The organism is Pseudomonas sp. C321 (assembly GCF_055407105.1).
The window spans coordinates 1-57343 of record NZ_JBUZRB010000011.1; the positions used below are offsets into that span (position 1 = coordinate 1).

Genomic DNA, 57343 nt, shown 5'->3' on the forward strand with positions numbered 1-57343 from the left:
CCTCAACGAAACCTTGAAAGACTGTGATGCACTCTCGCAACAAGCCAGCCGTTTGAAGCAGTTGGTCGATAGCTTCAAGATCTGACATTCGTTCTGCAACGCGCTGGATAAGACGTTGTGGTGATGGGACAAGCCCGCTCACTGAGAGTAGGTCATCGTCAAGATTAAATTCCGAAACCCCATTTGCGAAAGAAGATGGGGTTTTGTTTTGGGCGCTCGAAAAGTATGAGCGAGCGCCTGCCAGTCGCCTTCAATGCTAAAGCCCATCCCTCGATTTTGCTTTTCCCAAGGAAGCCGTTATGCCGGATGCGATGTCCCCCATCCAACCCGAGCATGATATTCTGCACGCCATCTTGGTCTATTCTTTCTTCCATTCGTGCATCCGTACACGCATGGCAGGATGGCTGTCGCCGAGGTAGCTGAAGCCAATAATGATAAGAAGTCAGCGCAGAAGGGACATAAAAGTGAGGTCGATACGTCGGCCTTGTGTGCCCACCCTTCAGTCCTTATGAGTGCGGGAACCTGCGGTGCGTTGCCTGGCGCAGCGCGAATCCAGGTTGCCGGATGATGCGGGGCTGTAGGGCGGATGGCGTTTTATCATAGGTGCTACGATGTTCAAGAAAGTAAACACTGCCCTGTTGGGGTTGGCTTTGTCGATGGGGATCACGTCCGTTCACGCGGAAGAGGCAAAGAAGGTCGATGTGCTGCTGATTGGCGGCGGCATCATGAGTGCGACCCTCGGTGTCTGGCTCAACGAGTTGGAACCGGATTGGTCGATGGAGATGGTCGAACGCCTCGATGGCGTTGCTGAAGAAAGCTCCAACGGCTGGAACAACGCCGGTACCGGTCACTCGGCTTTGGCTGAGCTGAACTACACCCCGGAAGACAAGAACGGCAACGTTGAGATCCCGAAAGCGGTCGAGATCAACGAAGCATTCCAGATCTCCCGTCAGTTCTGGTCCTGGCAGGTTCAGCAGGGCGTTCTGAAGAACCCGCGTTCGTTCATCAACTCCACTCCTCACATGAGCTTTGTGTGGGGCGATGACAACATCAAGTTCCTCAAGAAGCGTTATGAAGCACTGCAGGCGAGCCCATTGTTCGCGGGTATGGAATACTCCGAAGACCCGGTGCAGATCAAGAAATGGGTTCCGCTGATGATGGACGGGCGTGACCCTAGCCAGAAAATCGCGGCTACCTGGACTCCGATCGGTACAGATGTGAACTTCGGCGAGATCACCCGTCAGTTTGTTGCTCACCTGCAAACTACGCCGAAGTTCGATCTGAAGCTGTCGAGCGAAGTGCAAGACATCACCAAGAATGACGATGGCACTTGGCGCGTCAGCTACAAGAACCTGAAAGACGGCACCAAGACCGAAACCGACGCCAAGTTCGTGTTCATCGGCGCGGGCGGCGGTGCACTGCACCTGCTGCAGAAGTCGGGCATTCCGGAAGCACGTGAATACGCGGGTTTCCCTGTCGGTGGTTCGTTCCTGGTGACCGAGAACCCTACCATCGCCGAGCAGCATTTGGCCAAGGCCTACGGTAAAGCCTCCGTTGGCGCACCGCCGATGTCGGTTCCGCACCTGGACACTCGCGTGCTGGATGGCAAGCGCGTAATCCTGTTTGGTCCATTCGCCACCTTCTCCACCAAGTTCCTGAAAGAAGGCTCGTACTTCGACCTGCTGACCAGCACCACCACCCACAACATTTGGCCGATGACCAAGGTGGGCATTGAGCAGTACCCGCTGGTTGAGTACCTCGCTGGTCAACTGATGCAGTCGGACGACGACCGCTTCAAGGCGCTGCAAGAGTACTTCCCGAACGCGAAGAAAGAAGACTGGCGTCTGTGGCAAGCTGGCCAACGCGTGCAGATCATCAAGCGTGACGAAGAGAAGGGCGGCGTCCTGAAGCTCGGTACCGAAGTGGTCAGCTCCGCTGACAACAGCATTGCAGGCCTGTTGGGTGCATCGCCAGGCGCGTCGACTGCGGCTCCGATCATGCTGACCGTGCTGCAAAAAGTGTTCAAGGACAAGGTCGCGTCCCCGGCCTGGCAGGAAAAGCTGCACCAGATCGTGCCGAGCTACGGCACTCAACTGAATGGCAGTCCTGAGCGTGTTGCTGAAGAATGGGCCTACACCGCCAAGGTTCTGCAACTGACGCCTCCGCCAGCGATTCCTCAGAGGGCTGCTCCGAAAGCCACTGAGGCTGCAAAGCCTGCGGCCGAGCCGAGCAAGCCAGCGGCTGATATCGCACTGTAAGAGGTTGGTGAGGTCCTGAGTCAGGGCCGAATCGATACCAAAATCCCGCTGAGCCAGTAGCCGGTCAGCGGGATTTTTTGTCGGCGCGGTTCAGGTGCATCTCGGTCAACGTTAGGATCAGACGCTAAACCCATCTTTAACTTGCTCGTTCAACGGTAGCGCCAGCAGGATGCTGCAACGGAGGGCTGGTCAGTAATTTTTTGGGTACATGATTTGTTCGCCTCACCTGCCATGAGCGCATCGCTCATATTGGTTTTTTCGTTCCTAGCAAACGCATTTCCTTCAAAAGCGCCGCGCCCAGTTGCTCGGTACCCAGCTCCTTGTAACCCACAGCCTTGATATCGCCGTTTTCTTCCGCCTGGATGATGATCACCGGCGTCTCTTTCCCCGTGCCTTCTTTAATGTGCATGGCGTATTGGGGAATATCCAGCTTGATGGGCGTACCTGCTGCCTTGCCCTTGACGTTAATCAGAAACGCCGCACAGCCGCCGTCGACATCTTGGTTGGTGGCAGAACGACCACTGACGAAACAGGTGTCGGGCAGCTCGGGCCAGGCGATGGCTTCGGCGAAGGCCTGGGTGGGCGTCAATGCCAAAGTAGCGAGAAGAAGCGTGCGCACGTTTGTCTTTCTCTAGATAAGGTCTGTAGCCGCAGGTTTTACCAAAGCGTGAGCGTCACTGCAACGCTGTTGCCCACGGCTGGGTGTACGCGTTCAGTTCTTCACCCGCCAACCTCATGGGCGGCCTCATCAAGTAGGGGAGGCCGTATGTTAGGCGCCATCGCGGTGGCTCTTATAGCCGCCAATCCGCATAGCTGCCATACAGGATGCGCATGCCTGTGTCAGTCGCCGGGAATGCCGTAGCGCAACAGGTGGATGCTCAGGGAAGAAAATGAAGAGGACATATCAGTTCTTCCCCGGCATCAGCATCACTGAACGACGCGATAACACGGCACGTACGCCGCGCCACCCGGCAACTTCATTCGGTGCTGCTCCACAAACGCCTGCAACAACTCATCCAGTGGTTTCATGATCGCCGGGTCGCCGTGAATCTCGTACGGCCCATTCTGCTCGATCAAGCGGATGCCCTTGTCCTTGACGTTGCCGGCCACGATCCCGGAGAACGCCCGGCGCAGGTTGGCCGCCAGTTCATGAGGGGGCAGGGCGTGGCTCAACTGCAGGCTGGCCATGTTTTCGTGGGTTGGGTCGAACGGGCGCTGGAAGCCTTCGTCGATTTTCAGCAGCCAGTTGAAGTGGAACGCATCATTGCGCTCACGGCGGAACTGCTTGACCGTCTTCAACCCGGCAGTCATCTGGCGGGCCACTTCGGCCGGGTCGTCGATGATGATCTGGTAGTGAGCCTGGGCCGCTTCGCCCAAGGTTGCGCCGACAAAGGCGTGCAATTGTTGCAGGTACGGCGCGGCGTGTTTCGGCCCGGTGAGGATCACTGGGAACGGCACATCGCGGTTGTCCGGGTGCATCAGGATGCCCAGCAGGTACAGGAACTCTTCAGCTGTACCGGCACCGCCCGGGAAGATGATGATGCCGTGGCCGACTCGCACGAAGGCTTCCAGGCGCTTTTCGATGTCCGGCAGAATCACCAGCTCGTTGACGATCGGGTTCGGCGCTTCGGCGGCGATGATGCCCGGCTCGGTCAGGCCCAGGTAGCGCCCGCCGGTGATGCGTTGTTTGGCGTGGGAAATAGTCGCGCCCTTCATCGGGCCTTTCATCACGCCAGGGCCGCAACCGGTGCACACGTCGAGGCTGCGCAGGCCCAGTTCATGGCCAACTTTCTTGGTGTATTTGTATTCTTCGGTATTGATCGAGTGCCCGCCCCAGCACACCACAATCTTCGGCTCGACACCGGGGCGCAGGGTGCGGGCGTTGCGCAGCAGGTGGAACACGTAGTCGGTGATGCCCTGGGAGTTGCTCAGGTCGATGCGCTGGCTGTCCAGTTCGTTCTCGGTGTAGACGATGTCCCGCAGGGCGCTGAACAACATCTCACGGGTGCTGGCGATCATTTCGCCATCGACGAAGGCATCGGCTGGCGCGTTCAGCAGCTCCAGGCGGACGCCGCGATCCTGCTGGTGGATGCGGACTTCGAAATCCTTGTAGGCGTCGAGGATGGTCTTGGCATTGTCGATATGCGCGCCAGTATTGAGGATGGCCAGGGCGCACTGGCGGAACAGGGTGTAGATACTGCCGGAACCTGCTTCACTGAGCTGCTGGACTTCACGCTGGGACAGTGTTTCGAGGCTGCCTTTGGGGCTTACGGACGCGTTGATGACTTGACGTTGGGGCATTCTGATTCCCTGAAAGCGCTGCCACCGGACCGCGGACAGCCAGTGGCATGAGGATGATGAGCGCCGATTAGGTCGCATTGGACTGGCATTTTCTCCGGCTCAGCGGCCGGACGCAAACACCGTCGCCCTTCATCATGCCGCAGAACCTACTGAATCAGCTTCCAGTTCTTGTAGAAAAACCGCCGCAGGGTAAAGACCACACCGGCAAAGCCCGCAATCAGGCCTCTGAGGACGAACGGGAGGAGTGAAGGCCGGACGATATCAATGAACAGGCAATAGCGCTTGGCATCGTTTTTATTGAAAGATGCGTGCATCAGCGTGTCATCGAAAATGAACAGCGGGTCGTCATGCCAATAGTGCTTGTGCTTGCCCACTTGAATGTAGACCCCCTCGTGGTGGGGCGCCGGAGCCATGTTGTACAGCACCCGGTACATAAGGCGCAGGGGACCGAAGTGAAACGAGGTAGAGCGGTTTTCATTGAACACCGACACCCCGATGGTTTTGACGTAGGGCAGTTTTTCCTTGAGCGATGCAATGTCCAGAGTGGTTTCGATTGGGCGTCCGTACCACTGAAAAAACAGCATGCCGCGTTTCTTCTCGGCCATGCGTGCGTCCAGGTACTCGATGATTTCATCCTTGTGGGCCATGGCGTTGTCGATCACCTGTTGCAGATCCTCGCGCCAGGCCGGCGGCAGGTCGTGCATTTTGTAGATATGGCGATTGGGTTTGCTCAATACGTCGAAAAAGGTGTTGAACGGTGCCAATAGCCAGGTATTACGGCCGCTGCCTATAAAATATTTTTTGATGGTTGTGCGGTCGTACAAGCCGTTGCGCAGGAAATCATAGAGACCACAGAGCACCACCAGGCCCAGGAACACCAAGGTGGTCTCGGGGAAGATGTCGATAATCAACAAGACGCCGAGTACCCAGGCGATCGAGACCAGTTTTTTGCGGATAGCAGGCTTGTTCATGAAACTCAGCTCCAGCTGGACGCCATTCGACAGGTCCAAATCCATGGATGCGAGTGGTGGTGGTTTGAAACATGTTGAAACAATCTCGTCATAATAAGACGTTAGCTGCCGGATAGGCGTTTTAAATCTTTCAAATGTGCGAAAGCCACCTACAGTTTTTACGTTTGGCCATCCTCCAGACGGCGCCCCCGAACTGCGGTGAATTGGATTTTGTGAACAGAAGAATTGCGACTATCGTGACGCTTCGGTTTTCCGTGCGTCATAGACCAGAACGATTGACGCTGTAATGGCCACCATTGGCCTTCGGCACCTTGGAAGAGGCAGAAATTTTATGATCATCAAACCGCGGGTTCGTGGGTTTATCTGTGTAACGGCCCACCCTGTTGGCTGCGAAGCGAACGTCAAGCAACAGATTGACTACGTAACTGAACACGGCGCCATCGAAGGTGGCCCGAAAAAGGTTCTGGTTCTCGGGGCTTCCACCGGCTACGGCCTGGCCGCGCGCATCAGCGCTGCCTTTGGCTGCGGCGCCGACACCCTTGGCGTGTTTTTTGAGAAAGAAGGCGAAGAGGGCAAGCTCAGCTCTGCCGGCTGGTACAACAGCGCCGCTGTCCACAAGTTTGCTCAAGAGAAAGGCCTCTACGCCAAGAGCATCAATGGCGACGCCTTTTCCGACGAGATCAAGCGCCTGACCATCGAAACCATCAAGAAAGACCTGGGTAAGATCGACCTGGTGGTCTACAGCCTGGCCGCGCCACGCCGCACCGACCCACAAGGCGTGGTGCACACCTCCACCCTGAAACCGATTGGCAAGTCCGTGACTCTGCGTGGCATCAACACCGACAAGGGCGTCGTCGTCGACACCACCCTGGAGCCAGCTACCCAGGAAGAAATCGACGGTACCGTGAAGGTCATGGGTGGTGAAGACTGGCAGCTGTGGATCGATGCCCTGCGGGAAGCCGACGTGTTGGCCGAAGGCGCCAAGACCACCGCGTTCACCTACCTGGGCGAAAAGTTGACCCAGGATATCTACTGGAATGGCTCCATCGGCGAAGCCAAGAAAGACCTGGACAAGAAAGTCCTGACCTTGCGCGAAAACCTCGCAGCACTCAAGGGCGACGCCCGTGTGTCGGTGCTCAAGGCCGTGGTCACCCAGGCCAGTTCGGCGATCCCGATCATGCCGCTGTACCTGTCGCTGCTGTTCAAGGTAATGAAAGAACAGGGCAGCCACGAAGGTTGCATCGAGCAGGTCTACGGCTTGTTCAAGGACAGCCTGTATGGCAAAGAGCCCAAGCTCGACGCCGACGGCCGCCTGCGTGCCGACCTCAAGGAACTGGAGCCGAAAGTACAGGACGCCGTTGCGGCACTGTGGAATCAAGTCTCTGACGACAACGTCAATGAGATCAGCGACTTTGCCGGTTACAAGGCTGAGTTCCTGCGCCTGTTCGGTTTCGAGATCGAAGGCGTGGACTACGACGCTGACGTCAATCCGACGGTGAAGCTCGAAGGCCTGGTTCAGGCTTAAGCAACACGTGATACAACGGCCTCTTCGCCTTGGGCGGGAGGCCGTTTTTTTTGCAGCATCGTTCGATGTTGTGCCTTTCTGGTTGTGAAACTCCCATGCGATCCTGTATCTCTAGCGGCCTGACTCACCTCACGCTAAAGGAGATTTCCCGATGACGATTCGCGCAGTGGTCTTTGATTTTGGCGGTGTCTTGTTCGATTGGAGCCCGCAGCACCTGTACCGCCAACTGATTACCGATGAGCGCGAGCGCCAGTGGTTTCTCGACACGGTCTGCACCCAGGCCTGGAATACCGAGCAGGACGCCGGGCGCACTCTGGCTGAAGCAACGCGCACGCTGATCGCCGAGCATCCGCAACATGAGTCTTTGATCCAGGCTTACTACGACCGCTGGCACGAAATGCTGCGTGGCCCACTGTCCGGGGGCGTAGCGATACTGGAGGCGTTGCATGAGGCAAAAATGCCGTTGTTCGGATTGACCAACTGGTCAGCCGAAACCTTCCCGTATGCCCGGGCCAACTATTCCTTCCTGCAGTATTTTCGCGACATCGTGGTGTCCGGCGAAGTGAAGCTTATCAAGCCCGATGCCGCGATCTACCACGCCAGTCTTGCTCAGGTTCGCGCCCATCTGACAGACATCAAACCCGATGAAGTGGTGTTTATCGATGACGTGGCCGGCAATATCGAGGCGGCCATTGCCCTTGGCTGGCAGGGGATTCACCACGTATCCGCCGAACACACCGGTGAACGTTTGCGCGCATTGGGTGTGAGCTTCTAGCGCGCCCACAGCTCCATCACGAAGTCGACGAAGGCCCGCAGCTTGGGCAGGCGATAGCGGTCCTGGGCGTACAGCAGATGCATCGGCCGGAAGGGCGGCTGATAGCCTGGCAGTAACGCAATCAGTTTGCCCGCCCTCAGGTCAGGGTCGACCAGGGCGTCGGGCAGCATGACGATACCCATGCCTTCTACTGCCGCGCGGTGCAAGGCCTGGGAACTGTTGACGGTCATGGGGCCGGACACGGCGACTTCGATTTCTCCCTCTGGGCCGTGCAGGCGCCATTGTTTGTCGGCGTTGCGCCAATCGTCGGTCGAGGGGTAGGCAAATGCCAGGCAATCATGCTGTTGCAAATCCTGAGCAGTGTGCGGAGTACCCCGGCGCGCCAGGTAACCTGGTGAGGCGCACAGGGTCATGGTGTAGTTCTGCAACGGCCGAGCGATCAGGCTGGAGGGCTGCAATTCGCCGAGGCGGATCGCTGCATCGAAACCGCTGTCGATCAGGTCCATCGACTGGTTGCTCAACACCACATATAACTGGATCTGCGGATAACGCCGGGAAAACTCGCTCAGCGCCGGTGCCAGGCGCTCGGCGCCGAACGCAGGCGGGGCGGTGATCCGCAACAGGCCCTTGGGGGCTTCACTGTGAATCTGCTCGGCCAGTTGTTCGGAGTCGGCCACCAGGCCCAGCACTTCCAAGCAGCGCTGGTAATAGAGACCGCCGAATTCGGTCAGGCTCTGTTTACGAGTGGTGCGCTTGAGCAGGCTGACGCCAAGGCGCTGTTCCAGGGCGCGCAGGTGATTGCCGACCATGGTGGTGGACATCCCACACGACTGCGCTGCCGCTGTCATGCTGCCGGTTTCCACTACCTTGACGTACACCGACATTGCCTGGAACAGATCCATTATCAAGCCTTGGTTTAAAGTGATCGCAGATATTCGCAGTTTATCCAGCTCTGGTGGCTAACGATACTGTAGCCATCACAACGAAGCACTGGAGCCTGATGCCATGACCGCCGCCTGCCTGATGACCACCTATCAACCCTTGGATTTAAGCTTCATCCGCGGCCTGGGTACTCGCCTGTGGGACCAACAGGGGCGTGAATACCTGGACGCGGTGGCCGGTGTAGCGGTGACCAATGTTGGCCATTCCCATCCGCGGCTGGTGGCGGCAATCACCGAGCAGGCAGGGTTGCTGTTGCATACTTCCAACCTCTACAGCATCGACTGGCAGCAGCGCCTGGCTCAGCGGTTGAGCACGCTATCGGGCCTGGACCAAGCGTTCTTCAATAACTCCGGTGCTGAGGCCAATGAAACGGCGTTGAAACTGGCGCGCTTGTATGGCTGGAAAAAAGGCATTGAGCAGCCGCTGGTGGTCGTCATGGACAACGCCTTTCATGGCCGCACCCTGGGCACGATGTCTGCCAGCGACGGGCCGTCGGTGCGGTTGGGGTTCCAGCGTTTACCGGGAGACTTTATCAAGGTTGGCTTCGGCGATCTGGCCGCCCTGGAGGCGGTGACTCAGGCGTTTGGCGCGCGCATCGTTGCGGTATTGCTGGAGCCGATCCAGGGCGAAAGTGGCGTCCAGCTGGCTCCCCCCGGCTATCTGAAAGCCCTGCGGGATCACTGCACCCGGCAAGGTTGGTTGTTGATGCTCGATGAGATCCAGACAGGAATTGGTCGCACCGGCCAGTGGTTCGCCTTCCAGCATGAGGGCATTGTCCCGGACGTCATGACCCTGGCCAAAGGCCTGGGCAACGGTATCCCGATTGGTGCCTGCCTGGCGCGCAAGGCCGTGGCGCAGTTGTTCACCCCTGGCAGTCACGGCAGTACCTTTGGCGGTAACCCGCTGGCTTGTCGCGTCGGCTGCACGGTGCTGGATATTATTGAAGAGCAGGGTTTGCTGGAGAACGCGGCGCTCGAGGGCGAACGGCTGCTGGCGCGATTGCGGGTGGAGTTGAGTGAGCATCCCCACGTGCTGGCGATTCGGGGGCAGGGCTTGATGATCGGTATCGAGTTGGCCCGCCCTTATCGTGACCTGGCGCAGATCGCTGCGCGCGAGCATGGCCTGCTGATCAATGTGACGCGGGGGAAGATCATCCGTTTACTGCCGCCGTTAACCATTGATGCTAAAGAAGTGGAGATGATTGTGCGCACCCTTTCCCGTTGCTTGGCCTGAGAGGAGAGCCTATAGATCATTGCCATTCAACCACTCCTGATTCATCGTATCGGTGTTCCCCAGGTACTCCAGTAACCAGGCCATGGCCGGGGAAAACTTGCTCTGTGCCCAGGCCACGCAGGACGGGCTGGCGGGGAAGGGCCGGGACAGTTGCAGGGCTGCCAGTTCACCGCGCTCGATCAACGGCCGCGCCAGGTGTTCCGGCACCATGCCGACGCACAGGCCATCGCGCAGGCAATCCATGGCGGATGCCCAGTTGGGTACGACTAAACGCCGCTGGTTATCCAGGGTCCAGGTATCGCGCTTGGGCAGGTTGCGCGAGGTATCGGTCATGCACAGCGATGCGAAGGGCCTTAATTGGTCGTCACTGAGCAGGCCTTGCACCTGCGCCAGCGGATGGTGGGCGCTGACCACGCAGAGCCAATTCAACAGTCCCATGTCGCGAAAGGTGAAATGGCTGGCCACCGGCACCGCGCTGGTGGCGCCAATCACGATGTCGGTACGGTCGTCCGCGAGGGCGTCCCATACGCCGTTGTACACCTCGTACTCCAGCAGCAATTCCACTTCCGGAAACTGGCGATAGAAATCCAGCACCAGTTGCCGGCAGCGCTGCTGTTTGACGATGGAATCCACCGCCACTTTCAGTTGCCCGCTCCAGCCGTTGGCCACCTGCTGGCATAGCCTGCGAGTGCCGAGCATTTTTTTCATCACGCTACGGGCTTCATCAACAAACAGCTTGCCGGCCGGCGTGAGCTCCACATCTCGATGACGGCGGACGAACAACGGAACCGCCAGCCACTCCTCTAGCTGCCGCACGGTGTAACTGATGGCGGACGGCACGCGATGCAGTTCCTGGGCGGCGGCGCTGAAACTGCCGTGACGGGCTACCGCATCGACAACATCCAGGGAGTATTCGGACCACATGGTAGTTGCCTTCAAAAATATTGATAAGAATGTCCAATTATTATCGCTTCACAGGAGAACTGTCAGCTTCATAATGGGTGCCAGTCAGCAAATAGTTTGATGGCAGGTTAAACAAGGCTTCAATGAAAAATTCTTTTGGTTTCACCTGGTACCTGGCGGGGCTGAGCATGCTCGGCTATCTGGCCATGGACATGTACTTACCCGCCTTCGGCGCCATGGGCGCCCAGTTGCAAATATCCGCCGGCGCCGTGGGCGCCAGCCTTAGTATTTTCCTCGCCGGCTTTGCCGTCGGGCAGTTGTTGTGGGGGCCGCTTTCCGACCGCATCGGGCGCAAGCCGGTCCTGCTCACCGGTCTTAGCCTGTTTGTGCTCGGTTGCCTGGGCATGTTCTGGGTCGAGACCACGACCCAGCTGTGGGCGTTGCGCTTTATCCAGGCGATAGGCGTGTGTTCCGCCGCCGTCAGTTGGCAAGCCCTGGTAATCGACCGCTACCCGGCAGACAAGGCTCATCGGGTATTTGCCAGCATCATGCCGCTGATGTCCCTGTCACCGGCCCTGGCACCGCTGTTGGGTGCGCTGGTGTTGAATCACTGGGGCTGGCAGGCGATCTTCGCCGTGTTGCTGGGCGTGTCGCTATTACTGCTGTTGCCAACGTTATTCCTCAAAACTGTGCCGAAACGCCTGAGCGCCGATGGCGAACAATCCAAGCTCGGTTACGGACAATTGCTCAAGTCACGGGTGTTCAGTGGCAACGTAATGATCTTTGCTGCGTGCTCGGCCAGTTTCTTCGCCTGGCTTACCGCATCACCGTTCATTCTGGGTGATATGGGCTATAGCCCCAATGACATCGGTTTGAGCTACGTGTTGCCGACCCTGGCGTTTCTCATTGGTGGCTACAGTTGCCGCAGCGCCTTGCAGCGTTTCGAGGGCAGGACCTTGCTGCCATGGTTGCTGGTTGCGTATTGCATCAGCATGGTGGCGTTGTATCTGGTGGCGACATTGACAGTGCCGACCCTCACCACCTTGCTGATCCCGTTCTGCCTGATGGCGCTGGTTAATGGCGCCAGCTACCCGATTGTCGTGGCGAATGCGCTGATGCCCTTTGCGGAAAACTCCGGCAAGGCCGCAGCGTTGCAGAACACTTTGCAATTGGGGCTGTGTTTCGTCAGCAGCCTGTTGGTGTCGTCGATGATCGAGCAGCCGCTGTTGATCACTGCAATCGTCATGCTGGCGACCGCGCCGTTGGCCGTGTTGGGCTATTGGTTGGCGCGGCCCAGGGCTGATAATTCCGATGCCAATCTGGTTCGAACGCCCTAAAACGTCACTTCCATATTCACCGTCGGCGTTGATGTGCGGCTGCCCCGTCCGCCATCCACGCCGAACTTGTTATGCCAATACTCGTAGCCCACCCCCAGGTACAGGTTCGGTTTGACACTTTTCCCCGGCCGCACCGCCACCATCAGTGCGGTGCGCATCAGGGTTTCCGGCGCGGTGTTGCGGCCATGGAAGTCGTCGCCCTTTTCCCCGACATGATTGATGAAACCCTGAAACTTCGCCCCGTGATTGCCAATCTCGAAAGGGCGTAGCCATGTCAGGTTGAGCATGTAGGTGTCGTCGAAAGTGTGGTTCGGATCTTTCGCGCCGGGGATGCCGGAATGGTTCTTTTCCTTGTAGTACATCAGGCTCAGATCCAGCACGCCGACGGTATTGAACTTCAAGGTCGGGCCAACCACCAGGGCGCGCTTTTTCGCCGACGCCAGGTTGTTGTTGCGGTTGGCGTCGAAGCCCAGGGTCAGGGCGTAGTCTTTGATCACGCCGGTACCCAGCGGCACGTCGAACACCCGTGAGGCATACAACTGGTGGCGGTAGACGGCATAGACTTCGCTGCCACCGTGATCGGTGCCCTTGCGCGGGTCACGGCTGTCGGAAAGGAACACGTCGAGGTTCAGGTAGTTGCTACCGTACTGATAGCCGCTGGCGTGGGTGAAGCTGTAGATGCGCTTGCTGAAATCATCGGGGTTATTCGGATTGGTGAACTGCTGGCCGTAGCGAAATCCCACGCTGTTGTTCATCCATTCCACCGCGACAGCCTCCCCGCCGCCGAAGAGTGTCAGTAATACGGTTGCGCCGTGCAGTGCCTTTTTCATTGTTTTAATTCCTTTGGCGTTTTGGCTCATAGTGGCCGAATCGTATTTTTGTAACGCCAGCGGAGGGTAACTTGTCCGATTGATTGTATACAACTATATAGACATATAGTCTTCGTATTGCATACAGTGGGCGCACAACAAAAACAGAGAACCCTCACCATGACTATCCCGAAGGCGTCACCGCAACGGCCAGAAGATGAGAATCTCGGCGTCGCTGCCAACATGGCTTACGGCCTGCAGCATGTGCTCACCATGTACGGCGGCATCGTTGCCGTGCCGTTGATCGTCGGTCAGGCGGCCGGGTTGTCGCCGGCCGATATTGGCCTGTTGATCGCCGCTTCGTTGTTTGCCGGTGGCCTGGCCACCTTGCTGCAAACCCTGGGTCTGCCGTTTTTTGGCTGTCAGTTACCGCTGGTGCAAGGGGTGTCGTTTGCTGGCGTTGCAACCATGGTGGCGATTGTCAGCAGCGAGGGAGCAGGCGGTGTGCCGGCGATCCTTGGCGCGGTGATGGCCGCCTCGTTGATCGGCTTGTTGATTACGCCGATATTCTCGCGAATAACCAAGTTCTTCCCGCCCCTGGTGACCGGTATCGTCATCACCACCATCGGCCTGACCCTGATGCCCGTCGCCGCGCGCTGGGCCATGGGCGGCAACAGCCGCGCCGAAGACTTCGGCAGCATGTCGAACATCGGCCTGGCGGCGATTACCCTGGCCCTGGTGCTGTTGCTGAGCAAGATCGGCAGCGCGACCATTTCACGGCTGTCGATCCTGTTGGCGATGGTGATTGGTACGTTGATTGCAGTGTTCCTCGGCATGGCTGACTTCTCCAGCGTGACCCAGGGTGCGATGTTCGGCTTCCCTACGCCATTCCATTTCGGCATGCCAACCTTTCACGTAGCGGCGATCATTTCCATGTGCATCGTGGTCATGGTGACGCTGGTGGAAACCTCGGCTGATATCTTGGCGGTAGGTGAGATCATCGACACCAAAGTTGACTCCAAGCGCTTGGGCAACGGCCTGCGTGCCGATATGCTATCGAGCATGTTTGCGCCGATCTTCGGTTCGTTCACTCAAAGCGCTTTCGCGCAAAACGTCGGCCTGGTGGCGGTGACCGGGGTCAAAAGCCGCTACGTAGTGGCCACCGGCGGCCTGTTCCTGGTGATTCTCGGCCTACTGCCGTTTATGGGACGGGTCATCGCAGCGGTGCCCACCTCCGTGTTGGGCGGTGCGGGGATTGTGTTGTTCGGGACCGTGGCGGCCAGTGGTATTCGCACATTGTCCAAGGTCGACTACCGCAACAATATGAACCTGATCATCGTCGCCACTTCCATCGGTTTCGGCATGATTCCTATCGCAGCGCCGAGCTTTTATGACCACTTCCCGAGTTGGTTTGCCACCATTTTTCATTCGGGGATCAGTTCGTCGGCAATCATGGCGATCCTGCTGAACCTGGCGTTCAACCACTTCACGGCGGGCAATTCCGATCAACAGTCGGTGTTCGTCGCTGGCACCGAGCGCAGCCTGTATTTCCAGGATGTGGCGGCGTTGCGTGAGGGGGATTACTTCTGCGGGGGTAAGCTGTTTGATGCCGAAGGCAATGAGATTCCATTGCTGGCAGAGGTGCCGAAGAGGGCGGCTGTGCAGGGTAGGGCTGAAACCAGCGAGGTGTAGTCATAGGATCGTTCCCACGCTGTGGGAACGATCCTATCTATCAGCAAGCCTCATCCATGAACTTCACCACCGTGCCCATACATGCTTGGCGTTCTTCGACGTGGGGCATATGGCTGGAGTCTTCGAACAATGCCCAGCGCACATTGGGGATTTCATCGAGGAACGGCTTCACCACCAGCGGCGTGGCTTCATCATGGCGACCGGAAATCACCAGGGTCGGCACCTTGATGCCGGACAGCCGGCCAATGATGCTCCAGTCTTTCAACGTGCCGATCACATGGAACTCCGTCGGGCCGCTCATGGCGTGATACACCGTGGGGTCAGCGTCGACCTGGGCAAAGGTGCGCGCCACTTCTTCCGGCCATGGGTTGATCCGGCAGACATGCTGGTCATAGAACATCCGCGAGGCCGCCAGGTATTCCGGGTCTTGATAGGCGCCGGCCTGTTCATGCTTGAGCAGGGTTTCATGCACACCTTCCGGCAATAATTTGCGCAGACGATTGGCTTCGGCGACCCAAGTGCGCATGCACGTCGGCGAGTTGGCCGCGATCAGTACGCGCAGGCCTTTAGGCTGCAGCAAGGCGTGCTCGCTGCCGAGCATGCCGCCCCATGACTGCCCGAGAATGGCGTAGTTGTTGCTGATTTGCAGGTGGTCCAGCAGGTTGTCCAGTTCTTCCAGGAACAGGCCGATCGTCCAGAACGAAGGGTCTTTGTCAGGCAGGTGGGTAGAACGGCCGTTGCCCAGTTGGTCATAGTGAATAACCGCGTGGCCGCTGGCGGCGACGTCCTTGAAGGCGTCCACATAGTCATGGGTGCAGCCGGGCCCGCCGTGGAGGATGACCAGTGGTGTCAGGCCGCTATCAAGGTCGCCGGTGACCCGGTACCACGTCTGGTAGGCGCCAAAGGCAGCAAAGCCTTCGCGGATTTTTTCGATGAATTCCATTTCGTGCCCTTCCATGAAAAGTGGTCAGGCATACGATAATTGGCAGCGTAAATTTAAGTAACTAGCAAAATAGCTAGGTTTTTCGTCGAGTCAGTCGTCAAGCAGCCGGTAATGGCTGGCCCTGACCACCGCTTGTACCCGGTTCTTGGCCCCCAGCTTGTGCATGGCCGAGGCCAGGTGCAGGGTGACCACCGCCAGGGAGCGACTCAACTGGGTGGCAATTTCAGCGGCGGTCAGGCCGTCGGCGGCCCACTTCAAGCATTCACGCTCGCGCTTGGTCAGATGGATATGCGGATACGAACGTAGTTCCTTGCTGAATAACGGGTAGGCCGCTTCCTGAAAGGCATGGGTAATCAGGTTGAAATCCGCCAGGGTCTGGCGAGCATCTTGCAATACCGTGCGGGCTTTGCCGGTGCGCAGGCCAGTCAGCGAGGCGAAGCCGCCCCTGGGCAAGTGAATCGGAACGCTGACGCCGCAGGTCATTTGCTGGTCGTGCAGGTAGCTGGAGACGGGGGCGTGGCGGCGGTTGATGATCTTTTGCAGCGGGGTATCAGCCTTGGCCTCGTAGGACCAGACGAACGGCGACACGCAATTGAGGGCCAGGTGTTGCACCGGATCGATCTGGTAGAACCCCGAACTGCACCATAACGAGTACCAGTCGGAGGGGGTATTGCGCAGTTGTAGCACGGAGGGCGTAATCAATGCGCCATCGTGGTCGATCGGCACCGGTGTGTAGTCGTACACCAAGGCATCAAAACCCAGGTGCTGGGCCAATACGAGGGTGTTGTCCATCTGCTCATCCAGGCTCCTGCCGGGTATGAGATGGCTGTTAAACGCAGATAACTTGGTCAGCATCCTTTCTGCTCCCGAATTCGTTTTAATCTCGACTTGCTGCAAGTAGAATGCCACGCCCCGGCGAAGGACTGCCAGACCAAACCTATAAGAATTGCTAGGTTATGGGCGCACGGCAACCTCGGTAGTGTTTGGTTCAAACGGCCACTACCTGCCAGGCCGACACACAACAAGGAATGTATGTATGTGGCGTGAAATAGCCCCCGACCAGCAGTACAACGTGCAAGTCGACGGCCACAACCTCGTGGTCTACAGCTTTGGCGAAGGCGATGAAGTGTTGCTCTGCCTCAACGGCGGCCCTGGGCTGCCTTGTGACTATCTGCGCGACGCTCATGGCTGGCTCAAGGACAAAGGCCTGCGAGTCGTTGCATTCGATCAGCTGGGTACGGGCGCATCAGCCAGACCCACCGATGTTTCCCTATGGGAAATCGGCCGTTATGTCGAGGAAGTCGAAACTGTGCGCCAGGCGCTCAGCCTGGGCCGCGTGCACGTGTTGGGCCATTCCTGGGGCGGCTGGCTGGGTATCGAGTACGCCATTCACTATCCTGACGCGCTTAAAAGCCTGATCCTGGAAAATACCGTCGGTGACATTCCGCACCTGTCCCAGGAGCTCGAACGCCTGCGCGGCGCCTTGGGCAGTGAAACGGTGGCGATGATGCAGCGCCATGAGGCCATGGGCACCCTCGATCATCCGCAATACCAGGCCGCGATCACGTTGCTCAACTACCGCCATGTCTGCCGGCTGGACGAGTGGCCGGAACCGGTCAAGCGTTCCCTCGACAACTGGAACATGGGGCCCTACGAGACCATGCAGGGGCCCAACGAATTTCTTTACGTCGGCAATCTCAAGGACTGGAACCGCATCCCCGAGATGGCCGATTTCAGCATGCCGGTGCTGATCACCACCGGTCAGCATGACGAACTGACCCCCGCCTGCGCCATGCGCATGAAGATGGCGGTCAAGCACGCCGAGTTGCACGTTTTCCCCAGCAGCAGCCACATGCCGTTTTATGAAGAGCCCCAGGCTTACTTCCCGGTGCTGCTGGACTTCCTTGCTCGTCACCGAGGCTGACGAATGAACCTGGCGCGTTACCGTTTTGTGCTGTTCCGGCCGCTGCAATTGCTGCCGGTGCTGTTTGGCATCAGCCTGATTACCTTTGTGCTGGTGCGTTCGATTCCCGGTGACCCGGCGCGGGCGCTACTGGGCTCGCGCAGCACGCCGGATGCCTTGCTGAAAATTCGCGCCCAGTACGGCCTCGACCAACCGTTGTGGCTACAATATTTTTACTTTCTGAAAAACCTGCTCAAGGGTGATCTCGGCCAGTCGCTGCTGTACAAGGTCGACGCCCTGAAGCTGATCGTCACCCGCATTGAGCCGACTCTGTTCCTGGTGCTTGGCAGCGTCCTGCTGGCACTGTTGATTGCCGTGCCCCTGGCCACTGTGGCCGCGCGTAACAAAGGCGGCTGGGCCGACAATCTGATTCGCTTGTTCACCACCGTCGGCCTGGGCATGCCCGCGTTCTGGCTGGGGTTGATGCTGATCCTGCTGCTCAGCGTGCAATGGGGTCTGTTCCCGGTGTCCGGCTATGGCCGAACCTGGCTGGACAAGGCCCATCATATGGTGCTGCCGTGCCTGACCATCGCCCTGGCGCTGTCGGCGGTGTTGGTGCGCAACCTGCGGGCGAGCATGCTGATGGAGTTGCAGGCCGATCATGTCACCGCTGCTCGGGCGCGGGGTTTATCCGAGCGAGCGGTGTTTCGTCGCCACGTACTGCCTAACTCCCTGGTGCCGGCGGTCAACCTGCTGGCCGTCAATATTGGCTGGCTGATCAGCGGCACGGTGGTGATTGAAAGCCTGTTCGCCATTCCCGGCATCGGCCAGTTGCTGGTGCGCGGCATTTTCACCCGCGACTACATGGTGGTGCAGGGGGTGGCCATGGTATTGGCCTGCGCAACCGTGGTGGTCAACTTCGTGGCTGATGTGGTGACCGTCGCCCTCGACCCTCGAGTGAAAATGCAATGAGCAGCCGCCCGCTGATTCCCGCCTGGCGCTTGCGCCTGCGTTTTGGTTTTCGCAACGGCCGGCTGACAGCGGCGTGGGGCCTGGCAATTCTGTTGGCGTGGCTGGTGCTGGCGCTGTTCGCACCGTGGATCGCGCCGTTTGATCCTATCGCGCAAAACACGGATATCAGTTTGATGGCGCCGACGCTGGCCCATCCATTTGGCACGGATAACTACGGGCGAGACATACTTTCGCGGGTGATCTGGGGTGCGCGCATCGATTTGCAGCTGGCCATCGTTGGGGTGATTTTTCCGTTTCTGATCGGCACGTTTATCGGTGCGGTTTCCGGTTATATCGGTGGGCGTTTCGACAGCTTTTGCATGCGCGTGATCGATGTGATCCTGGCCTTTCCATTCCTGGTGCTGATGCTGGCAATCATGGCAACTCTCGGGCCAGGGCTGAAAAGCTTCTATATCGCCATGGCGCTGGTGGGCTGGGTGTCGTACGCGCGGCTTATCCGTTCGCAAATCCTGGTGCTCAAGGAAAGCGACTTCGCCCTGGCGGCGAAAAGCCTGGGTTTTGGCCATGGGCGCATTCTATTCCGGCATTTGCTGCCCAATGCGATGTTCGGCTCGATTGTGTTCTCCATGTCTGACGCGGTGTTGGTGTTGCTCAACGGCGCGGCGGTCAGCTACCTGGGCCTGGGCGTGCAACCGCCGACGGCGGAGTGGGGGACCATGGTTGCCGAGGGCCAGGCGTTTATCACCACGGCGTGGTGGATCTGCACCTTTCCTGGGCTGGCCATCGTGACCCTGGCGATGGGCTTCAGCTTGTTGGCCGATGGTGTTGCGCAAGTGCTGGGGGATCGCTCATGAGCTTGTTGCAGGTGCAGGACCTGAGCGTCATCGCCCATAACAACGGCCACGATGTGACCCTGGTGGATCGCGTGTCCTTTGACCTGGCTGAAGGCGAAATCCTCGGCCTGGTGGGCGAGAGCGGCTCGGGCAAGACCATGGCCTGTCGCGGGCTGATGCGCTTGCTGCCCTCGCCGAGCCTGCGGGTTCAGGGCGGCGCCGTTCGCCTGGCCGGCCAGGACTTGCTGGCCCTGGATGAAGCCAGCATGCGCAAGGTGCGCGGAGGGCAATTGGGGATGATTTTCCAGAACCCCAGCAGCCACCTCGACCCGTTGATGCGCATCGGCGAACAGATCGCCGAAGGCATCCGCCTGCACCAGGGCGCATCGAAACGTGAAGCACGCTTGCAGGCCATCGAGGTGTTGCGCCAGGTGGGCATTCCCGACCCCGGCCAGCGCATCGACAACTATCCTCACGAATTTTCCGGCGGCATGCGCCAGCGGGCGATGATCGCCGTGGCCCTGGGCTGCAATCCCCAGGTGTTGATCGCTGATGAGCCGACCACTGCCCTGGACGTCACGGTGCAGGCACAAATCCTGCGCCTGTTGCTGGACTTGCGAGACCGTCGTGGCCTGTCGATCATCATGATCACCCATGACCTGGGCGTGGTGGCGCAGACCTGTGATTCCATTGCCGTGATGTACGCCGGGCGCCTGTGCGAGCACGGCAGCAAATACGACCTGCTGGCCCGTCCGCAACATCCGTACACCGCCGGCCTGATCGACTGCCAGCCGGCCACCAGCAGTGGTCATGCCTTGCTGCGCACCATCGCCGGGCAGCCGCCGCTGCTGGATGCCTTGCCCGGAGGCTGTCGGTTCAACCCGCGTTGCCCGCAAATCGGCACCTTGTGTACCGAGCAGTTGCCGGATTTGGCCGGGATCGGTCCACGCGTCGCCTGTCATTACCCCTTGGGAGATCGGCCATGACCTTGTTGCAGGTAAAGGACCTGGAGGTGCGCTTCGCGGCCGCCGGCAGCGGTCTGTTGGGTCTTAATAAACAGTGGGTGAGGGCGGTCAACGGTGTGTCGCTGAACCTCGCCGCCGGTGAAACCCTCGGGCTGGTGGGTGAGTCGGGCAGCGGTAAAAGCACCCTGGGCCGGGCGATTCTGCATCTCAACCCCATCAGCGCCGGGCAAGTGCTGTTCGACGGTATCGACATGGCCCATGGCGGCCCAATCGATATCGCCCGCTTGCGTCACGAGACAGCGATGATTTTCCAGGACCCTTATGCAGCGCTGAACCCACGGCTGACCATCGGTGAAACCCTCTTCGAAGTGTTGCGAGTGCAGCGCAAGGTCGCACCAGAGCTTATCCCGCACCGAGTTGATGAACTGCTGGCGCTGGTAGGCCTGCGTCCTGAATTGGCCACCCGCAAGCCGGTTTCCCTGAGCGGCGGCCAATGCCAGCGAGTTGGTATCGCCCGGGCGCTGGCGGTGGAGCCGCGGCTGATTATCGCCGACGAATGCGTCGCGGCCCTGGATGTGTCGATTCAGGGGCAGATCATCAACCTGCTGCTGGAACTGCAAGGGCGCATGAACCTGGCGATTCTGTTTATCGCCCATGACCTGGCCATCGTCCGGCGCCTGTGCGACCGAGTGGCGGTGATGTACCTGGGAAAAATTGTCGAGGAAGGGCCGGTAGAAGCGGTCTTCACCGCGCCGCGCCATCCCTACACGGTGGCGCTGATCCAGGCGATTCCCGAGATCAATCCGCACCGGCCGCTGCCCAGCGAACCCTTGCCTGGCGAGCCGCCCAGCCCACTGAATTTGCCCAGTGGTTGTGCCTTCCATCCGCGCTGCCGGCATGCCTGTGGCCTGTGCGCCGAAGCGGCGCCGCCAACCCGCTTTCTGCAAGACCATCGTTACAGTTGTGTGCTTGAAGAACCGTTGCTTTGACCTTCCCTGCCATTCATTAACAAGGAGTTATGACATGCAATCCCGACACTTGAAGTTGCTCGCCGCCGCCACGCTTACCGCCTGGTCACTGACCGCCGGGCTGGCTCATGCTGCCGGCGTATTGACCATCGGTTGCCGCGAAGACAGCACCACGTTTGACCCGATCAAAAGCGCACAGAACCGCGACACCTGGGTGTTTGCCAACGTCTACGACACCCTGGTGCGTGTAGACAATCTGGGCACCAAGCTGGAGCCGGGCCTGGCTGAAAGCTGGGAGATTTCCAAGGACGGCCTGACCTATACCTTCAAACTGCGAGAGGCGAAGTTCTCCGACGGCTCGCCCATCACCGCAGGCGACGCGGTATTCAGCCTGCTGCGAATCCGCGACAACAAGGCTTCGCTGTGGAGCGACTCGTTCAAGTTGATCGACACGGCCAAGGCGGCTGACCCGCAGACCCTGGTAGTGACCTTGAAAACCCCATCGGTGCCGTTCCTCTCCCAAGTGGCTTCGCCGACGGTGTCGATCCTGTCGCAAAAAGCCATGGAGAAAATGGGCGAAGACGCCTACTCCGAGAACCCGGTGACATCCGGTGCGTTCACGGTGGAGGAGTGGCGCAAGGGCGATCGGGTGATCCTGGAGAAGAACCCGCACTTCTGGCAGGCGAACAACGTCAGCCTGGATGGCGTGGAATGGGTGTCGATCACCGACGACAACACGCGGATGCGCATGGTCCAGAACAACGAACTGGATACGGCGATATTTGTGCCGTTCTCTCGTGTTGAAGAGTTGAAGAAAGACAAGAATGTGGTGGTCCATTCAGACCCTTCCACCCGTGAAGATCACCTGCTGATCAACCATGCCAACGGGTTGCTGGCCAAGCCTGAAGTACGCCAGGCACTGGACATGGCGATCGATAAAAAGTCGCTGGTGAAAACCGCCACCTTCGGTCAAGGCGAAGTGGCGTACTCCTACATTCCTAAGGGTTCGCTGTTCCACTACGCCGACAACCTGCAGCGCCCTTATGACCCAGCCCAAGCCAAAAAACTGCTGGCTGATGCGGGTGCCAAGGACCTGAAACTCAACTATGTGGTCAACGCCGGTAATGAGGCGGACGAACAGATCGCGGTGATGATCAAGGATCAGTTGGCGAAGGTCGGTGTGACGGCCAACCTGCAGAAAGTCGACCCAACCCAAAGCTGGCAGATGCTGGTGGACGGTGAGTACGACCTGTCGGTGATGTACTGGACCAACGACATCCTCGACCCGGACCAAAAGACCACTTTTGTGTTGGGTCACGACACCAACCAGAACTACATGACTCGCTACAAGAACGACAAGGTCAAGGATTTGGTTGCTGCGGCACGTATCGAGGCCGACCCGGTCAAGCGTGAGCAGATGTACGTCGACCTGCAGAAAATGGCGAAACAGGATGTGAACTGGATCGACCTTTACTACAGCCCGTACATCAACATCTCACGCAAGAATGTCAGTAACTTCCTGCAGAACCCGATGGGGCGCTTTACCCTTGAGGAAGTGGTGAAGAACTAAGCCGTTGAGCCCGCCCTGACAGGCGGGCTTTTAATTGGCTTGCCAGCTTCACGAGTCGCCTGAATTCCAGGCAAAAAAAAGCCTGCATCGCTGCAGGCTTCTTTTATTGTCTGGCTCCACGACCTGGACTCGAACCAGGGACCCAATGATTAACAGTCATTTGCTCTACCAACTGAGCTATCGCGGAATACGCCGTATGTTACTGATTAAAAAAGAGAAGTCAAGCGCTTAATGCCTGCGAAGGACGTGAGTCTCGGCGTTCATCTGACTCGAACCGCAGTTAGCGACTTTGTCTCACTCCACCGTCTAACGATGTTTTACAGGGTCTGCACGATGATCTGACTTTTCAAGTCGTTAACCATGCTTTCAATCACTGGTTTCATCGCCTTGAAGTCCTGCGGAGTGCAGACAGCATCGGCATGGGCGAACTTGAAGCTGCGGTTAATCACAACGGCATTGCCTTGCTTGGTATAGGTCGAGTTGTAGTCAAAGCTGGCTTTTTGCAGTGATACCGGCTTGGGCACGGCGAGGATGGTCACCTCTTTTGGAAACTCGAAGCGCGCCTGTTCCTGGGTTTCTCCGGAGATGCAGGTGAAGCCCTGGGTGCGTTCTTGCTCGGAAGCGAAGGCAAACACGTTTTGTGCAATGCCTCCCGCCAGGCTACTGAGAGTCGGCACGCCCGTAGGTCCTGGCAGGTTGACCAGGTTGTCAGTGCGCCCTTTGAGCGTGTTTTTGAAGAGACTGGCTTGTTCACGCAACGAATCGCTTTCGAATTTACCTTTGCCCGCTTGCCCGTACAGGTTGAGGATTTGCTGGATCATCGAATCGCGATCAACCGGCGTCATTGAATTGAGCACATAACGATTGAATTCCGAGCCCCAGCCTTCCACGGTCGAGGCGTGAGTGAAGTCGGCGGCGCCGCTGCCTTCGACCTTGTACAGCAGGTTGTTGGTTACCTTACCCAACTGGGTGGCCGGCGTTTGTGCCAGTTCGCCGGATTGGGTCAACAGCACAGGCTTGCCCAGCACCGGTATCGGCAGGTAGCCAGCAGCAATGGGCGCAGCGGTCGAGTCCAGATACAGGTCAAGGGCCGGCACATAAGTAATCGCATGGTTGAGCAGGCCCAGGGTCGGCACCTTCGGCAGGATGTAGCTGTTGCCCAAGTTGATCAAGGCGGGAGAGCTTTCGATAGCCACTGCACTGAGCAGGGCTTCAAGGAGTGCTACGTGATCCTTGCAGTCACCGTAGCGGTTATCCAAGACGGCCTGGGCCGGATGAGGCACTACGCCGCCAGCGCCCACATAGACAGCCACATAACGAACGTTTTTGCGTACCCAATCGCTGAGCGCCAAGGCTTTGCTGCGCGGTGACGAGAGGTTGGCGGTGAGCTCTTTGGCCAGTGCGGAGATGGCCGGAGTCACCTCGACATTGGCTCTGGCCTCATACGCCTGGGCAAAGTCCTTGAAGCTGGCGAAGGTCGAGACGGCCAGGTACTGACCATAATCGACATAGGAAACGGCGCCGTTTTCTATACGCGCCTTTTCCTGCGGTACGTAGTCCCAGCGATAGACCTTGCGTCCGTCAACAGCCGGCGCAGTGGTCGCCTTGAAGCCCTTGGCATCGACGTACAGCGGCTTGTCGGCAGGCAAGTCGTAGCTGAGACTCAGTTGTTCGACGTGATAGAAGTTCGGCACAAAAAGGTCTTCGAACTGCTGAGGGAACAGCGCCGTGGTGCGCTGGCGTTGATAGCGCAAGACCAATCGATCCCCTACGGCCACCTCAGGGAAGATCACTACCTTAACTCGTGAGTCCTGGAACATGGGTGCCTGTGAAGAGGCCAGTTCCTGCTGTTCCTTGATCTGTTCGGCGCCCACCGCAACCTTGCGGCCATCGGGCTTCTGAGTGAAGGCCTCGATCACCTCCAGGGTTTCCAGGGAGCGGTTATAGCTCAGCGAGTGTTGGGCACTGTATTTGATTGCCCGCTCTTCGTTGATCCGCGAGATCAATTCGACGTTGAGGACAAAACTGCCGTCGGCGTTCACCACGTAAGACTGATTGTTTTTTTCGAAGGTGACAGAGTGATCAGTGTCATCAGTGCTGGCCTGCGCAGTGTTGAGCGTACAGGCAGCCAATAGCAGTGCGCCCAACAGGCGCAGTGGGGACAGGTAAAAGCCTTGCATAGAGATCCTTTCTAAGTCGTGCGACGCTCACTCATCAGGGGGTGAGCGCAATATTTCGGATGTGAATAGTTCTCAATAATGACAGTATGGGCACACCGACTGCAAGTGGCGATTAGCTAGTACGGTCCCAAGTCAACATAATATGGGAGATGGCCGTGTCGATGAGATCATGGCCGATGCCATCCCGTGCCTGGATGGAAATACCTTGCAGGAAGCTGTCGAACACCGTGGCCAGGGCTTGCGCATTAGTGTGTGCAGGCAACTCGCCATTGGCGATGGCGCGTTCGACACAGCTCACGATTCCGGCGCGGGTGCGTTCGCGGGACTGGGTCAGGGCGGCGGTCACTTCGCGGCTTTCCGGGGCCGGGGCGCTCATGACACCCAGGCTCACCATGCAACCCTTGGGGTGACCGTCTTCACACTGCATGTGGGCGGATTGGCGTAGGGCGGCCTCTACAGCCTCACGAGGCGCGAGGTTTTCATCCCACAAACACTCAGTGACCTGGGCAAAACTGGTCAGGTAACGCTGCACGCATTCCTGGAACAAATCCGCCTTTGAACCGAACGCCGCGTAAAAACTCGGCGCGGAAATCCCGCCGCCCAGGCCAGCCTTCAACTGGTTCAGTGACGTAGCGTCGTAACCGTACTCCCAGAACAGGTGCAAGGCTTGTTCCACCGCTTGATCGCGGTCGAAGTTGCGGGGGCGGCCCATCTGCGCCATGACGAAATCCTCTGAGTGATGACTTAAATACTAGTCGATACAGAAGTCGTTGACAATGACAGCTCGCCTCCTTCAGCATTTGTACCGATCAGTATTTATGTAGCTCTTTGAGCTGCCCTCAATCAAGGAGCCTCCCTGTGACTGCCTCAATTTCCCTGCCGGCCGATGCCGTGCCGGATCGCTTGCCCGTCGGTGCCTTGTTGGCCCTGGCGATGACCGGCTTTATCTGCATCGTTACCGAAACCCTGCCCGCCGGCTTGCTGCCGCAGATCAGCGAAGGCCTGGCGATTTCCCCGTCCATGGCCGGGCAGATGGTCACGGCCTATGCGCTGGGTTCGGTGCTGGCGGTGATTCCACTGACCATCGCCACCCGGGGCTGGCGCCGGCGCAATGTGCTGTTGCTGACCATCGTTGGTTTTCTGCTGTTCAACTCCATCACCGCGCTGTCGTCCCACTACGGGCTGACGCTGGTGGCGCGCTTCTTTGCCGGAGTGGCGGCGGGGCTGGCCTGGAGCCTGTTGGCCGGTTACGCGCGGCGCATGGTGGCGCCTCATCAACAGGGCAGGGCGCTGGCGCTAGCCATGGTCGGAACGCCGATTGCGCTGTCGCTGGGGGTTCCGCTGGGTACCTGGTTGGGCAGTCTCGTCGGTTGGCGCACGGCCTTTGGCATCATGTCGGCGATGACCTTGGTACTGATCGTCTGGGTGCTGGTGAAGGTCCCGGATTATCCCGGCCAGGCGTCCCACCAACGGATGCCATTGCGCAAGGTGCTCACTACACCGGGTGTGCGGCCGGTGCTGGCGGTGGTGATTGCCTGGATGCTGGCGCACAACATTCTCTATACCTATATCGCGCCGTTCGTGGCGCCGGCGGGGTTGTTGGCGCGGGTGGATCTGGTGCTGTTGGTGTTCGGTGTGGCGGCGCTGGTGGGAATCTGGATCACCGCTCGGTTGGTCGAGCCATTGCTGCGCAGGACGGTGCTGGTCAGCCTCGCGACTTTCGCCGCGACGGCCCTGGCATTTGGTTTCTTTGCCGAGGTACCGGCAGTGATCTACGTCGGCATGGCGGTGTGGGGGTTGAGCTTTGGCGGTGCCGCGACGTTGTTGCAAACCGCTCTGGCCGACGCTGCCGGTGACGGTGCCGACGTCGCGCTGTCGCTGAACGTGGTGGCCTGGAACAGCGCCATCGCGGGAAGTGGCGTGGTGGGAGGGGTATTGCTTGATACCTGGGGTGTGGTTTCGTTTCCGTGGGCGATGGTGCTTTTGGTGGTAGTGGCATTTGTCATTACGTGGACTGCCCGCTCCCATGGTTTCAAATCGGGCCCGCGCGGAGTCGGCAAATCAGCGGTGGCCGGGCATTGAGTACCATGCCCAATGGTTACAGTTTTGTTCTGCGCACTGAGTGCTTTTGCCCCATTTTCGAGCGTGCTGCGCAGATTATTGAGTGACACCCTGCCTATCCCCGGGCCTGACCGCTGCGGTCCGTTTCTTGCTTGAGCCAGCTTAAACAATGACATGGCATTTTGCCGCTAATCATTTCAAGGCTGCATCCACGGCTGCAGTGTGTGGGTTGTTCAGGGGAGTAGTCGGACATGCAGGGTATTTTGTCGCCAGGCATCCGCCTGCTCGGACGTTTCGGATTTGCGCGCAAGTTTCAGATACTGTTTTTTCTTTTCATGCTGCCCTTGGCGGGCAGTCTATGGATGATCGGGCAGGACTATCGCGGCAAGCTGACAGTGATTTCAAATGAGCAATCCGGGGTGCGCCAATTGCTGGCGCTCGATGCATTGGACGGCCAGCTGACCACGCAGCGCAACCTCGCGGCGCGCTGGAAGGCGGCTGACATCCTGCATGAGCCAACACCTGCGGCCAAGGCTGCGATGGCTGCGGTCGATGCCAATAACCCGGTGATATTGCAGAGCCTGCAAGCGCTGGGCGACGGGCTCAAAGTACAGAATGCCAGTGCGGACACCCTGGCACGCTTTGAGGTTTTGCAGGTGTCGGTCAAGGGCATGGACACCCAATCCTTGCGTGCCGTGGGCTGGTGGCCGGATGGCTACGACCGCTTTACTTCAGCGCTGACGGCGATGCAAAACCTGCGTGAACAGATCACCCTGGACTCCGGATTGATCCTCGATCCCTGGCTTGAAACCTACTTGCTGATGCAGATTGCCACCCAGCAGGCGCCCGATCTGATTGAGCGTATTGGTCGCATGGCGAGCGTCGGGCAGTCGTCCATCGCCTCGGGGCAGTTCACCTTGCAAAGTCGTTTGCAGATGCGTGACCTGCGCGGTCGCATCGGCGATGCGCGGGATCAGTTGGTCAAGGCGGCTGCATCGCTTAAAGCCAAGCAGTACCCAGGGGTACAAACCTGGACCGCTCAGTACGACAACAGCTTGCAGCTGCTGGATAACGAACTGAAAGTGCTGGACGACGGGGTGTTCGGCGGCACGATTAAGCTCGATACCAGCGGGTTCGAGCGCAGTGTCGACGGCATGCTCGGGACTTTGGGCGCACTGCGCAATCAGTCGCTGACCTCCCTTGATGCGCGCCTGAGCTACTACCGCGCCCTCTCGTTCAAGCAAATCATCCCCGTGGCGGTGACGTTCAGCATTCTGGCGTTGGCGGCCCTGTACCTGTTCGTGTGCCTGCAGGCATCGATTCGGCGCAGCGCCAGCAGTATCACCACCCTTGCTGAATCCCTGCGCGACGGCAACCTGTGTGTCGAGGTAACGATTGAAGGCCGTGACGAACTGGCCGCGATCAGCACCGCGCTCAACGTCGCGGTGGTGCAGTTGCGCAGCAGTCTGCTGGGCGTTAATCACGAAACGCAGCAGTTGGGGTCTGCGGTGCTGACGCTCAATGCGCAATCGGGCAGCACGCTCACTGAAGTAGAAGACCAGCAACTGCAAATCAGCCAGATTGCAGCGGCCGCAACGCAGTTGGCGGCGACGTCCATGGGCGTCGCCAAAAGTTGCGAGCAGGCTGCAGGCAGCGCCCAGCAAACCCGACGTATTGCCGAGGACAGCAGCCGTGACAGCCTGCGTACCACGGCTAGTATTCAACAACTCAACCAGCGCCTGACCGACACCGCCAATGCACTGGGGGAAGTGAGCCAGCAGGGGCAGCAGATCCAATCGGTGGTCGACACCATTCGCGGTATTGCCGAACAGACCAACTTGCTGGCGCTTAACGCCGCCATTGAGGCCGCACGAGCGGGCGAGCAGGGCCGAGGTTTTGCCGTAGTGGCCGATGAAGTTCGAAGCCTGTCACAACGCACCCAGGCATCCACGGCGCAGATCGCCAGCACTGTGGACAGCTTGCGCGCGACGGTGAGCCAGGCGGTCAGCCTGATGGGCGCCGCCTGCGACCAGGCGATGACCGATGCCGAATCCGTAACCGGGCTGGGCAATCGGCTGGGTGAGATCGCCAGCGCGGTGCAAAACGTCACGGATACATTGGCGCAGATCGCCGTGGCGGTTGAAGAACAGGCCGCGACGGCGGATGAGGTGAGCGGGAATATTCAGCAGGTTGATCAGGCGGCAGGGCGCTTGCTGGAGGGCGCGCGGGCGGTGAATCAAGCGGCGGATACGTTGAGTAAGGGAAGTCGGGCGTTGAGTGAGAATACGGCGCGGTTTCGGCTGGGGTAATGTTAGGCGCTCCATTTCCTTAGCTTGCTGGCATACCCACGCCTGTGCCCTTTTCCGGTGTCGCCACATCATGCAGGGAAATCCTTGAAGTCTCCGGCAATGCCAAACCACCCGCCAGCGCCAGCAATGCAACCGCGATCAGATAAAACGCCGGCGACAGGTTGCTGCCGGTGGTGCTGATCAACCACGTCGCCACCAGCGGTGCGGTGCCGCCGAAGATCGTGTAGGCCATGTTGTAGGTGATCGCCGACGCGGTGTATCGCGTACGGGTCGGGAAGGTTTCCGAGAGCAAGGCCGCCGTGACCACGCCACACAATACCGCGCCAATCGCCAGGAGCATCACACCGACAATGGACGCTGCGAACGAGCCAGAACTGGCCATCAGGAACGAGGGAAACACCACCACAATCAACAGCGCGCACGCCGTCATCACTGTTATTCGACGTCCGACCCGATCCGAATACAGCCCGGCCAGCGGGCAGATCGCCGCCGCGAATAGCAAGGCAATCAGCGACACCAGCAACGCCGTTGCGCGACTCAAGCCCCCCGCGACTTGCAGGTAAGTCGCGAAGTAGGTGGTGAACATATAAAACGACAGCGCCGTGAGCGACACAAAAGCGCCCAGGCAGCAGATCGCCGCACCATGGTTGCGCAAGGTTTCCTTGAGCGGGGAGTGTGCGACTGCATCTTCCTGAGTCACCGCCTGGAAAGCCGGTGTCTCATCCAGCTTCCAGCGCAGGTAAAGACCCACCAGGCCCAGCGGCGCAGCAATCAGGAACGGCAGGCGCCAGCCCCAGCTACCCATCGCTTCGGCCGATAACGACGCTTCAAGTGCGTAGGCCACCACCGCGGCCGCAGCGAAGGCGGAAAACGTCGACACCGGAATAAAACTGCCGTACCAGGCGCGTTTATCACTCGGTGCATGCTCCATCAGATAGGCACAGGCACCGGCGTATTCTCCCCCAGCGGAAAAACCCTGGGCGCAACGAATCAGCGAAAGAAGAATCGGCGCCATGACCCCGATCGCGGCATACGTAGGCAGCAGGCCGATCAAGGTCGTCGCACCGGCCATCAACAAAATCGTCATCGCCAGCGTTCGCTTGCGGCCGATCCGGTCCCCCAGCATGCCGAAGAAAATCCCTCCAAGAGGCCGAAACGCAAAGGCCACGGCGAATACCGCAAAGGTCTTGAGCAGCGCAGCACTGGCATCGCCGCTGGGGAAAAACTGCTGAGCGATGGTCGTGGCCAAAAAGCCATAGACGGCGAAGTCGAACCACTCGACGAAATTGCCGATGCCGGCGGCTACGATCACTTTTCGTAGGGTTTTTGGGCTTACCTGTTCGGTGGATGCGCTCGTCATGGGGGGCCTCGGCGTTTCGTCAGTAAGCGTTCGATTATCGAGGGAGTGACTGAGGCGGCGGGGTTCAAAAGTGTCATCCGCGTAGTCAGTACCGACTTGATGCGGGTGAAACAGGCAGGATTCGGGCCAGGTGGTGGGGCGTTGATTGCGAGGTGGGGTTGGATGATTTTTTATTGGATTGTCGGAATGCGGTTTGCGGGATAAAGCGTTGCAAAGAGTCGGGGGCAGACTCCGTTTATGCGTAGAGTTTCGCCATGGAGTAGTTTACTTTGCACCTTTAGGCATGGCCTGCACCTGGCCTATGGCTGTCGGTGCTGAAGGGCCGTTACCGACCCATAGCTGCCGGTCAGCAGCGGCAGAATTCGGCCAATAGGTTGTTTGGACCGGGGCCCCGTATTCAGGGCGAATCAGGTGGGGAGGGTCACGTAAACTTCGATATCGACTCTGGCAGAGGTGGCCACGAGGATAAGGGATCGGCAGGCGCTACAACAACTGAGGAGCTCAAGTTCGCGGGGCCAGTGTCGATCAAGAACAGCTGGTCCCGCGTGATTCGTAGATCAACGCTTTATGGCATCACACTTGTTACGCAAATTGCTATCTTGAATGTTGCCGCAGCTTTGGCCATTGACTTTGGCATTGCAGAAAGCACGTTGATCGTTGTCACTGATGTTGCCGCAACTTTGACCGTTCATTTCCGCCGAGCAACTGGCCCGAAGGTCGTTGTCGTGGATGTTGCCGCAGCTTTGGCCATTGGTTTTGGCCTCGCAATACGCGCGTTGATCGCTGTCGCCGATGTTGCCGCAACCGGCATGAGCGTAGGTACTCAAGATCAATAACAACGCAATGATAACTCTCATCACTCTCTCCATGTGTGTCAGGAAATAGCCTGACGCTGACTGATCCAAAATGATCTTGCTAATGCAGTTTACAATCAAATTGACATCATTTTTGTGGGAGTTCCACAGGCGGATGGGAGGATTCGGGCGTACAGTTTTATGTTTTCAGCGGCACCCGAGTAGCCCTAGTTTCGAAGACGCGCCGAGTGACCGCTTTTGGCCGAAAGCAGCCGTTCCCAATGCCTGAACCTGGCTGGCACCCTTTCTAAATCTGCTCTGAAACCATCCAATCCAAAAAGCTACGCAGTTGAGTCGAAAAATCCTCGCGCCCAGCGCATGGGCTTCTGGCCTGGGAGAAGAAAAAATAAATCCGGGGCCTCATCGATGGGTAACGCTGGAGGAACAGTTCAACATAATCCTCCAGTGTCTGCGGCCAGATTGATGCCTGCTCCGAGCGAAGTATTTGAGTTGACCTGATCAGTTTGCGCGACGCTGCCCGCTGCAGACGATGCAACTCTGCCGGCGCTTTACCCGGCCTCCCTCACCAACCATTATGCGTCGCTCGCACTCATGCCAACGGTGTCGCACATTCGTGGTGAAAAGGAACTGCAGTTGAACGAACAGACATTGTCCATGCGCCTGGAGCGCGTGGCAGCGCATGTGCCAGCAGGTGCGCGCCTGGCCGATATCGGCTCGGATCACGGCTACCTGCCGGTGGCGTTGATGCGCCGTGGCGCCATCGTGGCGGCGGTGGCCGGCGAGGTGGCATTAACGCCGTTCCGCTCGGCCGAACGCACCGTGCGCGAGAACGGCCAAGACCTGCGGGTCACCGTGCGCCTGGCCAATGGCCTTGCAGCGATCGAGCCGGAAGACGGGATCACGGCGATCAGCATCTGCGGCATGGGCGGTGAGACGATCCGCGACATCCTCGACAGCGGCAGGGCGCGCCTGAGCGGCCAGGAACGGCTGATCCTGCAGCCCAACGGCGGCGAGCAGCCACTGCGCCAATGGCTGATGGAGAATGGCTACCGCATCCTCTTCGAGGAACTGCTGCAGGAAAACCGCTTCTACTACGAAATCATTGTCGCCGAGCGCACCGGGCCGGTGGCGTACACCGCCGAGCAGCTGTACTTCGGCCCGCTACAGATGCAGGCCCGAAGCCCGGCGTTCCTGGTCAAGTGGCAGCGCATCTTGCGCCACAAGCAGCAGACCCTGACTAACTTCGCCCATGCGCGGCAGGCCGTGCCCGAGGAGAAAGTGCAAGACATCGCCCGACAGGCCCAGTGGATCACCGAGCTGCTGGGTTGAGCCTAAGACAAAGCAAGGGCCAATATGAATCGCTCTCAACTTCGTAGATACATCTGAATGACAGCTTTTGGCCGATTGCTACCTGTTGCGACAGGCAGCAATGGGCCAATCTCTCTCGTCCGCTGCGTCGGCGGCCGTGTCAGCACATCCTTGAGATAGGCATACGGATCATGCCCATTCATGCGTGCTTAGATATCCAGGCAAATTTTGCCGAAATGCTGGTTGGTTTCCTGATACTTGAACGCTTCGACAATCTCGCTCAAAGGGAAATGACGATCAATAATCGGGCGCATGCCATTGGCATTGATGGCTCGGATCATGTCTTGCTGCTGGCTGCGGCTACCCACCAACACACCCTGCAGACGCACTTGCTTGATCAGTGCCGGTACAAAATTCATTGCACCGCTTACGCCACTCAATATCCCGATGACGGAGATGTGACCAGCAACCCGAATTGCAATCATCGATTGCTCAAGCGTCGCAGGGCCGCCGACTTCGATGATGTGGTCAACACCACGGCCACCCGTTAGAGCGCGTGCAGTTTCGCCCCAGTTAAGGTCTTTGCGGTAATTGATCACATGATCAGCGCCTAGCGCTTTCAGACGTTCAAGTTTTTCGTCGCTTGAAGAAGTAGCAATGACGGTAGCACCGGCCATTTTAGCGAACTGCAGGGCGAAAATTGAAACGCCACCAGTGCCTTGGACGAGCACGGTGTCGCCCGGCTTGAGTGAGTCATCGGCCATCAGGGCGCGCCATGCAGTAAGGCCGGCGGTGGTAAGCGTCGACGCTTCGGCATGGCTGTAGCCAGTAGGCGCGAGGGTGAACGATGTGGCTTTGGCCGTCACTTGCTCACGAGCGTAGCCGTCAATGCCATCACCTGGCACGCTAACAAAGCCTTCAACCAGTGGCGCACCGTTGATCCACTCCGGGAAGAAGGTGCTGACGACCGAGTCACCCACCTTGAATTCAGTGACATCTGGGCCGACAGCAATGACTTCACCTGCACCATCGGCCATGGGGATGCGTTTTTCGCTAGGGCCCCACATACCGCTGACCACCGCGAAGTCGTGGTAGTTGAGCGAGTTGGCGTGAAGGCGTACGGTGATTTCGCCACGCGCTGCGGCTTGGACTTCGCTGCTGCCAACCACAACCTTTTCATAGCCGCCACCGGGTTGGACGAAGATAGTTTTGCTGCTCATAGGGGTTTCCTTATGTTTTCTAATTACGCGAAATAACGAAATGAATGTTTAAAAATTACAATTCGATGATCAACCTAGCCGCAAAGTCATCAATCGCCTGCTCATTGCGCCGGTAGTAAGTCCACTTTCCGATGCGGGTGGTTAGCACGAAGCCTGCACGTTGCAAGATAGCTAAATGTGCAGACGCGGTAGAAGGTGAAAGCCCAGCCTTGTGCTGCAAATGGGTTACGCACACTCCTATCGCAGGATCGCCATGATCCTGAGGTGGGAAATTACTGAGTGGGTCTTTGAGCCACTCCATCATTTGCATGCGAGTGTCATTGCCCAGGGCTTTGAGCTGTTCGAGTATCATGGTCGGCAATGTTACGCTTTTTTCCGAAATGTTCAATAAGTAATCTATTGCCCTTCGCAAGGGTTTGAAATCAAAAAAACGCATCCAGCTGAATCGACCCTACTTTTGTAGGCGCCTTGAATGACTGCTTGGACTACCCCGCTCTGGTAGACATCCCCGGTCTATGCTTGAACGTCCGCTTCTAGCCGAAAGCAGCCCTTTTATTCCCATACAGGTCTACCATGCCACCCCGGCAGTGGTTTCACGCGCTATCGGCCTCAAGCCTACAAGGTATGCCAATGACCTCGCTAACCCGCAACACCTCGTCGTTCACCTCGGTAGAGGTAACCCAATGAGCATCGACCAGATCAGCCTGCCCAAGGGCGTAGGCCCGCACGCCGCCAAACTGCTCGACGCCATCACTGGCGCTGACACGAAAGAAGACCTGAACCGCGCTGGCGGCAAGGCCGAAGGGTTTGTGTTAGGTCTGGAAAGCGCCAAGGCGATTAAAAGCCAGGTCGCCGAGTCGTTGTATGTGGCTTATGACGACGCGGCGAGCCATCGGTTGAGTGAGTTGAAGGGCTAGTTTCATTAGGGCCGCGCTGGGCTTTAGCTACAGGGTGTTTCGCGGTCCATCAGTTTGCCCATCAGCAGCACGCCCAACTCGCTCAGTTGGTGAATGGCCAGTGCTACGTCGCGGTGTTTGCCGGACAGGTCGAGGAGCAAGGTGCTCTCATTGCTTGGCTCGACTTAACGCCGATTCAACCACACCGTCTGCGCATTGCAGAACTCCCTTACACCAAAGTGCGACAACTCCCGCCCAAATCCACTCTTCTTTACACCCCCAAACGATACCCGAGGGTCGGACACGCTGTAGGCATTGATAAAGATGCCGCCGGTCTCCAGTTCGTTGGCAATGTTGCGGGCTTTTTCCGGGTCGGTGGTGAACACGCTGGCGGTCAGGCCGAATTCGCTGTCGTTGGCCAGGGCCACGGCGTGTTCGGCATCGCGGGCGGTGATGATGGAGGCCACGGGGCCGAACAGTTCCTGTTTGAACGAGGTCATTTGGTCGGTGACGTTCGCCAGTACCGTAGGCGCGTAGAAGTTGCCCGGGCCTTTGACCTTGTTACCGCCCAGCAGGAGGGTGGCGCCTTCTGCCAGGGTGGCCTGGACTTGCCCGTCTAGTTCATCGCGCAGGTCGAAGCGCGCCATCGGGCCGATGTAGGTGTCGATGGCGGATGGGTCGCCCACCACTAGGTTGCGGCTGGCTTCGAGGAATTTGGTGGTGAAAGCGTCTACCACGCCTTCTTCGATGATCAGGCGCTTGGCGGCGGCGCAGACTTGGCCGCTGTTCTGGAAGCGGCCGATCACGGCGGCTTGCACGGCTTCGTCGAGGTTGGCGTCGTTGAGCACGATAAATGGATCGGAGCCGCCCAGTTCCAGCACGCATTTTTTCAAGGCCGCACCGGCCTGGGAACCGATCGCCATACCGGCGCGCACGCTGCCGGTCAGGGTGACGGCGGCGATGCGCGGGTCAGCAATGGCCTTGGACACGCCGTCCGGGCTGACGTTGATCACTTCGAACAGGCCGTCGGCGAAGCCCGCACGCTGGAACGCTTCTTTCATCAAGTATGCGCTGCCCATCACGTTGGGCGCGTGCTTGAGCACATAGGTGTTGCCGCTGAGCAGGGTCGGCACGGCGCCGCGCAGCACTTGCCACACCGGGAAGTTCCACGGCATCACGGCGAGGATCGGTCCCAGCGGGCGGTATTCGATATGGGCCTGGCCGTTGTCCACCAGGGTCGGCTCCGGGGCGAGCATGGCCGGGCCGTGGGCGGCGTACCATTCGGCCAGTTGCGCGCACTTTTCGATTTCGCCACGGGCCTGGGCGATGGGTTTGCCCATTTCCAGGGTGATCATCTGCGCCATGGCTTCGGCTTGGTCGCGCAGGATGGTGGCCAGGGCCAGCAGCAGTTCGGCGCGCTGCCCGACAGGTGTGCGGCGCCAGCTGCGGAAGGCGCTGTTGGCGCGGGTGAGGGCGGCGTCCAGCTGCGACTCGGATTCAAACGGGTACTGGCCGACGGTTTCGCCGTTGGCGGGGTTGATCGACAAGGCATGGGTCTGGTGAGAAATAGCGTTCATGGCACCGTCCTGCGCAGTGAATGAGAAGGAGGCCAGCGTACGGGGCTGTATCTTTTCCGGGAACTGAATAATATTAAGCAATACATTCACGTTTGGAGAATGACTTGGATCTTGTCCAGCTGGAAATTTTCAAAGCCGTTGCCGAGCAAGGCAGCATCAGCGCCGCCGCGCAGTTGATTCATCGGGTGCCGTCGAACCTGACCACCCGGATCAAGCAACTGGAGCAGGACTTGGGAGTGGATCTGTTTATCCGTGAGAAGAGCCGCCTGCGTCTGTCGCCTGCCGGGTGGAGTTTCCTCGGTTATGCCCGGCGCATTCTCGACCTGGTGCAGGAAGCCCGCATGACCGTCGCCGGGGAGGAGCCCCAGGGGCCGTTTGCGCTGGGCTCGCTGGAAAGCACCGCCGCTGTGCGCATTCCGGCGGTATTGGCGGCGTATAACCAGAAACACGCCAAGGTGGAGCTGGACCTGACCACCGGGCCTTCCGGGACGATGATCGATGGCGTGCTGTCAGGCCGGCTCGTCGCCGCCTTTGTCGACGGCCCGGTGCTGCACCCGACCCTGGAAGGCGTGGCAGTGTTCGAGGAGGAGATGGTGGTGATCGCTCCGTTGAACCATGCGCCGATCACTCGGGGCCAGGACGTTAACGGCGAGAGCATCTATACCTTTCGCTCCAACTGTTCCTACCGGCACCACTTTGAACGCTGGTTCTCCCAGGACGCCTCGGTGCCCGGCAAGATCTTCGAAATGGAGTCCTATCACGGCATGCTCGCCTGCGTCAGCGCCGGTGCCGGGCTGGCGTTGATGCCCCGCAGCATGCTGGAAAGCATGCCGGGCTTTAAGACGGTGAGCGTGTGGCCGCTGGCAGACGAGTTCCGCCTGTTGAACACCTGGCTGATCTGGCGCCGGGGCACGGTGTCGCAAAGCTTGAACAGTTTTGTGCGCCTGCTGGAAGAGCGTGCAGTGGCGTTACCGTAGCGTTGTCGAGCCCCAGCGAGGCTACGTTGGCCACGCCACCGTCCTCAGATCAGCCACCAAATTGCAGGGTGCCCATGGCCAGCTTGGCCATCAGCGAAGTAGTGGCCAGTTGCACAAGCCACAAGGCCAAGCCGCCGAGGAATACGCCGAGGGCCACTTGCAGGACCAGGCTTTTCTGGCGCTTGGCGTGTTGCGGGCGAGGGGTGAAGTGATCCAGTTCGTCACGGTCGGCACGCAGGTCCATGTCATCGTTTTTCATAGGGTACTCAAGGAAAAGGGAGTGAGTTGCTACCAGTCTAGGGGCGACGCGTAGAAAACAGCGAATTTTTAAGGCTGCTTACTCACCACAGGGTCGGTGTTTACAAACTAAAAGGGGAAGCCACTGGCTTCCCCTTTTTTACATCGCAGGCAGGTTACAGCACCTGAACGATAGCCTTGGTCACAGCACCAATGTTCGCCTGGTTCAACGCAGCCACGCAGATGCGACCGGTGTCCAGGGCATAGATGCCGAATTCGTTGCGCAGGCGAGTGACTTGTTCAACGGTCAGGCCTGAGTAGGAGAACATCCCACGTTGGCGCCCGACGAAGCTGAAGTCGTGGCCCGGTGCAGCCTTGGCCAACTGCTCGACCATCTGCACCCGCATGCCGCGAATGCGTAGGCGCATCTCGGCCAGTTCCGCTTCCCATTGGGCGCGCAGTTCAGGGCTGTTCAGCACGGCTGCGACAATCGCTGCGCCGTGGGTCGGCGGGTTGGAGTAGTTGGTGCGGATCACGCGTTTGACCTGGGACAGGATGCGCGCGCTTTCTTCTTTTGACTCGGTAACGATGGACAGGGCGCCAACGCGCTCGCCGTACAACGAGAACGACTTGGAGAACGAACTGGAGACAAAGAAGGTCAGGCCCGATTCGGCGAACAGGCGCACGGCGGCGGCGTCTTCTTCGATGCCATCGCCAAAGCCCTGGTAGGCCATATCGAGGAATGGCACCAGGTTCTTCGCCTTGACCACGTCCAGCACGTTCTGCCAGTCGGCCGGGCTCAAGTCGACGCCGGTCGGGTTATGGCAGCAGGCGTGCAACACAACGATGGACTGCGCCGGCAGTGCGTTGAGATCTTCCAGGAGACCTGCACGGTTCACGTCGTGGGTGGCAGCATCGTAGTAGCGATAGTTCTGCACCGCGAAGCCAGCACCTTCGAACAGCGCGCGGTGGTTTTCCCAGCTTGGGTCGCTGATGGCGACGACAGCGTTGGGCAGCAATTGCTTGAGGAAGTCCGCGCCGATTTTCAGGGCGCCGGTACCGCCGACAGCCTGGGCGGTGATGACACGGCCGGCGCTGATCAGCGGCGAATCGTTACCCAGCAGCAGCGTTTGCACGGCCTGGTCGTAGGCGGCGATGCCATCGATCGGCAAGTAGCCGCGGGCCGCGTGTTGCGCCACGCGAACGGCCTCCGCTTCGGCAACGGCACGCAAGAGTGGAATCTTCCCCTCCTCGTTGCAGTAAACGCCCACGCCAAGGTTGACCTTGGTGGTTCGTGTATCGGCGTTAAATGCTTCGTTGAGGCCCAGGATAGGATCGCGTGGTGCCATTTCGACAGCGGAGAACAGGCTCATTTTTGCGGGGGCTCTGAATGGGGAAAGGAGGGACGTGTCGCGCTCCAGCCGAATGCACTAGAGCGGTGCACAAACGGGGAGCTAGTATAGAGGCCATCACTGCTCGCGGCGACAGCCGAAACGGTTTTTCGGGTAAGTTTTTCGGTTTATTTACTGACCGTTAGTCTTATTGCAACAGTGATGGCAAACCGCATGCAGGACGATTGCCTTGAAACCCGTCACATTTGCCTCCACTTCTACAGTTATCATGGTTTTTTCCTACGGCGGGCGCTTTTGCAGCCTTCGTTGCATGTTGTTTTTTTCGTCCTTGCCAGTTCCACCGTGCCGGGGTGACTTCAGAGGTAGCGTATGTCGGATTTCCAGCTAGTCACCCGCTTTGAGCCCGCCGGCGATCAACCGGAAGCCATCCGTCTGATGGTCGAAGGTATCGAAGCTGGCCTGGCCCACCAGACGCTGCTTGGGGTGACTGGCTCGGGCAAGACCTTCAGCATCGCCAACGTGATCGCGCAGATCAATCGCCCGACCCTGGTGCTGGCGCCGAACAAGACCCTGGCCGCGCAGTTGTACGGTGAGTTCAAGGCGTTCTTCCCGAACAACGCGGTGGAGTACTTCGTTTCCTACTACGACTACTACCAGCCGGAAGCCTATGTGCCGTCCTCCGACACCTTTATCGAGAAGGACGCCTCGATCAACGACCACATCGAACAGATGCGACTGTCGGCGACCAAGGCCTTGCTGGAGCGCAAGGACGCGATCATCGTCACCACCGTGTCCTGCATCTACGGGCTGGGCAGTCCGGAAACCTATTTGAAGATGGTGTTGCACGTTGATCGCGGCGACAAACTCGACCAGCGCGCCTTGCTTCGCCGCCTGACGGACCTGCAATACACCCGCAACGACATGGATTTTGCCCGCGCCACCTTCCGCGTGCGTGGCGATGTGATTGATATCTACCCGGCGGAATCCGACCTGGAAGCGATCCGCATCGAACTGTTTGATGACGAGGTAGAAAGCCTGTCGGCCTTCGACCCGTTGACCGGTGAAGTGATCCGCAAACTGCCGCGTTTCACCTTCTATCCTAAAAGCCACTACGTTACGCCGCGAGAAACCCTTTTGGGTGCTGTCGAGGGCATCAAGGTCGAGTTGGCCGAGCGCCTGGAATACCTGCGTTCCAACAACAAACTGGTGGAAGCCCAGCGTCTGGAGCAGCGCACCCGTTTCGACCTGGAGATGATCCTCGAGCTGGGCTACTGCAACGGCATTGAAAACTACTCGCGCTACCTGTCGGGCCGTGAATCCGGATCGCCACCGCCGACTCTCTACGATTACTTGCCGGCGGACGCTTTGCTGGTGATCGACGAATCCCACGTCAGCGTTCCGCAAGTCGGCGCGATGTACAAAGGCGACCGTTCCCGTAAGGAGACCCTGGTGGAATACGGCTTCCGCCTGCCATCGGCGCTGGACAACCGGCCCATGCGCTTTGACGAGTGGGAAAGCATCAGCCCGCAGACCATCTTTGTCTCGGCCACGCCCGGCAACTACGAAGCCGAGCATGCCGGTCGGGTGATCGAACAACTGGTACGGCCGACCGGCCTGGTGGACCCGCAAATCGAAATCCGCCCGGCGCTGACCCAGGTCGACGACCTGCTCTCGGAGATCGGCAAACGCGTGGCCCTGGAAGAGCGGGTGCTGGTCACCACGCTGACCAAGCGCATGTCCGAAGACTTGACCGATTACCTGGCCGACCACGGCGTGCGGGTGCGCTATCTGCACTCGGACATCGACACCGTGGAGCGGGTAGAGATCATCCGCGACCTGCGCCTCGGTACGTTCGATGTGCTGGTGGGGATCAACCTGCTGCGCGAAGGCCTGGACATGCCGGAAGTGTCCCTGGTGGCGATTCTCGATGCCGACAAGGAAGGCTTCCTGCGCTCCGAGCGTTCGCTGATCCAGACCATCGGGCGGGCGGCCCGTAACCTTAACGGTCGCGCAATTCTCTACGCAGATCGGATCACCGGCTCCATGGAGCGGGCCATAGGCGAGACCGATCGTCGACGTGAGAAGCAAATCGCCTTCAACCTGGCCAATGGCATCACCCCTAAAGGCGTATTTAAGGATGTCGCTGACATCATGGAAGGCGCCACCGTGCCGGGTTCGCGCAGCAAGAAGCGCAAGGGCATGGCCAAGGCCGCCGAGGAAAACGCCAAGTACGAAGCCCAACTGCGTTCGCCGAGTGAAATCACCAAGCGTATTCGTCAGCTGGAAGAGAAGATGTACCAGTTGGCCCGCGATCTGGAATTCGAAGCGGCGGCGCAGATGCGCGATGAGATTGGCAAGTTGCGCGAGCGCTTGTTGACTGTCTGATTTGCAGTGACTGCCAGGGCCTCATCGCGGGCAAGCCCGCGATGGCGGCGACTCGGTCTAGTGGGCTTCCCCAGCCTTCAAGCCCGCCGGCAACGCCTTGGTCAACAAAATCGCCAGCATGCTGATCCCCAGCGCCAATCCGACAAAATGAAACGCATCGTTGTAGGCCATGATCTGCGCCTGCTGATGGGCAATTTCACTGAGCTTGCCCAGCGCCGCCGTCTCATTGCCGTACATCTGCGTCAATGTCGCCATGCGTTCGGCCACTTGCGGGTTGGTCGGCACAATGGCCTCGCGCAAATAATCAAAGTAGGTCTTGGCGCGCGCATCCAGCAAGGTCGCCAACAGCGCAATGCCAATCGCGCCGCCCAGGTTACGCAGGATGTTGAACAGGCTCGACGCCGATCCGGCGTCCTGGGGCAGGATATACGCCGTGGCAATCAACGAAATGGTCACCATGATCAACGGCTGCCCAAGTGCGCGGATGATCTGGATCTGGTTGAACTGGCTGCCGGCAAAGTCCGGATTGAGCACCCCCGAGGAAAAACTCGCCAGGCCGAACAGCCCGAATCCTATCGTGCACAGCCATTTCGGTGACACGTACTTCATCAGCTTGGGCACCAGCGGAATCAGGAACAGCTGAGGAATGCCCATCCACATGATCACTTCGCCGATTTGCAGGGCGTTGTAGTTTTGGATCTGCGCCAGGTACAGCGGCAGCAGATAGATAGAGCCATACAACCCCACGCCCATGCCCAGGCTGGAGATGCTCGACAGGCCGAAATTGCGGTTGCCCAGGATGCCCAGATTGATCAGCGGATTGGGTTTGGACACCTGCACGATGACAAAGGTGATCAGGCACAGCAGTGCGATGCTGCCCAGGCTGACAATCAGGCTCGATTCCAGCCAGTCCTTGCGGTGGCCTTCTTCGAGAAACACCTGCAAACAGCCCAGGCCCACGGCGAGGGTAACGATGCCGGTGTAGTCGGTGTTTTTCAGCAAGTTCCAATTGGACGCCTTTTTCTCCAGGCCGTAGAGCACCCCGGCAATCAGTAGCAGTCCCGGCGGCACGTTGATATAGAAAATGTACTCCCAGCCCCAGTTTTCAGTGAGCCAGCCGCCAATGGTCGGTCCGATGGAGGGGGCGAAGGTGGCAGTCATGGCGAACATGGCCATGCCTTTGGCACGGTGGTGTTCGGGCAGCTTGATCAGGGTCAGGGTGAATGCCAGGGGGATCAGCGCGCCGCCGGTAAAGCCTTGCAGAGCGCGAAAGACGATCATACTTTCCAGGCTCCAGGCCATGGAGCACATCAACGAGGCGATCAGAAAACCGACGGAAACCCACACGGCCAACCGGCGTGCCGACAACAGCTGAACCAGCCAGGCGGTGAGGGGGATCATGATGATTTCCGCCACCAGGTATGAGGTGGAAATCCACGAGCCCTCTTCCAGGGTGGCCGACAGCGCGCCCTGGATATCCTTGAGGGACGAGTTGGTGATCTGGATGTCCAGCACCGCCATAAAGGCGCCGAGCATCACGCTCATCACCGCGATCCAGTCGCGCCGGGTTGGTTCGCCGACCGGGCGCAGCAGTTGATCACCGGTCATCGGCTGGGTCTTTGATGTTCACTTTGACGGTGACCGACATGCCCGGGCGGATTTTACCGTGCAGCGGGTTGTCGGCGGCGAAGGTCAGTTTTACCGGAATCCGTTGTACGACTTTAGTGAAGTTGCCGGTGGCATTGTCCGGCGGCAACAGGCTGAACTGTGCGCCGGAGGCGGCGAACAGGCTGTCGACGCGAGCTTCGATGGGCGTGTCACCGTAAGCGTCGAAGGTCAGCTCGGCCTTTTGCCCAGGCTGCATGTGGCCGATCTGGGTTTCCTTGAAGTTGGCCTGGACCCAGATGTCCTGGTCCGGAACGATCGACAGCAGATAAGCGCCGGCCTGCACGTACTGGCCATTGCGGGCGGCGCGCTGGCCGATCAGGCCGCTGATGGGCGCGTGGATTTCACTGCGGGTCAGGTTCAGTTCGGCCTGGGCCAGGTCGGCGTGGGCATTGGCGATCTGCGCATCGAGGCGCTTGATCTCGGCGTTCAAGGCGTTGACCTGTTGGCGCTGGCCTTGCAAATCTGCCTGGGCCTTGGCCACTTGGGAGCGGGCGATATGGTTGTCGGCGGAGAGGGTGGTGACCCGCTCTTCCGAAACATAGCCGGGTTTACGCAAGGTTTGCGCGCGGGACAAGTCGATCTGCGCACGGCCGAGGCTGGCCTGGCTGGAGGAGACCTGGGCGTCTGCGGCTGCGATCAGGCTGGCTTGCTGGGTCAATTTGCTCATGGCCTGCAAGCGCTCGGCTTCGCGGGTGGCGAGGGCGGCGTTGGCGCGGTCCACGGCCAGGTGGAAATCGTCACCTTCGAGCTTGATCAGCAACTGGCCTTTTTTCACATGCTCGTTATCGCCCACCATGACCTCGGCGATCCGCGCGCCGAGCTGGCTAGAGACGCGGGTAATTTCGCCTTGGACGTAGGCGTTGTCGGTGCTTTCATAAAAGCGGCCTTTGAAGAACCACTGGGCGAAAAATCCCAGGGCGATCAGGGCGACAATAAACAGAAAGATAAACAGGCGACGTTTGAGTTGGGCAGGCATGAGGACAGAGTCGGTAACAAAAGGTAATAAAATATAGCCAGCTAACGATTTGGCAAATAGCCATGTCCGGTCAAAGCATTCCTATAGACCGAAGCTTGGCTTATATGCCCTTTGTTGGCCGCCATACGCTGGAGCCCGAGTGCTTCGGGCTGTTACCATTCGCCCCTTGTTTCAATTTCAGTTTTATCGCCCATTCGAGACCCGCCATGACCACCGTCCGCACGCGCATCGCGCCATCGCCCACTGGGGATCCCCACGTCGGCACTGCCTACATCGCTTTGTTCAACTACTGCTTTGCCAAGCAGCATGGCGGTGAATTCATCCTGCGGATCGAAGACACCGATCAACTGCGCTCTACCCGCGAGTCGGAACAGCAGATTTTCGACGCTCTGCGCTGGCTCGGTATCACCTGGGCTGAAGGCCCGGATGTGGGCGGCCCTCACGGCCCGTACCGTCAGAGTGAGCGCAGCGAAATTTACAAAAAGTACACCCAGCAACTGGTCGACCTGGGCCATGCCTTCCCGTGCTTCTGCACCAGCGAGGAGCTGGACCAGATGCGCGCCGAGCAGCAGGCCCGTGGCGAGACTCCGCGCTACGACGGTCGGGCGCTGCTGCTCTCCAAGGAAGAAGTGGCCCAGCGCCTGGCCGCTGGCGAGCCTCACGTGATCCGCATGAAGGTGCCGAGCGAAGGCATTTGCGTGGTCCCGGACATGCTGCGTGGCGATGTCGAGATCCCGTGGGATCGCATGGACATGCAAGTGCTGATGAAGACCGACGGCCTGCCAACTTACTTCCTGGCCAACGTCGTCGATGACCACTTGATGGGTATCACTCACGTACTGCGGGGCGAAGAATGGCTGCCTTCGGCGCCGAAACTGATCCTGCTTTACGAATACTTCGGCTGGGAACAGCCGCAGCTGTGCTACATGCCGCTGTTGCGTAACCCGGACAAGAGCAAGCTGTCCAAGCGCAAGAACCCGACCTCGGTGACCTTCTACGAGCGCATGGGCTTTATGCCCGAAGCGATGCTCAACTACCTGGGTCGCATGGGCTGGTCGATGCCGGACGAGCGTGAGAAGTTCTCGTTGCAGGAAATGGTCGACAACTTCGACCTGTCGCGCGTCTCCCTGGGCGGGCCGATCTTCGACGTTGAGAAACTGTCCTGGCTCAATGGCCAGTGGCTGCGTGACCTGCCGGTGGAAGAGTTCGCCAGCCGCGTGCAGCAGTGGGCGTTGAACCCTGAGTACATGATGAAGATCGCACCGCACGTGCAGGGCAGGGTGGAAACCTTCAGCCAGATCGCACCGTTGGCCGGGTTCTTCTTTGCCGGTGGCGTGACGCCGGACGTGAAGTTGTTCGAATCGAAGAAGCTGTCGGGCGATCAGGTTCGCCAATTGATGCAGTTGATCCTGTGGAAGCTGGAAGGCCTGCGTCAGTGGGAGAAGGACCCGATCACCGCGACTATCCAGGCCGTGGTCGAGTCTCTGGAGCTGAAGCTGCGCGATGCCATGCCGCTGATGTTTGCCGCCATCACCGGGCAAGCCAGCTCGGTGTCGGTGCTTGATGCCATGGAAATCCTCGGCCCGGACCTGACCCGTTTCCGTCTGCGCCAAGCCCTTGATTTGCTTGGTGGTGTGTCGAAGAAAGAAAACAAGGAATGGGAAAAGCTGTTGGGCGCTATCGCTTAACCGGGCTGTTGTGTCGACCAAACCCCGGTTTTCCGGGGTTTGGTCGGTAAGTGATTGTTATGCCGACAAAAAACTTTGGAAATTGTTGAGAAAAAATTTGACAGCTTTCCAAAGCGCCATTAAGATTCGCCCCGTCCTCACCGATGAGGGGCTATAGCTCAGCTGGGAGAGCGCCTGCATGGCATGCAGGAGGTCAACGGTTCGATCCCGTTTAGCTCCACCAATTTACAGGTTCAAGGTCTGGCCACACCGTCCTTGAATTGATCAGGCTTAGCTTGATCATGTTGTATAGAAGGTTTGTGTCCCCTTCGTCTAGTGGCCTAGGACACCGCCCTTTCACGGCGGTAACAGGGGTTCGAGTCCCCTAGGGGACGCCACGATTACCCGCTATGCGGGATTTTTAAGGGTCATTCAATTATTGAATGGCCCTTTTGTTTGTCTGGCGTTTGGCCAATTCTCCCTCTTCCAAAACGTTCTTCTGACCAGCGGTCATACGAAAAGCTTGCGCAGAAGTATTATGCGTATAATATTTCAATCGTAATATTCGGAGGCGACGATGAACGATAAAAAAGCGCAAACCCGTGAACGCATCCTGCAGGCCGCCAGTGCCGCGCTGATCCAGCGTGGCCCGGCCGAGCCGAGTGTCGGCGAAGTCATGGGCGCGGCGGGGCTCACGGTGGGCGGCTTCTACGCGCACTTCGAAAGCAAGGATGCCTTGATGCTAGAGGCTTTCCAGCAATTGCTGGCGCGGCGTCGAGCGTCTATTGATGAGATGGATACCGAACTGACGGGCGAAGAGCGTCGGGCTTTGGTGGCAGCGTTTTACCTGTCACGCAAGCACCGTGACTCTACAGCCCTGGCCTGCCCGATACCGGCAACGGTGGGGGAAATGAGCCGCCTGCCAGACGAATTTCGCGAAGTCTTGACTGAACACATCGAGTTGATGGCCGCGCAATTGGCCGCTACCCCTGAAGATACCGATAAGGTCCTGGCCGACATGGCCTTGATGATCGGTGGCCTGGCGTTGGCCCGTGCTTTGGGGCCGGGTGAGTTATCGGATCGGATATTGCGCGCCGCCAAGTCGGCAGTGCGCTGAAGGTGGCCGTTGGCCTGAGGAATGAGCGATGGGCACGTTAAAGTGGATTCGTGGCATCAACGGCACCTTGGGCTGGCTGGCGCCGCAAACTGTGGCCAGCAGGATGCGCCTGGTTTTCATGACGCCTAGGGATTTGCCGCCGAGGGACTGGGAATTGCCGTTGCTTGCGCAGTCGGAGCGCATCACCTTGCGTTTCGGCCTGTCGGCATTGCGCTGGGGGCAGGGACCGACCGTATTGATGATGCACGGCTGGGAAGGGCGGCCGACTCAGTTTGCCAGTCTGATCAGCGCTCTGGTGGATGCCGGGTATTCGGTGGTAGCGCTGGACGGTCCGGCCCATGGCCGCTCGCCGGGGCGCGAGGCCAATGTGGTGTTGTTCGCCCGTGCCATGCTGGAGGCAGCCGCCGAGTTGCCGCCGTTGCGCGCGGTGATCGGTCATTCCATGGGCGGTGCCAGTGCGATGTTGGCTGTCCAGTTGGGCCTACGTACTGAGGCGCTGGTGAGCATTGCTGCCCCGGCGCGGATACTGGGTGTGCTGCGCGGTTATGCGCGCATGGTCGGCTTGCCGCCCAGGGCGCGTTCGGCATTTATCCGTGAGGTTGAGCGGGATGTGGGAATTCAGGCGGCACGCCTGGATGTCGCCCACTATCAATTGGAGATGCCGGGACTGGTTGTCCACGCCGAAGACGACACGTTCGTGCCAGTGACGGAATCACAGTTGATTCACGACGCCTGGTTCGACAGCCGCCTGCTGCGCCTGGAGCAAGGCGGGCACCAGAAAGTGCTGGCCGATCCGCGGGTGGTGGAGGGCGTACTGGCGCTGCTGGCCGGTCGCCGCCTGCCAGAGCGGCAAACGGCCTGAACCATGGGTTACACTGCTCGCCGCCGACATTAATCGACCGGGAGCAAGGCATGGGCTGGGATTTGGCAACGCCGTTTATCATCGATCTGCAGATCGCTGCCGAGGACATCGACGGGTTGGGCCACGCCAATAACGCGGTGTACGTGTCCTGGCTGGAGCGCTGCGCCTGGCGCCATTCCCAGCGTCTGGGGCTGGACCTGACCGAGTACCGGCGGCTGGATCGTGCCATGGCGGTGGTCCGTCATGAGATCGACTACCTGGCCGCTGGCTATGAAGGCGACGAGCTGCAACTGGCGACCTGGATCGTCGACTGGGACCAGCGCCTGAAAATGACCCGGCGCTTCCAGTTGGTTCGCCCCAGCGATGGCACCACCTTGCTGCGGGCGCAAACCACCTTTGTCTGCATCGAGCTGTCCAGCGGCAAGCCCAAGCGCATGCCGGCGGAATTTATCGAAGGTTACGGCCAGGCATTGAGTATCTGACGCAGGGGTTAACGGTTGCTGTGGGAAACCCAGTAAACTGCTCCACGTTTTTTGTTGAGTGTTTCCCATGCAAATTGCTTTGGCGCCCATGGAGGGGTTGGTCGACAACATCCTGCGTGACGTGCTGACCCAGGTCGGCGGTATCGATTGGTGTGTGACCGAGTTCATTCGGGTCAACGACCGCCTGCTGACGCCGGCCTATTTCCACAAGCTTGCTCCAGAATTGCTGCACGGCGCCAAAACCGCTGCGGGCGTGCCGCTGCGCGTGCAATTGCTCGGGTCTGATCCGGTGTGCCTGGCGGAAAACGCCGCCTTGGCTTGCGAGCTGGGCTCTGAAGTTATCGATCTGAATTTTGGTTGCCCGGCCAAGACCGTCAACAAATCCCGTGGCGGCGCAGTGTTGCTCAAGGAGCCGGAACTGCTCAACCAGATCGTCGAGCATGTGCGCCGTGCAGTACCAGCACATATTCCGGTCACCGCGAAGATGCGCCTGGGCTTCGACAGCCCGGATGGCGCGTTGGTCTGCGCCACCGCCCTGGCTGAAGGCGGCGCCGCGCACATCGTCGTCCATGCCCGCACCAAGGCGGATGGCTACAAACCCCCTGCTCATTGGGAATGGATTCCCCGTGTGCAGGACGTAGTCAAGGTGCCGGTGTTCGCCAACGGCGATATCTGGAGCGTCGAAGACTGGCGTCGTTGCCGGGAAATCAGCGGTGTCGAGGACATTATGCTCGGTCGCGGCCTGGTGGCCCGTCCCGACCTGGCTCGGCAGATCGCTGCTGCTCGTGCGGGCGAGGATGTGGTGGAAATGACCTGGGCGCAAATGCAACCCATGCTCCACGAGTTCTGGACGCAATCTGTCGCGCAACTCACTGAGCGCCAGGCTCCGGGCCGTTTAAAGCAGTGGCTGGCGATGCTGACCCGTAACTATCCCGAGGCGGTGGAGCTCTTTACGGCAATGCGCCGGGAAACCGATCTGGGGCAGGTTAGTCGTTTACTGGGGATGGCTCACCTTACGCAAGGTGAGCCCTTTTCACGTTTGACTACACCAGCAATTGCTTGAACCCCTCCATCGGCAGTGGCCGACTGTGCAAATACCCCTGATACAAATGACAGCCTAAGCCCTGCAAAAATGCCAGTTGCTCAAGTGTCTCCACGCCCTCGGCAATCACCTCCAGGTTCAAGCTGCGGGCCATGGCCACGATGGCGCGAATGATTTCCGCGTCGTTGGGGTCGTGGGTGGCATCGCGTACGAAGGACTGGTCGATCTTCAGCGCGTCCACGGGTAGACGCTTGAGGTAGGTGAGCGATGAATAGCCGGTACCAAAATCATCCATGGCAAAGCTGACGCCGAGTTTCTTCAGGCGGCGCATCTTACTGATTGTGTCATCCAGGTTCTGGATCACGATGCCTTCGGTAATTTCCAGTTTCAGCAGAGTAAAGGGCAGCTTGTGCTGCTTCAGGCTGCGTTCGACCCGTTCGACAAAGTCATTCTGGCGAAATTGCCGGGGGCTGATGTTCACGCACAGGCTGAAATTCAGCGGGTCCACCAGGCCTTCGGCAATCAGTTGGGCGAAGGCACCACAGGCCTCGTCGAGAATCCAAGTGCCCACCTCCAGAATCAACCCGCTGTCCTCCAGCACCTTGATAAATTCAGCAGGAGATTGCGCCCCCAGTTGCGGATGCTGCCAGCGCACCAGGGCCTCGGCACCCACGATGCGGTTGCCCCGGGCGTCTACTTGCGGCTGGTAATGCACGCTGAACTCACCACGAGACAGCGCCATCCGCAGGTCGGTTTCCATGCGCAGCCGCTCACTGGCGGTGCGTTGCATGCTGTTATGAAACATCTGGATGGTGTTGCGCCCGGAGTCCTTGGCCCTGTACAGCGCGATATCGGCGCGCTTGAGCAGATCTGCCGGTGTCGAGCCATGATCGGGAATCAGCGCGACACCAATGCTGGGGGTGACCTGCAAGCGATGCCCATCGAGAAACATCGGTTCCGACAGCAGTTCACGCAGGGTATCGGCCAACTCCTGCACCTGTCTGCTGACTTGCCCCCGTGAACCCTCCAGGCCGCTAAGCAGCACCACAAACTCATCGCCTCCCAGGCGTGCCACCGTGTCTTCCATGCGTACGCTGGCTTCCAGGCGGGCGGTGACGATTTTCAGCACTGTGTCGCCCACCGGGTGACCGAGGGAGTCGTTGATGTGCTTGAAGTGATCCAGATCGAGAAACAGCAGCGCGCCTCGCAGGTTGTGGCGTTTGAGCAGGGCGATTTGCTGGCTCAGGCGGTCCATCAATAATGCGCGATTGGGTAGGTTGGTCAGTGGGTCGTGATAGGCCAGGTGACGGATCTGCGCCTGCGCGTTTTTCAACAGGCTGACGTCCCTGGCGGTCAGCAGCAGGCACGGGGTTTCATTGATGGTGATCGGCTCCACCGACACCTCAACTGCCAGGATTTCCCCGCGTTTGTTGTGCCAGAGCATTTCCAGATGATGGATGCGCCCCTTGATCTGAAGTTCAGCCAGCAGCGCGGCCCGCTGGTTCTCGTCGGCCCAGATGCCGATCTGGTAAAGCGTCAGGCCTATGGCTTCGTCAGCCCGGTAGCCGGTCAAGCGACAGAATCCGTCATTCACCTCCAGATAACGGCCGGTGTCGCGTTCGGTGATGGACACCGCATCGGGGCTGGAATGAAACGCCTTGGCGAACTTCTCCTCGCTTGCCTTGAGCGCGGCTTCCGAGCGTTGCTGCTGGGTGATGTCCCGCAGGGTGGTCACGACGCAGGGCTGGTTTCCGACCTTGATCAGGCGACTGGAAATCACGCAGGTCAGGCGCTGGCCATTTTTGTGATGGGCGATGATCGCCACGTTGCTCAGGGCTTGTTCGCGGATCACCTGTTCAATGCGTTGCAGGCTCCTGGTGGATTCGTCCCACAGGCCGATTTGCTCGGCGCTGTTGTTGATCACCTCGTCTGCAGTCCAGCCGAAGGTCTGGGTGAAGCTGGGGTTGATCTCGATGAACTGGCCGCTTTCCAGGCCCGTGACACAAATCGGGTCGGGGCTGGCGAGGAACAGGCTGGCGAATTTTTCTTCGGAGGCGCTAAGGCGCTGTTCGCGCTCCACCTGGTCAGTGATGTCGAGCAAGGTCCCGGCCATGCGTAACGGCTGGCCTTGGTCGTTGCGGTAGAGGCGGGCGCGGCTTTCCAGGTAGCGCGAGCTGCCGTCTTCCAACTGTACGCGGTAGGTCAGTTGGTAATTGCCCGCCGGGCCTTCGCGAAGCGTGCGATAGGCATGGCGCATGTTTTCCCGCTCCTCATCGGGCATGCCTTCAAAAAAGGCGTCGAAAGACTCGTGAAATGGCTGGGGTTCCAGGCCGTGCAGCTGTGCGGCGCGGGCCGAGCCATAGAGCATGCCGCTGGGAATGTGCCAGTCCCAGGTACCCAGTTGTGCTGAATCCAGGGCCAGGTCCAGGCGCTCCTGGCTGTCCTTGAGGGCTAGCTCGGCGCTCTTGCGTTCGGTGGTGTCGAGGAAGGTGCTGATCAGGTAGGCCTGGCCCTCCAATTCTACTTTCTGGGCGCTGAGGGTGCCGTCATGCATCTGGCCGTTGCTGGAGCGAAACTGCACCTCCATGGTGATGGGCTCGCCCTTGCGTTGTGTGGCCTTGACCAACAGGGCGCGCTGCTCGGGGTGTACCCACAAGCCCAGGTCCAGCGTGGTGCGGCCAATGACGTCGGTCACCGGCCAGCCGAACAAACTTTCGAAATACTGGTTGGCCTCGCTGATCAGGCCATCTTCCTGGCGGGTCAGCAGAACCATATTGGGGCACAGGTGGAACAGCGTGGCGAAGCGTTTTTCCGAATGGCTGAGGGCATGTTCCCGCTCGCGCTGGTGGGTGATCTCGCGAATCACGCCGATCATTCGCCGCCTGCCTGTCTTGTCTGGTAGCAGGCTGCCATTGATTTCCAGCCAGTGCAGGCTGCCATCGGGCCATTGAATGCGGTGGTGCATGGCGTTCGCGAAGGGTTCGCCGGCCAGCACGGCGTGAAAGGCGCGGACCACCCGCTCGCGGTCCTCGACGGCCAGCAGGTCGAGGTAATCCAGGTCCTTGGGCAGCGGCTGGCGGGGATCAAAACCAAACAACGCCTGGGTGCCCCGCGACCAACTGATCCGCCCGCTGTCGATTTCCCAACTCCAGGCGCCCAGCCGAGCGGCATTGAGCGCTGCCAGCAGTTGCGGGGCGCTGTCCCAGCTTTGCTCCGCCTCCTGGGGGTCCAGGGCATAGATGCGTGGCAGCGGTGGCACGGTATTGAAGGGGTTGCGCATTATCAAAGGGCCTTGGCTCGATGGGCGTTCGGCGCGGGTTCAGGGTCTACGGGCCGCACGGCTTCAGGCCGGCATCCCTGCCGGATCGACCTGTGCATCCAATAGGCTCATGAAAGCCCGCGCAGCGTTCGACAGTGTCCTTTCGGTGTGCACGATATAGCCTAGCTGGCGACTGAGCTGTATGCCCGGCAAAGCAATACTTGTCACCTGTTCATCAAGCATGGTGCGCGGCAACACGCTCCAGGCCAGGCCGATGGAGACCATCATCTTGATGGTTTCCAGGTAGTTGGTACTCATGGCGATGTTCGGCGTCAGGCCCTGGGCCTCGAACAGCCGTTGCACTATATGGTGGGTAAAGGTGTTGCCGCCGGGAAATACCGCCGGGTGCCGGGCGATGTCGGCCAGGTTGACCGTACCGTTATTGACCAGGCTGTGTTCTGGCGCCACCACGAAATCCAGCGGGTCATCCCACACCAGTGTCGCTCGTACCAGTGTATGCGGCTCCGGCGCCAGGGTAATCACCGCTACTTCGGCGCGGCCATGGAGGATTTCTTCGTAGGCCACTTCCGAATCGAGAAACTGAATATCCAGGGCTACTTCCGGGTATTGCCGAGTAAACGCACGCAATACCGGCGGCAGGCGGTGCAGGCCGATGTGGTGGCTGGTGGCCAGGGTTAGCCGTCCGGTGACCTTCCCGGTCAGGTTAGTCAGGGCGCGGCGGGTGTCATCCAGTACGTTGAGAATCTGATATGCCCTGGGCAAAAGCTCCCGGCCGGCCTCGGTCAAGCCCACTTCACGGCCCAGGCGGTCGAACAAGCGCACCTTCAATTGCTGCTCTAAACCGGCGATGCGCTTGCTGATGGCCGGTTGGGTCAGGTGCAGCCGTTCACCGGCACCGGAGAAGCTGCCGGTCTCGGCGATGGCTATAAAAGTATTGAGGTTGGCCAGGTCCATGGTGGTATTCCAATTGGTTATCCAAAGCATGAAAAATATGAATTTGAGTTATTTAATGTAACCCCATAGGATCGACCTCACAAGCCAAGGGGTTATTGAACAAAACCCACGGCATAGAAAGAAAAGCTGATGAGGACCGACTGATGGCCGGCAAAACGCTTTACGACAAGCTTTGGGATTCCCATGAAGTGAAACGGCGTGATGATGGGTCGTCGCTGATCTATATCGACCGTCACATCATCCATGAAGTGACCTCGCCCCAAGCGTTTGAAGGCCTGCGACTGGCCGGGCGCAAGCCTTGGCGCGTCGACTCGATCATCGCCACGCCAGACCACAACGTGCCGACCACCCCTGAACGCAAGGGCGGTATCGACGCCATTGCCGACACGGTCTCGCGCTTGCAGGTCCAGACCCTCGACGACTATTGCGACGAGTACGGCATCACCGAATTCAAAATGAATGACGTGCGCCAGGGCATCGTCCACGTCATCGGCCCTGAGCAGGGCGCCACCTTGCCAGGCATGACCGTGGTCTGCGGCGACTCCCACACCTCGACCCACGGTGCGTTCGGCGCCTTGGCTCATGGCATCGGCACGTCCGAGGTGGAGCATGTGTTCGCCACCCAGTGCCTGGTTGCCAAAAAAATGAAGAACATGCAGGTAGTCGTCGAAGGTGAGTTGCCCTTCGGCGTGACCGCCAAGGACATCGTCCTCGCCATCATCGGCAAGATCGGCACCGCCGGCGGTAACGGCCATGCCATCGAATTTGCTGGCAGCGCCATTCGTGACCTGTCCGTCGAGGGCCGCATGACGATCTGCAACATGTCCATCGAAGCCGGCGCCCGTGTGGGCCTGGTGGCAGCAGACGAAAAGACCGTTGCCTACGTCAAGGGACGCCCATTCGCACCGAAAGCTGCCGAGTGGGATGCGGCGGTCGAAGCCTGGAAAGATTTGGTGTCTGACGAGGATGCGGTGTTCGACACCGTGGTCAAGCTCGATGCCACGCAGATCAAGCCGCAAGTCAGCTGGGGCACCTCCCCGGAAATGGTCCTGGCGGTTGATCAAAACGTCCCGGACCCGGCCAAGGAAACCGATCTGGTCAAGCGCGGTTCCATCGAACGTGCCTTAAAGTACATGGGCTTGAAAGCCAATCAGGCGATTACCGATATTCAGCTGGATCGCGTATTCATCGGCTCTTGCACCAACTCGCGGATCGAAGACTTGCGCGCGGCGGCCGTGATCGCCAAGGGCCGCAAAGTCGCTTCGACCATCAAGCAGGCGATCGTGGTCCCGGGTTCGGGCCTGGTTAAGGCGCAAGCCGAGGCCGAAGGCCTGGACAAGATCTTCCTCGAAGCCGGTTTTGAATGGCGTGAGCCGGGCTGTTCCATGTGCCTGGCGATGAACCCGGACCGTTTGGAGTCGGGCGAGCATTGCGCGTCTACCTCCAACCGTAACTTCGAAGGGCGTCAGGGCACCGGTGGTCGTACCCACCTGGTGAGCCCGGCCATGGCCGCAGCCGCTGCCGTCAACGGTCGTTTCATCGACGTTCGCGAATTGATCTGAGGAATACCCGATGAGAGCTTTTACCCAACACACAGGTTTAGTCGCGCCGTTGGACCGTGCCAACGTCGACACCGATCAGATCATTCCCAAGCAGTTCTTGAAATCGATCAAGCGCACTGGCTTCGGCCCTAACCTGTTCGACGAGTGGCGCTACCTGGACGTGGGCTACGCCTACCAGGACAACTCCAAGCGCCCGTTGAACAAGGACTTCGTGCTCAACGCCGAGCGCTACCAGGGCGCCAGCGTGCTGCTGGCCCGGGAAAACTTCGGCTGCGGCTCCAGCCGTGAACACGCGCCGTGGGCCCTGGAAGAATATGGCTTTCGCAGCATCATCGCGCCGAGCTATGCCGATATCTTCTTCAACAACAGCTTCAAGAACGGCTTGCTGCCGATCATCTTGAGCGATGCTGAAGTCGATGAGCTGTTCCAGCAGGTGGAAGCCAATCCTGGCTATGAGCTGAAGATCGACCTCGCGGCGCAAACCGTTACCCGTCCGGATGGCAAGGTGCTGAGCTTTGAACTCGACGCCTTCCGCAAACATTGCCTGATCAATGGCCTGGACGATATCGGCTTGACCTTGCAGGACGGCGAGGCGATTGCTGCGTTTGAAGCCAAGCACCGGGCGAGCCAGCCGTGGTTGTTTCGCGACGCGTAAAAACTGTAGGAGCGAGCTAGCTCGCGAAAAACCTGAGAGCGCCGTTGGGTGTCAGGTTCCCAGCGTTATCGCTGGCGACCTTCGTGAGCAAGCTTGCTCCTGCAAAAAGAAGCACTCCAATAAGGAAATGACGATGACCAGCACCGTCCACACCCAAGTCGTACAAAAACAATTCGGTGAACAGGCCTCGGCCTACCTGAGCAGTGCTGTTCACGCTCAAGGCACCGAATTCGCACTGCTACAGGCCGAGCTGGCCGGGCAGGGCGCTGCACGACTGCTGGACTTGGGTTGCGGTGCTGGTCATGTCAGCTTCCATGTTGCGCCGCTGGTTAAAGACGTGGTGGCCTACGACCTGTCGCAACAAATGCTCGACGTGGTCGCCGCCGCTGCCGTGGATCGCGGGCTGAGCAACATCAGCACCGTGCAGGGCGCCGCCGAACGCTTACCGTTCGCCGATGGCGAATTCGATTTCGTGTTCAGCCGTTACTCGGCTCACCACTGGAGCGACCTCGGCCTGGCCCTGCGGGAAGTGCGCCGGGTGCTCAAGCCTGGCGGTGTAGCTGCTTTCGTCGACGTCTTGTCACCGGGCAGCCCGCTGTTGGACACTTACCTGCAAACCGTCGAAGTGCTGCGCGACACCAGTCATGTGCGCGATTACTCCGCCGGTGAGTGGATGCGCCAGATCAGCGAAGCCGGTTTGCACGTGCGCAACAGCAGCCGCCAGCGCCTGCGCCTGGAATACAGCTCCTGGGTTGAACGCATGCGCACGCCGCAAGTCTTGCGCGCCGCCATCCTGCAGTTGCAGCAGGCTATGGGCCAGGAAGTCCGCGATTATTTTGAAATTGAAGCCGACGGCTCCTTCAGCACCGACGTGCTGGTGGTGTGGGCCGAACGCTAGAATTGTTCCCGACCTGCCTGTGGGCGGGTCGCCCGATGAAATGAGGAAAGCATGAGCAAGCAGATTCTGATTCTCCCAGGCGACGGCATTGGTCCGGAAATCATGGCCGAAGCGGTCAAGGTGCTGGAACTGGCTAACGAGAAATACAGCCTGGACTTCGAATTTAGCCACGATGTCATCGGCGGCGCCGCCATCGACAAATACGGCGTGCCCCTGGCCGACGAAACCCTGGACCGTGCTCGTGCAGCCGACGCCGTGTTGCTGGGCGCCGTGGGTGGCCCGAAATGGGACAAGATCGAACGTGACATCCGCCCTGAGCGCGGCCTGCTGAAAATTCGTGCGCAGTTGGGCCTGTTCGGCAACCTGCGCCCGGCGATCCTGTACCCGCAACTGGCTGACGCCTCCAGTTTGAAGCCGGAAATCGTTGCCGGTCTGGACATCCTGATCGTTCGTGAGCTGACCGGCGGTATCTACTTCGGCTCGCCCCGTGGCGTGCGCGAACTGGAAAACGGCGAGCGTCAGGCCTACGACACCCTGCCGTACAGCGAAAGCGAAATCCGCCGTATCGCCCGTGTCGGTTTCGATATGGCGCGGGTGCGCGGC

Annotated in this window: 48 protein-coding genes, 3 tRNA genes and 2 pseudogenes (1 of these 53 cut by a window edge); 30 read left to right on the forward strand and 23 right to left on the reverse strand. The window is 59.3% G+C overall.

The genetic code is table 11. The features are described from left to right. Positions 1 to 611 precede the first annotated feature (611 nt). Positions 612 to 2258: a malate dehydrogenase (quinone) gene (gene mqo, locus ACZRJ6_RS23475; RefSeq protein ID WP_463970452.1), complete on the forward strand. Its 1647-nt coding sequence runs from the start codon at positions 612 to 614 to the stop codon at positions 2256 to 2258. 244 nt (positions 2259 to 2502) lie between these two features. On the opposite strand, the gene ACZRJ6_RS23480 is transcribed toward mqo, so the two are convergent. From ACZRJ6_RS23480 to ACZRJ6_RS23490, 3 genes are all read right to left on the reverse strand, one after another. Further along, positions 2503 to 2877, reverse strand: a complete 375-nt coding sequence (locus ACZRJ6_RS23480; protein ID WP_463970451.1) for a hypothetical protein — start codon at positions 2875 to 2877, stop codon at positions 2503 to 2505. Between the two features lie 308 nt (positions 2878 to 3185). Then, complete coding sequence (gene ppnN / locus ACZRJ6_RS23485) at positions 3186 to 4559, reverse strand: nucleotide 5'-monophosphate nucleosidase PpnN (RefSeq protein WP_463970450.1); 1374 nt, start codon at positions 4557 to 4559, stop codon at positions 3186 to 3188. Positions 4560 to 4705: 146 nt separating this feature from the next. Then, positions 4706 to 5530 (reverse strand): aspartyl/asparaginyl beta-hydroxylase domain-containing protein, encoded by an 825-nt coding sequence (locus ACZRJ6_RS23490; protein ID WP_463970449.1) that lies wholly within the window; start codon positions 5528 to 5530, stop codon positions 4706 to 4708. A gap of 331 nt (positions 5531 to 5861) precedes the next feature. Between ACZRJ6_RS23490 and fabV the strand changes: the two genes are divergently transcribed. Continuing rightward, a complete protein-coding gene (fabV, locus tag ACZRJ6_RS23495; RefSeq protein ID WP_463970448.1) occupies positions 5862 to 7055 on the forward strand; it encodes an enoyl-ACP reductase FabV in 1194 nt (397 codons plus the stop codon). 151 nt (positions 7056 to 7206) lie between these two features. Beyond that, positions 7207 to 7830 (forward strand): HAD family hydrolase, encoded by a 624-nt coding sequence (locus ACZRJ6_RS23500; protein WP_350616747.1) that lies wholly within the window; start codon positions 7207 to 7209, stop codon positions 7828 to 7830. Here the strand turns inward: ACZRJ6_RS23500 and ACZRJ6_RS23505 are convergent. Continuing rightward, positions 7827 to 8732 (reverse strand): LysR family transcriptional regulator, encoded by a 906-nt coding sequence (locus ACZRJ6_RS23505; protein ID WP_463970447.1) that lies wholly within the window; start codon positions 8730 to 8732, stop codon positions 7827 to 7829. The two genes, ACZRJ6_RS23500 and ACZRJ6_RS23505, sit on opposite strands and share 4 nt — an antisense overlap. A 103-nt stretch (positions 8733 to 8835) precedes the next feature. On the opposite strand from ACZRJ6_RS23505, the gene ACZRJ6_RS23510 reads away from it, so the two are divergent. Further along, positions 8836 to 10005 carry an acetylornithine/succinylornithine family transaminase gene (locus tag ACZRJ6_RS23510; protein WP_463970446.1) on the forward strand — a complete coding sequence of 390 codons (1170 nt, stop codon included), beginning with the start codon at positions 8836 to 8838 and terminating at the stop codon, positions 10003 to 10005. Between the two features lie 9 nt (positions 10006 to 10014). On the opposite strand, the gene punR is transcribed toward ACZRJ6_RS23510, so the two are convergent. Continuing rightward, a complete protein-coding gene (gene punR / locus ACZRJ6_RS23515; protein ID WP_463970445.1) occupies positions 10015 to 10929 on the reverse strand; it encodes a DNA-binding transcriptional activator PunR in 915 nt (304 codons plus the stop codon). A gap of 122 nt (positions 10930 to 11051) precedes the next feature. Here punR and punC point away from each other — a divergent pair, with 122 nt between their 5' ends. Beyond that, a complete protein-coding gene (gene punC / locus ACZRJ6_RS23520; RefSeq protein WP_463970444.1) occupies positions 11052 to 12245 on the forward strand; it encodes a purine nucleoside transporter PunC in 1194 nt (397 codons plus the stop codon). Here the strand turns inward: punC and ACZRJ6_RS23525 are convergent. Continuing rightward, positions 12242 to 13075 carry a nucleoside-binding protein gene (locus ACZRJ6_RS23525; protein WP_463970443.1) on the reverse strand — a complete coding sequence of 278 codons (834 nt, stop codon included), beginning with the start codon at positions 13073 to 13075 and terminating at the stop codon, positions 12242 to 12244. The two genes, punC and ACZRJ6_RS23525, sit on opposite strands and share 4 nt — an antisense overlap. A 159-nt stretch (positions 13076 to 13234) precedes the next feature. Here ACZRJ6_RS23525 and ACZRJ6_RS23530 point away from each other — a divergent pair, with 159 nt between their 5' ends. Next, positions 13235 to 14746, forward strand: coding sequence for a nucleobase:cation symporter-2 family protein (locus tag ACZRJ6_RS23530; RefSeq protein ID WP_463970442.1), 1512 nt, complete (start codon positions 13235 to 13237; stop codon positions 14744 to 14746). 40 nt (positions 14747 to 14786) lie between these two features. Here ACZRJ6_RS23530 and ACZRJ6_RS23535 read toward each other — a convergent pair whose 3' ends face one another. Both ACZRJ6_RS23535 and ACZRJ6_RS23540 read right to left on the reverse strand, forming a co-directional pair. Beyond that, positions 14787 to 15689: a proline iminopeptidase-family hydrolase gene (locus tag ACZRJ6_RS23535; RefSeq protein ID WP_463970441.1), complete on the reverse strand. Its 903-nt coding sequence runs from the start codon at positions 15687 to 15689 to the stop codon at positions 14787 to 14789. A 90-nt stretch (positions 15690 to 15779) separates the two neighbouring features. Continuing rightward, a complete protein-coding gene (locus ACZRJ6_RS23540) occupies positions 15780 to 16544 on the reverse strand; it encodes a LuxR family transcriptional regulator (protein ID WP_463970440.1) in 765 nt (254 codons plus the stop codon). Between the two features lie 181 nt (positions 16545 to 16725). Here ACZRJ6_RS23540 and ACZRJ6_RS23545 point away from each other — a divergent pair, with 181 nt between their 5' ends. Genes ACZRJ6_RS23545 through ACZRJ6_RS23570 form a run of 6 tightly spaced genes read left to right on the forward strand, consistent with a single transcriptional unit; the run spans position 16726 to position 22900 of the window. Beyond that, positions 16726 to 17613: a proline iminopeptidase-family hydrolase gene (locus ACZRJ6_RS23545; protein ID WP_463970439.1), complete on the forward strand. Its 888-nt coding sequence runs from the start codon at positions 16726 to 16728 to the stop codon at positions 17611 to 17613. A 3-nt stretch (positions 17614 to 17616) separates the two neighbouring features. Next, entirely contained in the window at positions 17617 to 18564 is a 948-nt protein-coding gene (locus ACZRJ6_RS23550; protein WP_350616733.1) for an ABC transporter permease, read from the forward strand. After that, entirely contained in the window at positions 18561 to 19418 is an 858-nt protein-coding gene (locus ACZRJ6_RS23555) for an ABC transporter permease (RefSeq protein WP_463970438.1), read from the forward strand. The genes ACZRJ6_RS23550 and ACZRJ6_RS23555 overlap by 4 nt, the downstream gene beginning before the upstream one ends. Then, positions 19415 to 20383, forward strand: coding sequence for an ABC transporter ATP-binding protein (locus tag ACZRJ6_RS23560; protein ID WP_463970437.1), 969 nt, complete (start codon positions 19415 to 19417; stop codon positions 20381 to 20383). The genes ACZRJ6_RS23555 and ACZRJ6_RS23560 overlap by 4 nt, the downstream gene beginning before the upstream one ends. After that, positions 20380 to 21351, forward strand: coding sequence for an ABC transporter ATP-binding protein (locus tag ACZRJ6_RS23565; protein WP_463970436.1), 972 nt, complete (start codon positions 20380 to 20382; stop codon positions 21349 to 21351). Before ACZRJ6_RS23560 ends, ACZRJ6_RS23565 begins: the two co-directional genes overlap by 4 nt. A gap of 34 nt (positions 21352 to 21385) precedes the next feature. After that, complete coding sequence (locus ACZRJ6_RS23570) at positions 21386 to 22900, forward strand: ABC transporter substrate-binding protein (RefSeq protein ID WP_463970435.1); 1515 nt, start codon at positions 21386 to 21388, stop codon at positions 22898 to 22900. A gap of 111 nt (positions 22901 to 23011) precedes the next feature. On the opposite strand, the gene ACZRJ6_RS23575 is transcribed toward ACZRJ6_RS23570, so the two are convergent. The 3 genes from ACZRJ6_RS23575 to ACZRJ6_RS23585 form a co-directional block, all read right to left on the reverse strand. Then, positions 23012 to 23087 (reverse strand) — tRNA-Asn (locus ACZRJ6_RS23575). A gap of 130 nt (positions 23088 to 23217) precedes the next feature. Continuing rightward, positions 23218 to 25080: a DUF3857 domain-containing transglutaminase family protein gene (locus ACZRJ6_RS23580; RefSeq protein WP_463970434.1), complete on the reverse strand. Its 1863-nt coding sequence runs from the start codon at positions 25078 to 25080 to the stop codon at positions 23218 to 23220. Positions 25081 to 25192: 112 nt separating this feature from the next. Beyond that, positions 25193 to 25801, reverse strand: a complete 609-nt coding sequence (locus tag ACZRJ6_RS23585) for a TetR/AcrR family transcriptional regulator (RefSeq protein ID WP_463970433.1) — start codon at positions 25799 to 25801, stop codon at positions 25193 to 25195. Between the two features lie 137 nt (positions 25802 to 25938). Here ACZRJ6_RS23585 and ACZRJ6_RS23590 point away from each other — a divergent pair, with 137 nt between their 5' ends. Continuing rightward, positions 25939 to 27162: an MFS transporter gene (locus ACZRJ6_RS23590; RefSeq protein WP_463970432.1), complete on the forward strand. Its 1224-nt coding sequence runs from the start codon at positions 25939 to 25941 to the stop codon at positions 27160 to 27162. A gap of 230 nt (positions 27163 to 27392) precedes the next feature. Beyond that, positions 27393 to 29450 carry a methyl-accepting chemotaxis protein gene (locus ACZRJ6_RS23595; RefSeq protein ID WP_463970431.1) on the forward strand — a complete coding sequence of 686 codons (2058 nt, stop codon included), beginning with the start codon at positions 27393 to 27395 and terminating at the stop codon, positions 29448 to 29450. A 19-nt stretch (positions 29451 to 29469) separates the two neighbouring features. On the opposite strand, the gene ACZRJ6_RS23600 is transcribed toward ACZRJ6_RS23595, so the two are convergent. Further along, complete coding sequence (locus tag ACZRJ6_RS23600; RefSeq protein WP_463970430.1) at positions 29470 to 30810, reverse strand: MFS transporter; 1341 nt, start codon at positions 30808 to 30810, stop codon at positions 29470 to 29472. A 518-nt stretch (positions 30811 to 31328) separates the two neighbouring features. Here ACZRJ6_RS23600 and ACZRJ6_RS23605 point away from each other — a divergent pair. Next, entirely contained in the window at positions 31329 to 31646 is a 318-nt protein-coding gene (locus ACZRJ6_RS23605; RefSeq protein WP_463970429.1) for a hypothetical protein, read from the forward strand. 612 nt (positions 31647 to 32258) lie between these two features. Continuing rightward, positions 32259 to 32954 (forward strand): tRNA (adenine(22)-N(1))-methyltransferase, encoded by a 696-nt coding sequence (locus ACZRJ6_RS23610; RefSeq protein WP_463970428.1) that lies wholly within the window; start codon positions 32259 to 32261, stop codon positions 32952 to 32954. 35 nt (positions 32955 to 32989) lie between these two features. Here ACZRJ6_RS23610 and ACZRJ6_RS23615 read toward each other — a convergent pair. From ACZRJ6_RS23615 to ACZRJ6_RS23625, 3 genes and pseudogenes are all read right to left on the reverse strand, one after another. Continuing rightward, a pseudogene (locus ACZRJ6_RS23615) lies at positions 32990 to 33142 on the reverse strand (transposase domain-containing protein); the annotation flags it as partial. Then, positions 33143 to 34153 carry a zinc-dependent alcohol dehydrogenase family protein gene (locus ACZRJ6_RS23620; RefSeq protein WP_463970427.1) on the reverse strand — a complete coding sequence of 337 codons (1011 nt, stop codon included), beginning with the start codon at positions 34151 to 34153 and terminating at the stop codon, positions 33143 to 33145. A 55-nt stretch (positions 34154 to 34208) separates the two neighbouring features. After that, positions 34209 to 34505: an ArsR/SmtB family transcription factor gene (locus ACZRJ6_RS23625; protein ID WP_072405141.1), complete on the reverse strand. Its 297-nt coding sequence runs from the start codon at positions 34503 to 34505 to the stop codon at positions 34209 to 34211. 331 nt (positions 34506 to 34836) lie between these two features. Between ACZRJ6_RS23625 and ACZRJ6_RS23630 the strand changes: the two genes are divergently transcribed. Beyond that, positions 34837 to 35070, forward strand: coding sequence for a hypothetical protein (locus ACZRJ6_RS23630; RefSeq protein ID WP_133102975.1), 234 nt, complete (start codon positions 34837 to 34839; stop codon positions 35068 to 35070). A 23-nt stretch (positions 35071 to 35093) separates the two neighbouring features. On the opposite strand, the pseudogene ACZRJ6_RS23635 reads toward ACZRJ6_RS23630, so the two are convergent. Further along, a pseudogene (locus tag ACZRJ6_RS23635) lies at positions 35094 to 35216 on the reverse strand (DUF6124 family protein); the annotation flags it as partial. An 18-nt stretch (positions 35217 to 35234) separates the two neighbouring features. Further along, positions 35235 to 36626, reverse strand: coding sequence for an aldehyde dehydrogenase family protein (locus ACZRJ6_RS23640; RefSeq protein ID WP_463970426.1), 1392 nt, complete (start codon positions 36624 to 36626; stop codon positions 35235 to 35237). 104 nt (positions 36627 to 36730) lie between these two features. Here ACZRJ6_RS23640 and ptrR point away from each other — a divergent pair, with 104 nt between their 5' ends. After that, a complete protein-coding gene (gene ptrR, locus ACZRJ6_RS23645) occupies positions 36731 to 37603 on the forward strand; it encodes a putrescine utilization regulator PtrR (RefSeq protein ID WP_463970425.1) in 873 nt (290 codons plus the stop codon). A 49-nt stretch (positions 37604 to 37652) separates the two neighbouring features. On the opposite strand, the gene ACZRJ6_RS23650 is transcribed toward ptrR, so the two are convergent. Beyond that, a complete protein-coding gene (locus tag ACZRJ6_RS23650; protein ID WP_463970424.1) occupies positions 37653 to 37862 on the reverse strand; it encodes a hypothetical protein in 210 nt (69 codons plus the stop codon). A 154-nt stretch (positions 37863 to 38016) separates the two neighbouring features. Beyond that, positions 38017 to 39213: an amino acid aminotransferase gene (locus ACZRJ6_RS23655; protein WP_463970423.1), complete on the reverse strand. Its 1197-nt coding sequence runs from the start codon at positions 39211 to 39213 to the stop codon at positions 38017 to 38019. Positions 39214 to 39561: 348 nt separating this feature from the next. On the opposite strand from ACZRJ6_RS23655, the gene uvrB reads away from it, so the two are divergent. After that, positions 39562 to 41577: an excinuclease ABC subunit UvrB gene (gene uvrB, locus ACZRJ6_RS23660; RefSeq protein ID WP_133102970.1), complete on the forward strand. Its 2016-nt coding sequence runs from the start codon at positions 39562 to 39564 to the stop codon at positions 41575 to 41577. Positions 41578 to 41634: 57 nt separating this feature from the next. Here the strand turns inward: uvrB and ACZRJ6_RS23665 are convergent, their stop codons facing one another. Further along, positions 41635 to 43185, reverse strand: coding sequence for an MDR family MFS transporter (locus ACZRJ6_RS23665; protein WP_463970422.1), 1551 nt, complete (start codon positions 43183 to 43185; stop codon positions 41635 to 41637). Beyond that, positions 43175 to 44221 carry an HlyD family secretion protein gene (locus ACZRJ6_RS23670; RefSeq protein ID WP_463970421.1) on the reverse strand — a complete coding sequence of 349 codons (1047 nt, stop codon included), beginning with the start codon at positions 44219 to 44221 and terminating at the stop codon, positions 43175 to 43177. Before ACZRJ6_RS23670 ends, ACZRJ6_RS23665 begins: the two co-directional genes overlap by 11 nt. 206 nt (positions 44222 to 44427) lie before the next feature. Here ACZRJ6_RS23670 and gltX point away from each other — a divergent pair, with 206 nt between their 5' ends. From gltX to ACZRJ6_RS23705, 7 genes are all read left to right on the forward strand, one after another. Further along, a complete protein-coding gene (gene gltX, locus ACZRJ6_RS23675; RefSeq protein ID WP_463970420.1) occupies positions 44428 to 45909 on the forward strand; it encodes a glutamate--tRNA ligase in 1482 nt (493 codons plus the stop codon). Between the two features lie 147 nt (positions 45910 to 46056). Beyond that, positions 46057 to 46132 (forward strand) — tRNA-Ala (locus ACZRJ6_RS23680). Positions 46133 to 46210: 78 nt separating this feature from the next. Beyond that, positions 46211 to 46286 (forward strand) — tRNA-Glu (locus ACZRJ6_RS23685). 179 nt (positions 46287 to 46465) lie between these two features. Continuing rightward, positions 46466 to 47005 (forward strand): TetR/AcrR family transcriptional regulator, encoded by a 540-nt coding sequence (locus ACZRJ6_RS23690; protein WP_463970419.1) that lies wholly within the window; start codon positions 46466 to 46468, stop codon positions 47003 to 47005. Positions 47006 to 47033: 28 nt separating this feature from the next. Then, positions 47034 to 47867: an alpha/beta fold hydrolase gene (locus ACZRJ6_RS23695; RefSeq protein WP_463970418.1), complete on the forward strand. Its 834-nt coding sequence runs from the start codon at positions 47034 to 47036 to the stop codon at positions 47865 to 47867. 50 nt (positions 47868 to 47917) lie between these two features. Next, positions 47918 to 48349 carry an acyl-CoA thioesterase gene (locus ACZRJ6_RS23700; RefSeq protein ID WP_463970417.1) on the forward strand — a complete coding sequence of 144 codons (432 nt, stop codon included), beginning with the start codon at positions 47918 to 47920 and terminating at the stop codon, positions 48347 to 48349. A 67-nt stretch (positions 48350 to 48416) separates the two neighbouring features. Next, positions 48417 to 49412, forward strand: a complete 996-nt coding sequence (locus ACZRJ6_RS23705) for a tRNA dihydrouridine synthase (RefSeq protein ID WP_463970416.1) — start codon at positions 48417 to 48419, stop codon at positions 49410 to 49412. On the opposite strand, the gene ACZRJ6_RS23710 is transcribed toward ACZRJ6_RS23705, so the two are convergent. After that, on the reverse strand, positions 49393 to 52671 hold the full coding sequence (locus tag ACZRJ6_RS23710; RefSeq protein WP_463970415.1) for an EAL domain-containing protein: 3279 nt from the start codon (positions 52669 to 52671) through the stop codon (positions 49393 to 49395). The genes ACZRJ6_RS23705 and ACZRJ6_RS23710 overlap by 20 nt on opposite strands. A 63-nt stretch (positions 52672 to 52734) precedes the next feature. Further along, positions 52735 to 53625, reverse strand: a complete 891-nt coding sequence (locus tag ACZRJ6_RS23715; RefSeq protein ID WP_463970414.1) for a LysR family transcriptional regulator — start codon at positions 53623 to 53625, stop codon at positions 52735 to 52737. 143 nt (positions 53626 to 53768) lie between these two features. Between ACZRJ6_RS23715 and leuC the strand changes: the two genes are divergently transcribed. From leuC to leuB, 4 genes are all read left to right on the forward strand, one after another. Further along, complete coding sequence (gene leuC / locus ACZRJ6_RS23720) at positions 53769 to 55187, forward strand: 3-isopropylmalate dehydratase large subunit (RefSeq protein WP_463970413.1); 1419 nt, start codon at positions 53769 to 53771, stop codon at positions 55185 to 55187. A 10-nt stretch (positions 55188 to 55197) separates the two neighbouring features. Then, positions 55198 to 55842 (forward strand): 3-isopropylmalate dehydratase small subunit, encoded by a 645-nt coding sequence (gene leuD, locus ACZRJ6_RS23725; protein ID WP_149413710.1) that lies wholly within the window; start codon positions 55198 to 55200, stop codon positions 55840 to 55842. A gap of 133 nt (positions 55843 to 55975) precedes the next feature. After that, the gene (locus tag ACZRJ6_RS23730; protein ID WP_463970412.1) at positions 55976 to 56740 is read left to right on the forward strand and encodes a class I SAM-dependent methyltransferase; all 765 of its coding nucleotides are present in this window, start codon (positions 55976 to 55978) and stop codon (positions 56738 to 56740) included. 51 nt (positions 56741 to 56791) lie between these two features. Next, on the forward strand, positions 56792 to 57343 hold the 5' portion of the coding sequence (leuB, locus tag ACZRJ6_RS23735) for a 3-isopropylmalate dehydrogenase (protein ID WP_463970411.1). 531 nt of this gene lie beyond the right edge of the window; only the first 552 of its 1083 coding nucleotides appear in the window; the start codon lies at positions 56792 to 56794; the stop codon falls past the right edge of the window.

Coding starts and splice junctions, on each gene's coding strand:
- mqo (WP_463970452.1), top strand. CDS start 612: ATGTTCAAGAAAGTAAACACTGCCCTGTTGGGGTTGGCTTTGTCGATG.
- ppnN (WP_463970450.1), bottom strand. CDS start 4,559: ATGCCCCAACGTCAAGTCATCAACGCGTCCGTAAGCCCCAAAGGCAGC.
- ACZRJ6_RS23490 (WP_463970449.1), bottom strand. CDS start 5,530: ATGAACAAGCCTGCTATCCGCAAAAAACTGGTCTCGATCGCCTGGGTA.
- fabV (WP_463970448.1), top strand. CDS start 5,862: ATGATCATCAAACCGCGGGTTCGTGGGTTTATCTGTGTAACGGCCCAC.
- ACZRJ6_RS23500 (WP_350616747.1), top strand. CDS start 7,207: ATGACGATTCGCGCAGTGGTCTTTGATTTTGGCGGTGTCTTGTTCGAT.
- ACZRJ6_RS23505 (WP_463970447.1), bottom strand. CDS start 8,732: ATGGATCTGTTCCAGGCAATGTCGGTGTACGTCAAGGTAGTGGAAACC.
- ACZRJ6_RS23510 (WP_463970446.1), top strand. CDS start 8,836: ATGACCGCCGCCTGCCTGATGACCACCTATCAACCCTTGGATTTAAGC.
- punR (WP_463970445.1), bottom strand. CDS start 10,929: ATGTGGTCCGAATACTCCCTGGATGTTGTCGATGCGGTAGCCCGTCAC.
- punC (WP_463970444.1), top strand. CDS start 11,052: ATGAAAAATTCTTTTGGTTTCACCTGGTACCTGGCGGGGCTGAGCATG.
- ACZRJ6_RS23525 (WP_463970443.1), bottom strand. CDS start 13,075: ATGAAAAAGGCACTGCACGGCGCAACCGTATTACTGACACTCTTCGGC.
- ACZRJ6_RS23530 (WP_463970442.1), top strand. CDS start 13,235: ATGACTATCCCGAAGGCGTCACCGCAACGGCCAGAAGATGAGAATCTC.
- ACZRJ6_RS23535 (WP_463970441.1), bottom strand. CDS start 15,689: ATGGAATTCATCGAAAAAATCCGCGAAGGCTTTGCTGCCTTTGGCGCC.
- ACZRJ6_RS23540 (WP_463970440.1), bottom strand. CDS start 16,544: ATGCTGACCAAGTTATCTGCGTTTAACAGCCATCTCATACCCGGCAGG.
- ACZRJ6_RS23545 (WP_463970439.1), top strand. CDS start 16,726: ATGTGGCGTGAAATAGCCCCCGACCAGCAGTACAACGTGCAAGTCGAC.
- ACZRJ6_RS23550 (WP_350616733.1), top strand. CDS start 17,617: ATGAACCTGGCGCGTTACCGTTTTGTGCTGTTCCGGCCGCTGCAATTG.
- ACZRJ6_RS23555 (WP_463970438.1), top strand. CDS start 18,561: ATGAGCAGCCGCCCGCTGATTCCCGCCTGGCGCTTGCGCCTGCGTTTT.
- ACZRJ6_RS23560 (WP_463970437.1), top strand. CDS start 19,415: ATGAGCTTGTTGCAGGTGCAGGACCTGAGCGTCATCGCCCATAACAAC.
- ACZRJ6_RS23565 (WP_463970436.1), top strand. CDS start 20,380: ATGACCTTGTTGCAGGTAAAGGACCTGGAGGTGCGCTTCGCGGCCGCC.
- ACZRJ6_RS23570 (WP_463970435.1), top strand. CDS start 21,386: ATGCAATCCCGACACTTGAAGTTGCTCGCCGCCGCCACGCTTACCGCC.
- ACZRJ6_RS23580 (WP_463970434.1), bottom strand. CDS start 25,080: ATGCAAGGCTTTTACCTGTCCCCACTGCGCCTGTTGGGCGCACTGCTA.
- ACZRJ6_RS23585 (WP_463970433.1), bottom strand. CDS start 25,801: ATGGCGCAGATGGGCCGCCCCCGCAACTTCGACCGCGATCAAGCGGTG.
- ACZRJ6_RS23595 (WP_463970431.1), top strand. CDS start 27,393: ATGCAGGGTATTTTGTCGCCAGGCATCCGCCTGCTCGGACGTTTCGGA.
- ACZRJ6_RS23600 (WP_463970430.1), bottom strand. CDS start 30,810: ATGACGAGCGCATCCACCGAACAGGTAAGCCCAAAAACCCTACGAAAA.
- ACZRJ6_RS23620 (WP_463970427.1), bottom strand. CDS start 34,153: ATGAGCAGCAAAACTATCTTCGTCCAACCCGGTGGCGGCTATGAAAAG.
- ACZRJ6_RS23625 (WP_072405141.1), bottom strand. CDS start 34,505: ATGATACTCGAACAGCTCAAAGCCCTGGGCAATGACACTCGCATGCAA.
- ACZRJ6_RS23630 (WP_133102975.1), top strand. CDS start 34,837: ATGAGCATCGACCAGATCAGCCTGCCCAAGGGCGTAGGCCCGCACGCC.
- ACZRJ6_RS23640 (WP_463970426.1), bottom strand. CDS start 36,626: ATGAACGCTATTTCTCACCAGACCCATGCCTTGTCGATCAACCCCGCC.
- ACZRJ6_RS23650 (WP_463970424.1), bottom strand. CDS start 37,862: ATGAAAAACGATGACATGGACCTGCGTGCCGACCGTGACGAACTGGAT.
- ACZRJ6_RS23655 (WP_463970423.1), bottom strand. CDS start 39,213: ATGAGCCTGTTCTCCGCTGTCGAAATGGCACCACGCGATCCTATCCTG.
- uvrB (WP_133102970.1), top strand. CDS start 39,562: ATGTCGGATTTCCAGCTAGTCACCCGCTTTGAGCCCGCCGGCGATCAA.
- ACZRJ6_RS23665 (WP_463970422.1), bottom strand. CDS start 43,185: ATGACCGGTGATCAACTGCTGCGCCCGGTCGGCGAACCAACCCGGCGC.
- ACZRJ6_RS23670 (WP_463970421.1), bottom strand. CDS start 44,221: ATGCCTGCCCAACTCAAACGTCGCCTGTTTATCTTTCTGTTTATTGTC.
- gltX (WP_463970420.1), top strand. CDS start 44,428: ATGACCACCGTCCGCACGCGCATCGCGCCATCGCCCACTGGGGATCCC.
- ACZRJ6_RS23690 (WP_463970419.1), top strand. CDS start 46,466: ATGAACGATAAAAAAGCGCAAACCCGTGAACGCATCCTGCAGGCCGCC.
- ACZRJ6_RS23695 (WP_463970418.1), top strand. CDS start 47,034: ATGGGCACGTTAAAGTGGATTCGTGGCATCAACGGCACCTTGGGCTGG.
- ACZRJ6_RS23700 (WP_463970417.1), top strand. CDS start 47,918: ATGGGCTGGGATTTGGCAACGCCGTTTATCATCGATCTGCAGATCGCT.
- ACZRJ6_RS23705 (WP_463970416.1), top strand. CDS start 48,417: ATGCAAATTGCTTTGGCGCCCATGGAGGGGTTGGTCGACAACATCCTG.
- ACZRJ6_RS23710 (WP_463970415.1), bottom strand. CDS start 52,671: ATGCGCAACCCCTTCAATACCGTGCCACCGCTGCCACGCATCTATGCC.
- ACZRJ6_RS23715 (WP_463970414.1), bottom strand. CDS start 53,625: ATGGACCTGGCCAACCTCAATACTTTTATAGCCATCGCCGAGACCGGC.
- leuC (WP_463970413.1), top strand. CDS start 53,769: ATGGCCGGCAAAACGCTTTACGACAAGCTTTGGGATTCCCATGAAGTG.
- leuD (WP_149413710.1), top strand. CDS start 55,198: ATGAGAGCTTTTACCCAACACACAGGTTTAGTCGCGCCGTTGGACCGT.
- ACZRJ6_RS23730 (WP_463970412.1), top strand. CDS start 55,976: ATGACCAGCACCGTCCACACCCAAGTCGTACAAAAACAATTCGGTGAA.